Annotated in this window: 56 protein-coding genes (1 of these 56 running past the window's edge); 34 read left to right on the top strand and 22 right to left on the bottom strand. The window is 55.1% G+C overall.

What is annotated here, in order from left to right:
- The first annotated feature begins 169 nt into the window (after nt 1–169).
- From AB9F26_RS11180 to ric, 3 genes are read left to right on the top strand one after another with little or no spacing between them, the layout of a single operon-like run.
- Nucleotides 170–1,666 carry a UbiD family decarboxylase gene (locus AB9F26_RS11180; RefSeq protein ID WP_369768093.1) on the top strand — a complete coding sequence of 499 codons (1,497 nt, stop codon included), beginning with the start codon at nt 170–172 and terminating at the stop codon, nt 1,664–1,666.
- Nucleotides 1,663–2,247: a UbiX family flavin prenyltransferase gene (locus tag AB9F26_RS11175; RefSeq protein ID WP_369768037.1), complete on the top strand. Its 585-nt coding sequence runs from the start codon at nt 1,663–1,665 to the stop codon at nt 2,245–2,247. The genes AB9F26_RS11180 and AB9F26_RS11175 overlap by 4 nt, the downstream gene beginning before the upstream one ends.
- Nucleotides 2,244–2,906, top strand: a complete 663-nt coding sequence (gene ric, locus AB9F26_RS11170; RefSeq protein WP_335583852.1) for an iron-sulfur cluster repair di-iron protein — start codon at nt 2,244–2,246, stop codon at nt 2,904–2,906. Before AB9F26_RS11175 ends, ric begins: the two co-directional genes overlap by 4 nt.
- Before the next feature lie 258 nt (nt 2,907–3,164).
- Here the strand turns inward: ric and AB9F26_RS11165 are convergent, their stop codons facing one another.
- From AB9F26_RS11165 to rsfS, 6 genes are all read right to left on the bottom strand, one after another.
- Nucleotides 3,165–3,656: an RNA pyrophosphohydrolase gene (locus AB9F26_RS11165; RefSeq protein WP_369768036.1), complete on the bottom strand. Its 492-nt coding sequence runs from the start codon at nt 3,654–3,656 to the stop codon at nt 3,165–3,167.
- A 79-nt stretch (nt 3,657–3,735) separates the two neighbouring features.
- A complete protein-coding gene (locus AB9F26_RS11160; RefSeq protein WP_335583850.1) occupies nt 3,736–5,073 on the bottom strand; it encodes a S41 family peptidase in 1,338 nt (445 codons plus the stop codon).
- 6 nt (nt 5,074–5,079) lie between these two features.
- A complete protein-coding gene (locus tag AB9F26_RS11155) occupies nt 5,080–6,171 on the bottom strand; it encodes a murein hydrolase activator EnvC (protein WP_082802414.1) in 1,092 nt (363 codons plus the stop codon).
- 38 nt (nt 6,172–6,209) lie between these two features.
- Nucleotides 6,210–7,742: a 2,3-bisphosphoglycerate-independent phosphoglycerate mutase gene (gene gpmI / locus AB9F26_RS11150; protein ID WP_369768035.1), complete on the bottom strand. Its 1,533-nt coding sequence runs from the start codon at nt 7,740–7,742 to the stop codon at nt 6,210–6,212.
- A 59-nt stretch (nt 7,743–7,801) separates the two neighbouring features.
- On the bottom strand, nt 7,802–8,272 hold the full coding sequence (gene rlmH, locus AB9F26_RS11145; RefSeq protein WP_369768034.1) for a 23S rRNA (pseudouridine(1915)-N(3))-methyltransferase RlmH: 471 nt from the start codon (nt 8,270–8,272) through the stop codon (nt 7,802–7,804).
- 9 nt (nt 8,273–8,281) lie between these two features.
- Nucleotides 8,282–8,734, bottom strand: a complete 453-nt coding sequence (gene rsfS, locus AB9F26_RS11140; RefSeq protein ID WP_369768033.1) for a ribosome silencing factor — start codon at nt 8,732–8,734, stop codon at nt 8,282–8,284.
- A gap of 390 nt (nt 8,735–9,124) precedes the next feature.
- Here rsfS and leuC point away from each other — a divergent pair, with 390 nt between their 5' ends.
- From leuC to AB9F26_RS11120, 4 genes are all read left to right on the top strand, one after another.
- On the top strand, nt 9,125–10,528 hold the full coding sequence (gene leuC, locus AB9F26_RS11135) for a 3-isopropylmalate dehydratase large subunit (protein ID WP_369754865.1): 1,404 nt from the start codon (nt 9,125–9,127) through the stop codon (nt 10,526–10,528).
- Between the two features lie 14 nt (nt 10,529–10,542).
- The gene (leuD, locus tag AB9F26_RS11130) at nt 10,543–11,148 is read left to right on the top strand and encodes a 3-isopropylmalate dehydratase small subunit (protein ID WP_335583846.1); all 606 of its coding nucleotides are present in this window, start codon (nt 10,543–10,545) and stop codon (nt 11,146–11,148) included.
- 268 nt (nt 11,149–11,416) lie between these two features.
- Nucleotides 11,417–12,250, top strand: coding sequence for a hypothetical protein (locus tag AB9F26_RS11125; RefSeq protein ID WP_335583845.1), 834 nt, complete (start codon nt 11,417–11,419; stop codon nt 12,248–12,250).
- A 26-nt stretch (nt 12,251–12,276) separates the two neighbouring features.
- Nucleotides 12,277–13,329, top strand: a complete 1,053-nt coding sequence (locus AB9F26_RS11120; protein ID WP_369768032.1) for an endonuclease/exonuclease/phosphatase family protein — start codon at nt 12,277–12,279, stop codon at nt 13,327–13,329.
- On the opposite strand, the gene AB9F26_RS11115 is transcribed toward AB9F26_RS11120, so the two are convergent.
- Nucleotides 13,316–14,212 (bottom strand): epimerase, encoded by an 897-nt coding sequence (locus AB9F26_RS11115; RefSeq protein WP_369754863.1) that lies wholly within the window; start codon nt 14,210–14,212, stop codon nt 13,316–13,318. The genes AB9F26_RS11120 and AB9F26_RS11115 overlap by 14 nt on opposite strands.
- 89 nt (nt 14,213–14,301) lie before the next feature.
- On the opposite strand from AB9F26_RS11115, the gene AB9F26_RS11110 reads away from it, so the two are divergent.
- The 3 genes from AB9F26_RS11110 to AB9F26_RS11100 all read left to right on the top strand — a co-directional run bounded on the left by AB9F26_RS11110 (nt 14,302) and on the right by AB9F26_RS11100 (nt 17,506).
- Nucleotides 14,302–15,204 carry a LysR family transcriptional regulator gene (locus tag AB9F26_RS11110; protein ID WP_369768031.1) on the top strand — a complete coding sequence of 301 codons (903 nt, stop codon included), beginning with the start codon at nt 14,302–14,304 and terminating at the stop codon, nt 15,202–15,204.
- Between the two features lie 58 nt (nt 15,205–15,262).
- Nucleotides 15,263–16,369, top strand: coding sequence for a 3-isopropylmalate dehydrogenase (gene leuB, locus AB9F26_RS11105; RefSeq protein WP_369768030.1), 1,107 nt, complete (start codon nt 15,263–15,265; stop codon nt 16,367–16,369).
- A gap of 159 nt (nt 16,370–16,528) precedes the next feature.
- Nucleotides 16,529–17,506 (top strand): DMT family transporter, encoded by a 978-nt coding sequence (locus AB9F26_RS11100; RefSeq protein WP_369754924.1) that lies wholly within the window; start codon nt 16,529–16,531, stop codon nt 17,504–17,506.
- Here the strand turns inward: AB9F26_RS11100 and egtD are convergent.
- The 3 genes from egtD to AB9F26_RS11085 all read right to left on the bottom strand — a co-directional run bounded on the left by egtD (nt 17,503) and on the right by AB9F26_RS11085 (nt 20,848).
- Nucleotides 17,503–18,441 carry an L-histidine N(alpha)-methyltransferase gene (gene egtD / locus AB9F26_RS11095; protein ID WP_369754861.1) on the bottom strand — a complete coding sequence of 313 codons (939 nt, stop codon included), beginning with the start codon at nt 18,439–18,441 and terminating at the stop codon, nt 17,503–17,505. The genes AB9F26_RS11100 and egtD overlap by 4 nt on opposite strands.
- Nucleotides 18,441–19,700 (bottom strand): ergothioneine biosynthesis protein EgtB, encoded by a 1,260-nt coding sequence (gene egtB, locus AB9F26_RS11090; protein WP_369754860.1) that lies wholly within the window; start codon nt 19,698–19,700, stop codon nt 18,441–18,443. Before egtB ends, egtD begins: the two co-directional genes overlap by 1 nt.
- Nucleotides 19,701–19,846: 146 nt before the next feature.
- Nucleotides 19,847–20,848, bottom strand: coding sequence for a hypothetical protein (locus AB9F26_RS11085; RefSeq protein ID WP_335583838.1), 1,002 nt, complete (start codon nt 20,846–20,848; stop codon nt 19,847–19,849).
- A gap of 201 nt (nt 20,849–21,049) precedes the next feature.
- On the opposite strand from AB9F26_RS11085, the gene AB9F26_RS11080 reads away from it, so the two are divergent.
- The 7 genes from AB9F26_RS11080 (at nt 21,050) to AB9F26_RS11050 (ending at nt 27,319) form a co-directional block, all read left to right on the top strand.
- On the top strand, nt 21,050–21,844 hold the full coding sequence (locus tag AB9F26_RS11080) for a S49 family peptidase (protein ID WP_369754858.1): 795 nt from the start codon (nt 21,050–21,052) through the stop codon (nt 21,842–21,844).
- 170 nt (nt 21,845–22,014) lie between these two features.
- Nucleotides 22,015–22,971 (top strand): calcium/sodium antiporter, encoded by a 957-nt coding sequence (locus tag AB9F26_RS11075; RefSeq protein WP_039001764.1) that lies wholly within the window; start codon nt 22,015–22,017, stop codon nt 22,969–22,971.
- 10 nt (nt 22,972–22,981) lie between these two features.
- Nucleotides 22,982–23,749, top strand: coding sequence for an SDR family oxidoreductase (locus tag AB9F26_RS11070; RefSeq protein ID WP_369768029.1), 768 nt, complete (start codon nt 22,982–22,984; stop codon nt 23,747–23,749).
- 280 nt (nt 23,750–24,029) lie between these two features.
- Nucleotides 24,030–25,943: an excinuclease ABC subunit UvrC gene (gene uvrC / locus AB9F26_RS11065; protein WP_369768028.1), complete on the top strand. Its 1,914-nt coding sequence runs from the start codon at nt 24,030–24,032 to the stop codon at nt 25,941–25,943.
- 9 nt (nt 25,944–25,952) lie between these two features.
- The gene (pgsA, locus tag AB9F26_RS11060; protein WP_039001766.1) at nt 25,953–26,621 is read left to right on the top strand and encodes a CDP-diacylglycerol--glycerol-3-phosphate 3-phosphatidyltransferase; all 669 of its coding nucleotides are present in this window, start codon (nt 25,953–25,955) and stop codon (nt 26,619–26,621) included.
- Nucleotides 26,618–26,866 (top strand): molybdopterin converting factor subunit 1, encoded by a 249-nt coding sequence (moaD, locus tag AB9F26_RS11055; RefSeq protein WP_039001767.1) that lies wholly within the window; start codon nt 26,618–26,620, stop codon nt 26,864–26,866. Before pgsA ends, moaD begins: the two co-directional genes overlap by 4 nt.
- 3 nt (nt 26,867–26,869) lie before the next feature.
- Nucleotides 26,870–27,319 carry a molybdenum cofactor biosynthesis protein MoaE gene (locus AB9F26_RS11050; RefSeq protein WP_335583833.1) on the top strand — a complete coding sequence of 150 codons (450 nt, stop codon included), beginning with the start codon at nt 26,870–26,872 and terminating at the stop codon, nt 27,317–27,319.
- Here the strand turns inward: AB9F26_RS11050 and AB9F26_RS11045 are convergent.
- From AB9F26_RS11045 to ubiA, 3 genes are read right to left on the bottom strand one after another with little or no spacing between them, the layout of a single operon-like run.
- Nucleotides 27,316–27,642 (bottom strand): hypothetical protein, encoded by a 327-nt coding sequence (locus AB9F26_RS11045; RefSeq protein ID WP_335583832.1) that lies wholly within the window; start codon nt 27,640–27,642, stop codon nt 27,316–27,318. The two genes, AB9F26_RS11050 and AB9F26_RS11045, sit on opposite strands and share 4 nt — an antisense overlap.
- A complete protein-coding gene (locus AB9F26_RS11040) occupies nt 27,639–29,558 on the bottom strand; it encodes an OmpA family protein (RefSeq protein ID WP_369768027.1) in 1,920 nt (639 codons plus the stop codon). Before AB9F26_RS11040 ends, AB9F26_RS11045 begins: the two co-directional genes overlap by 4 nt.
- A 59-nt stretch (nt 29,559–29,617) precedes the next feature.
- Nucleotides 29,618–30,601 carry a 4-hydroxybenzoate octaprenyltransferase gene (ubiA, locus tag AB9F26_RS11035; protein WP_369768026.1) on the bottom strand — a complete coding sequence of 328 codons (984 nt, stop codon included), beginning with the start codon at nt 30,599–30,601 and terminating at the stop codon, nt 29,618–29,620.
- Between the two features lie 11 nt (nt 30,602–30,612).
- Between ubiA and AB9F26_RS11030 the strand changes: the two genes are divergently transcribed.
- The 4 genes from AB9F26_RS11030 (at nt 30,613) to AB9F26_RS11015 (ending at nt 33,638) form a co-directional block, all read left to right on the top strand.
- Nucleotides 30,613–31,332 (top strand): 16S rRNA (uracil(1498)-N(3))-methyltransferase, encoded by a 720-nt coding sequence (locus tag AB9F26_RS11030; RefSeq protein WP_369768025.1) that lies wholly within the window; start codon nt 30,613–30,615, stop codon nt 31,330–31,332.
- A 1-nt stretch (nt 31,333) separates the two neighbouring features.
- Complete coding sequence (locus tag AB9F26_RS11025) at nt 31,334–31,882, top strand: hypothetical protein (RefSeq protein WP_039001773.1); 549 nt, start codon at nt 31,334–31,336, stop codon at nt 31,880–31,882.
- Nucleotides 31,883–31,939: 57 nt separating this feature from the next.
- Entirely contained in the window at nt 31,940–33,310 is a 1,371-nt protein-coding gene (locus AB9F26_RS11020) for a glutamate--cysteine ligase (RefSeq protein ID WP_369754851.1), read from the top strand.
- A 73-nt stretch (nt 33,311–33,383) separates the two neighbouring features.
- Complete coding sequence (locus tag AB9F26_RS11015) at nt 33,384–33,638, top strand: hypothetical protein (RefSeq protein WP_369768024.1); 255 nt, start codon at nt 33,384–33,386, stop codon at nt 33,636–33,638.
- Between the two features lie 74 nt (nt 33,639–33,712).
- Here AB9F26_RS11015 and plsY read toward each other — a convergent pair whose 3' ends face one another.
- Genes plsY through AB9F26_RS11000 form a run of 3 tightly spaced genes read right to left on the bottom strand, consistent with a single transcriptional unit; the run spans nt 33,713 to nt 36,578 of the window.
- Complete coding sequence (gene plsY, locus AB9F26_RS11010) at nt 33,713–34,339, bottom strand: glycerol-3-phosphate 1-O-acyltransferase PlsY (RefSeq protein WP_369768023.1); 627 nt, start codon at nt 34,337–34,339, stop codon at nt 33,713–33,715.
- Nucleotides 34,326–35,612, bottom strand: coding sequence for a dihydroorotase (gene pyrC, locus AB9F26_RS11005; RefSeq protein ID WP_369768022.1), 1,287 nt, complete (start codon nt 35,610–35,612; stop codon nt 34,326–34,328). Before pyrC ends, plsY begins: the two co-directional genes overlap by 14 nt.
- Before the next feature lie 24 nt (nt 35,613–35,636).
- Nucleotides 35,637–36,578, bottom strand: coding sequence for an aspartate carbamoyltransferase catalytic subunit (locus AB9F26_RS11000; protein WP_039001778.1), 942 nt, complete (start codon nt 36,576–36,578; stop codon nt 35,637–35,639).
- A 107-nt stretch (nt 36,579–36,685) separates the two neighbouring features.
- Between AB9F26_RS11000 and AB9F26_RS10995 the strand changes: the two genes are divergently transcribed.
- The 4 genes from AB9F26_RS10995 to AB9F26_RS10980 all read left to right on the top strand — a co-directional run bounded on the left by AB9F26_RS10995 (nt 36,686) and on the right by AB9F26_RS10980 (nt 43,014).
- Nucleotides 36,686–37,501: a uracil-DNA glycosylase gene (locus AB9F26_RS10995; RefSeq protein WP_335583824.1), complete on the top strand. Its 816-nt coding sequence runs from the start codon at nt 36,686–36,688 to the stop codon at nt 37,499–37,501.
- A complete protein-coding gene (gene moaB / locus AB9F26_RS10990) occupies nt 37,494–38,024 on the top strand; it encodes a molybdenum cofactor biosynthesis protein B (protein WP_369768021.1) in 531 nt (176 codons plus the stop codon). The genes AB9F26_RS10995 and moaB overlap by 8 nt, the downstream gene beginning before the upstream one ends.
- Nucleotides 38,025–38,128: 104 nt before the next feature.
- Nucleotides 38,129–39,601 carry an HlyD family efflux transporter periplasmic adaptor subunit gene (locus AB9F26_RS10985; RefSeq protein WP_335583822.1) on the top strand — a complete coding sequence of 491 codons (1,473 nt, stop codon included), beginning with the start codon at nt 38,129–38,131 and terminating at the stop codon, nt 39,599–39,601.
- A gap of 2 nt (nt 39,602–39,603) precedes the next feature.
- The gene (locus tag AB9F26_RS10980; RefSeq protein ID WP_369768020.1) at nt 39,604–43,014 is read left to right on the top strand and encodes an efflux RND transporter permease subunit; all 3,411 of its coding nucleotides are present in this window, start codon (nt 39,604–39,606) and stop codon (nt 43,012–43,014) included.
- Here AB9F26_RS10980 and AB9F26_RS10975 read toward each other — a convergent pair.
- Nucleotides 43,003–43,827: a protein-disulfide reductase DsbD domain-containing protein gene (locus AB9F26_RS10975; RefSeq protein WP_335583820.1), complete on the bottom strand. Its 825-nt coding sequence runs from the start codon at nt 43,825–43,827 to the stop codon at nt 43,003–43,005. The genes AB9F26_RS10980 and AB9F26_RS10975 overlap by 12 nt on opposite strands.
- A 114-nt stretch (nt 43,828–43,941) precedes the next feature.
- Here AB9F26_RS10975 and AB9F26_RS10970 point away from each other — a divergent pair, with 114 nt between their 5' ends.
- Nucleotides 43,942–44,511, top strand: a complete 570-nt coding sequence (locus tag AB9F26_RS10970) for a YqgE/AlgH family protein (RefSeq protein ID WP_369757612.1) — start codon at nt 43,942–43,944, stop codon at nt 44,509–44,511.
- Here AB9F26_RS10970 and AB9F26_RS10965 read toward each other — a convergent pair.
- Nucleotides 44,508–45,422 carry an L-threonylcarbamoyladenylate synthase gene (locus tag AB9F26_RS10965; RefSeq protein WP_335583878.1) on the bottom strand — a complete coding sequence of 305 codons (915 nt, stop codon included), beginning with the start codon at nt 45,420–45,422 and terminating at the stop codon, nt 44,508–44,510. The genes AB9F26_RS10970 and AB9F26_RS10965 overlap by 4 nt on opposite strands.
- A 145-nt stretch (nt 45,423–45,567) precedes the next feature.
- Between AB9F26_RS10965 and AB9F26_RS10960 the strand changes: the two genes are divergently transcribed.
- From AB9F26_RS10960 to AB9F26_RS10945, 4 genes are all read left to right on the top strand, one after another.
- Nucleotides 45,568–47,286, top strand: coding sequence for an acyl-CoA dehydrogenase (locus tag AB9F26_RS10960; protein ID WP_369768092.1), 1,719 nt, complete (start codon nt 45,568–45,570; stop codon nt 47,284–47,286).
- Complete coding sequence (locus AB9F26_RS10955; RefSeq protein ID WP_369768019.1) at nt 47,283–48,359, top strand: MBL fold metallo-hydrolase; 1,077 nt, start codon at nt 47,283–47,285, stop codon at nt 48,357–48,359. The genes AB9F26_RS10960 and AB9F26_RS10955 overlap by 4 nt, the downstream gene beginning before the upstream one ends.
- A complete protein-coding gene (locus tag AB9F26_RS10950; RefSeq protein WP_335583816.1) occupies nt 48,343–48,810 on the top strand; it encodes a DUF6173 family protein in 468 nt (155 codons plus the stop codon). The genes AB9F26_RS10955 and AB9F26_RS10950 overlap by 17 nt, the downstream gene beginning before the upstream one ends.
- An 80-nt stretch (nt 48,811–48,890) precedes the next feature.
- Nucleotides 48,891–49,025: an aa3-type cytochrome c oxidase subunit IV gene (locus AB9F26_RS10945; RefSeq protein WP_039001785.1), complete on the top strand. Its 135-nt coding sequence runs from the start codon at nt 48,891–48,893 to the stop codon at nt 49,023–49,025.
- 62 nt (nt 49,026–49,087) lie between these two features.
- Here the strand turns inward: AB9F26_RS10945 and AB9F26_RS10940 are convergent, their stop codons facing one another.
- Complete coding sequence (locus tag AB9F26_RS10940) at nt 49,088–49,417, bottom strand: AzlD domain-containing protein (protein WP_039001786.1); 330 nt, start codon at nt 49,415–49,417, stop codon at nt 49,088–49,090.
- Nucleotides 49,414–50,124 carry an AzlC family ABC transporter permease gene (locus AB9F26_RS10935; RefSeq protein ID WP_369768018.1) on the bottom strand — a complete coding sequence of 237 codons (711 nt, stop codon included), beginning with the start codon at nt 50,122–50,124 and terminating at the stop codon, nt 49,414–49,416. Before AB9F26_RS10935 ends, AB9F26_RS10940 begins: the two co-directional genes overlap by 4 nt.
- Nucleotides 50,125–50,204: 80 nt before the next feature.
- Here AB9F26_RS10935 and AB9F26_RS10930 point away from each other — a divergent pair, with 80 nt between their 5' ends.
- The 3 genes from AB9F26_RS10930 to AB9F26_RS10920 are packed head-to-tail and all read left to right on the top strand — an operon-like array spanning nt 50,205 to nt 53,403.
- A complete protein-coding gene (locus AB9F26_RS10930; RefSeq protein WP_369768091.1) occupies nt 50,205–51,038 on the top strand; it encodes a formate dehydrogenase accessory sulfurtransferase FdhD in 834 nt (277 codons plus the stop codon).
- A complete protein-coding gene (gene mobA / locus AB9F26_RS10925; RefSeq protein ID WP_369768017.1) occupies nt 51,035–51,655 on the top strand; it encodes a molybdenum cofactor guanylyltransferase MobA in 621 nt (206 codons plus the stop codon). The genes AB9F26_RS10930 and mobA overlap by 4 nt, the downstream gene beginning before the upstream one ends.
- Nucleotides 51,652–53,403, top strand: coding sequence for a bifunctional molybdopterin-guanine dinucleotide biosynthesis adaptor protein MobB/molybdopterin molybdotransferase MoeA (locus tag AB9F26_RS10920; protein ID WP_335583813.1), 1,752 nt, complete (start codon nt 51,652–51,654; stop codon nt 53,401–53,403). Before mobA ends, AB9F26_RS10920 begins: the two co-directional genes overlap by 4 nt.
- Here AB9F26_RS10920 and AB9F26_RS10915 read toward each other — a convergent pair.
- Both AB9F26_RS10915 and greA read right to left on the bottom strand, forming a co-directional pair.
- Nucleotides 53,400–54,431: a hypothetical protein gene (locus tag AB9F26_RS10915; protein ID WP_335583812.1), complete on the bottom strand. Its 1,032-nt coding sequence runs from the start codon at nt 54,429–54,431 to the stop codon at nt 53,400–53,402. The two genes, AB9F26_RS10920 and AB9F26_RS10915, sit on opposite strands and share 4 nt — an antisense overlap.
- A 21-nt stretch (nt 54,432–54,452) precedes the next feature.
- Nucleotides 54,453–54,923 carry a transcription elongation factor GreA gene (greA, locus tag AB9F26_RS10910; protein WP_335583811.1) on the bottom strand — a complete coding sequence of 157 codons (471 nt, stop codon included), beginning with the start codon at nt 54,921–54,923 and terminating at the stop codon, nt 54,453–54,455.
- Nucleotides 54,924–55,058: 135 nt separating this feature from the next.
- On the opposite strand from greA, the gene AB9F26_RS10905 reads away from it, so the two are divergent.
- Nucleotides 55,059–55,268, top strand: partial view of a phosphatase PAP2 family protein gene (locus AB9F26_RS10905; protein ID WP_335583810.1) — the 5' end (the start) only. Its footprint extends 753 nt past the window's final position; only the first 210 of its 963 coding nucleotides appear in the window; its start codon is at nt 55,059–55,061; its stop codon lies beyond the right edge, outside the window.

The raw sequence follows: 55,268 nt of genomic DNA, 5'->3' as shown, positions 1-55,268 counted from the left end.
AGTGTCACGCTCGGCTGGCCTTGTCCGAAATCAAATGTGGGTGATTAATTATGACCTTACCTATCGCTGCCATCCGCACGGGCTAAATATTTCGACCAGAGTTGACCAACGTCAAATTAAAGAAAGAGCAGGGTTGATAGGGACATCTCAAGCAGTCTTGGGGTCCGATATCCGCAGTTTACCCACCTTTATTGATCTACGTGCCTTCCTTGCTTGGACCAAGGAAAAGGGCGATTTTCTTTGTCTCCCTGACAAGATCAACCTGCAACATGAAATGACCGCCGTGCAAATGGCAGCGTTGCGCGCCAAGGGTCCGGTTTTGCGCTTTGATGCTGCCATCGGAGCGGAGAATACTGCGTCTGCCATGCCTGTGATCGGCAATCTTTTCGGCACCTCAGAACGTGTCGCCGCCGGACTAGGACTTGCGCTTGATGAGGTTCCTGCCTTTGGCGACTTTCTCGCGGCCTTGCGCAGCCCGCCTCTAGTGGATGGCATGCGCGATGCGCTGTCCCGCTGGCCGATGCTCAAGGCGGCCCTGACGACACGCCCGAAACTTCTGCGCACAGCACCTGTGCAAGAAATTGACGCGCCGATTGATATGAATATGATCCCCGTCCAAACGCCGTGGCCCGAGGATGCGGGGCCGTTGATCACATGGCCAGTTGTCATCACGCGGCCCTATGGCACGACGCTGGACAGTTTGGCACAGTATAACTTGGGGGGTTACCGCGCTCAAGTTATGGGAGCAGATCGCTTAATCCTGCGCTGGCTGGCACATCGCGGCGGGGCGGCCCATGCCCGCAGCTGGGCGCAAGCTGGTGCGCCGATGCCGGTTGCAATTGCCCTCGGAGCGGACCCTGCAACGCTGCTTTCTGCGGCGCTTCCCCTACCCGAAAATATCTCGGAATTGATGTTTTCGGGCGTATTGCGCGGCGCGCGCACGCAACTTGTTCCCGCCCGCAGCGTACCGCTTTTGGTGCCCGCCCATGCGGAAATTATGATCGAAGGCTGGGTTCACCCCAATGATTTCGCCCCAGAGGGGCCGTTTGGCGATCACACCGGTTATTACAACTCGGTCGAAAACTTCCCTGTGTTGCGGATCAGCGCGATCACCCATCGCCGCAATCCACTCTATCTGAGTACGGTTACGGGGCGCCCTCCTGATGAGCCGTCGGTAATTGGCGAAGTGTTCAATACCCTCGCCCTGCCCGTGATCCGCGCACAAATTCCCGAGATCCGCGACCTTTGGTTACCGCCTGCGGCGTGCTCCTATCGGATGGCTGTGGTGCAGATTTCCAAACGCTATCCTGGTCAAGCTAAGCGCGTCATGATGGCGCTCTGGGGAATGCTGGCGCAGTTCTCTTATACCAAGACAATTATCGTGGTGGATGAAGACATTGACCCGCGCAATTGGGACGACGTTGCTTGGGCCATGGCCACCCGCATGGACCCCTCTCGTGATGTGACTGTGCTCGAAAATACGCCAATGGACTATCTGGATTTCTCCAGCCCCCGTGACGGGTTGGCTGGCAAGCTTGGCATTGATGCCACAAATAAAATCGGCGCGGAGACCATGCGTGAATGGGGCCGCGTGATGGCGATTGATCCGGAACACGAGGCGCGCGCCACCGAATTGATTGCGCGGTATCTTGGGGGTGCGCGATGACCAGACGGGTGGTTTTGGGCGTCTCTGGAGCGTCAGGCGCGGCTTTGGCGCTGGAAGCTGCGAAGGTTCTGCACTGCGCCGGTATTAAGGTTGATTTGGTGCTCTCGCGGATGGCGGAACGCACTTTAGAGCTCGAAATCGGGCCTAACGCACAAGCCGAACTGGTGGCTTTGGTAGACCGCCTACATCCGGTCGCCGATCTGGGGGCAACCATTGCTTCTGGCTCTTATCCCGTTGCGGGCATGATCGTCGCGCCTTGTTCGATGCGCAGTCTTGCCGCGATTGCGCAGGGGCTGGATGATAACCTGCTGACCCGCGCCGCCAGTATGCAACTCAAAGAACGCCGCCCCTTGATTTTGCTGGCGCGTCAAGCACCGCTGACGCTGGCCCACTTGCGCAATATGACCGCGGTCACCCAAATGGGCGGTATCATTATGCCGCCCGTGCCCGCGTTTTACCTGCGCCCCCAAACCACCCAAGACATCACCACCCAAATCGCCGCGCGCGCGGTTGATTTTTTGCGACTTGCCCCTGCCCAAGCCAAAGCCTGGGCTCCCTCAATCGGAGACGACCCAAAATGAAAATATCCCTAGATACGCAAGTGCGCGATATTGCCGCCGAGATGCCCGGTGCCGCCGAATTGTTCCGCCAAGCAGGCATCAGTTTCTGTTGCGGCGGCAAGATGCCGTTGGCCGAGGCTGCGGACGCCCAAGGATTGAAACCTGACACCCTGTTGGCGCAACTTATGGCGTTGCAAGAGGCCGCGAACCGCGATGCACCAAGCGAAACATCGGCGCTGATCGATCATCTGTTGGAACGCTACCATGAAACCCATCGCCGCGAATTGGAGAGCCTAATCCCCTTGGCGCAACGTGTGGAAACCGTGCATGGCGACCACGAAGAGGCCCCACTTGGGCTGACGGCCGCATTGATCGCTTTGTATGACGAACTGGACCCCCATATGCAGAAGGAGGAACAGGTTTTGTTCCCTTTGATGCGCGAAGGGAATGCCTCCGCGCTGGCTGCCCCACTCGCGATTATGCGTCAAGACCACGAGAATTCCACCAATCTTTTGCGAGGGATTGAGCATGCCAGCCATGGTCTAAACCTACCCGAAGGCGCTTGTGGCTCGTGGACGGCGCTTTACACTGGAGTGCGCAAATTGGGCGACGATCTTGTGGCGCATATCCATCTGGAGGAAACTGTGCTGTTTCCACGGTTTGACGGCCAAGCGGCATAACCTGCCCGCGCTATGGGCCGAGGCTTTGTGGGCGAAGATAGTCCGGTTCGTGGCGTGGGCGCTATTTGTTGATGCGTTTGATTTGGTCGATATTGATTTCCACGATGCAGTCGCCACTGGGAGGCTGGTTGTCATCCGGCGGTTATACCGAAAACTTATGGTTCTGAATATCTCAATCACATTCGGCCGAGCCGCGATTGGAGTTGGAGACTGGGCGCAATAAAATGCGTTGCTACACAGTCTCGACCGAAGGGAAACCTAAATTTTGGGGCGAAGTTCGGCCATAACAAGATCATAGATATCCCGTTTGAAGGGGACGATCGATTGGAGCAACTCATCGGGTGCCATCCAGCGCCATTCGCTAAATTCGGGGTGTTCGGTTTGGATGTTAATATCGGCATCCGTTCCGTTGAACCGCATTAGGAACCAAAGCTGTTCTTGGCCGCGATATTTGCCTTTCCAGAGGCGTTGGGACAGTTCCAGCGGCAAATCATAGGGGAGCCATTCACTGGTTTGAGCCTCAATGGTTACGAGGTTTTTGGTCACGCCGGTTTCTTCCCAAAGCTCTCTTAGGACAGCGACTTCCGGCGCTTCGCCCTTATCAACGCCTCCTTGAGGCATTTGCCAAGCAGGCGGCCCAGATTCGGGGCGGTCGTTGCGTTGACCTGCAAAAATGTGACCGTCTTTATTGACCAGCATGACGCCAACACAGGGGCGGTAGGGGCGATTGTCTTGAGCATCGATGGTCATGGGAGGCAACACTTTGCATTTAGAAAAGAAACGGGGCAGCGGCTTTGAAACCACTGCCCCGAAATTTGTGTTCTCAAACTTACTTTTCGCCACTTAAGGCGGTAAGTCCGCGCAGGATATCGATGGCGTAGGAAAGCTGATAATCTTCGTCGCGCAACTTGGCTGCGTCTTCTTCAGCTTGTTGCTCCTCTTGCAGGAGGTGACGCTCATCGTCTGTCATCGAGTCATTGGAGAGGCTACCGCGCAGGTCTTCTTCTGTGCGGCGCTTAGGTGTATCCTCTTCCTCTTCTTCGACGGCTTCCGGATCGCGGCGGGGCTGTTCAACAACGATGTTTGGCGACACGCCGAGAGCTTGGATTGAGCGGCCAGACGGTGTGTAATACCGTGCCGTTGTTAGGCGCATGGCACCGTCGCCTTTGAGGGGCATGATCGTCTGAACAGATCCCTTGCCGAAGCTTTTGGTGCCGACAACAACGGCGCGACGGTGATCTTGCAGGGCACCCGCGACGATCTCGGATGCCGATGCGGAGCCACCGTTGATTAAGACAACGATTGGTTTGCCCTCAGCCAAATCGCCAGCGGTCGCATTGAAGCGCTCGCCATCTGCGGCAGCGCGGCCACGAGTTGAAACGATTTCTCCGGCCTCTAGGAAGGCGTCGGAGACGCGGATCGCTTGCGTGAGGAGGCCACCTGGATTGTTGCGCAAATCGACGATAAATCCATTTACGTTTTCAATACCGCCAGCCTCTTCGACCTGTTCTTTGATCCCTTCAGCAAGATTGGGGTATGTTTGGTCATTGAAGGTTGTGATCCGTAAAACGACGGTGTCGCCTTCGGTGCGCGACCGCACGGCTGTAAGCTTGATGATGTCGCGAATTATGGAAATATCGAAGGGTTCTGTTTCGCCCTCGCGCACGACGGTGATGATGATTTCACTGCCAACTTCACCGCGCATCGCTTCAACGGCTTCGTCGAGTGTTAGGCCGAGTATGCTTTCGCCATCAACGTGCGTAATAAAATCGCCTGCTTCGACGCCCGCTTCAAAGGCTGGTGTGTCGTCAATCGGAGAGACAACTTTAACGAAGCCCTCCTCTTGGGTCACTTCGATGCCAAGGCCGCCAAATTCGCCGCGCGTTTGTTCGCGCATGTCGTCGAAATCGGTCGGGGGTAGGTAGCTTGAATGCGGGTCGAGGGATGTGAGCATCCCGGAGATCGCGGCTTCAATAAGTTCGGATTCGTCAACTTCTTCGACATATTGTGCGCGGATGCGCTCAAAAGCTGCGCCGAATAAGTCGAGCTGCTCATAGACCGAAGATTTCGTTTCAGTTTCCTGTGCCAAAAGAGGGGCAGCAAGCTGTGTTGTCACCAAAACGGCCAAAAGCGAGCCACCGGCTGCTGCCATAAAGAATTTCTTCATATTGTCCTATTCCTTTGTCACTGCAAACCACGGGGCGGGATCCAGCGTGGATTTGCCCTGTCGTAACTCCATATAAAGCGTTTCCGAACGAGAAGCGCCACTCCCATTGCGCGTTTTCTGCAAAAACTCTTGCGCTTGAGGCGCGTTACCGCCCATGAGACCCAACGGATCCCCTGTCAGAACCACTTGGCCGACTTCGCCATATACCTCACTTAATCCAGCTATGACCAAAAGATAACCCGCTTGTGGCTCCAGAATGATCACATTTCCGTAGTCAAGCAGCGGACCGCGATAGCGAATGGTCGCCGGAGCCGGAGATGTAACGACGGAAAGAGGGTTCGCCGCGATCAAAAAACCGGGGCGACGGATGCCCGAGGCGTCGGCTTCGTCATACTTTCTCAAGACGCGCCCCAAGACGGGGAGGTTGAGGTTTCCCTGCATGGCTTCGAAATCCATGATGACCAAAGGCGCGGCGTCGACGCCTTGCACCAGTCCCGTGGCGAAGGCTTCAAGTGTTTCGCTGCCTTCGAGCAGGCTTTGCAGGCGCTCAGGGTCTTCAACAAAGCGGCGCGGTAGATCTGTGCGGTCCGAAATCGCCAGCGATAATTCGGTGCGCGCGTCTTGGGCGCCAAAAAGCCCTTCCTGAAGCGATTGCACGGCACTTTCCTGAAGCGAACGCAGCAGGGCAACTTCCTGAAGGCGGGCGCGTAATTCTTCGGCGTTCGCCTGAAGGCTTGGTGTGACGTCCGACAGGATCATCCCAGAGCGCGCGGTTCCAAGGGGGCCGGAGGGGTGGAGCAGTAAGAGAGGCGTCGGCGACGATTCCATTGATTGCAGAACCCCAATCAACTGGGCGACTTCTTCGCGGCGGGCTTCAAATTCAAGCGCAATGGCCTGTTCGCGAATAGTGGCACGTCGCAGGCCCTCGCGCATGGCTTCAAGGCCCGCTTCAAAGGCTTGCACCGCTTCGGTCAGGGCGGCAACGCGATCACTCGCGCTTTTGGCGTCGTCTAACGCCAAGGTTGCCGTGCTGATTTGTTGGGCCGCGCGGCGTGCCGCATGCGAAGGATCAACCTCCGCCATCGAAGGCGTAGCCATGCCCAACGTCAAAAGGCAGCCTATGATGCGCAGGGTTTTCATCGAATGATCAGCGTCTCGCCCGTCATTTCTGGCGGGAGATCAAGCCCCATCAGATCGAGGATCGTTGGCGCAAGATCGGAAAGGCGACCCGTCCGAAGTTTAGCGCCCGCGGGTCCACCAAACAGGGCGACGGGAACGGGATTGGTTGTATGGGCGGTGTGTGGCCCTCCGGTTACGGGGTCTACCATCGTTTCACAATTGCCGTGGTCCGCCGTAACAATCATCGCGCCTCCAACGGCCTCCAATGCCTCAAGTACGCGCCCCAGACCGCGATCCACCGCTTCACACGCCTTGATCGCTGCCGCCAAATCGCCCGTGTGGCCGACCATATCGGGGTTCGCGTAATTGGTGACGATGAGGTCATAGCCCGCATTGATGGCCTCGACGAATTTGTCTGTGACCTCGACGGAAGACATCTCAGGTTGCAAATCATAGGTCGCGACTTTGGGCGACTGCGGCATAAAGCGGTCTTCACCGATTTCCGGCTCTTCTTTGCCGCCGTTCAAAAAGAACGTCACATGTGGGTATTTTTCGGTTTCGGCAAGGCGGAATTGGCGCAAACCCTTTTGGGCGACCCAAGAGCCAAGGGTGTTCACAAGGTTTGCCTTGGGAAAACAGACGTCCATATAGGTGGTGTGGTCATCGGAATAACCGACCATCCCAAGGTAGCTCGAAAGCGTGGGTCGAGGTCCGGTTTCAAATCCATCAAAGGCGGGTTGTCCAATGGCCGCAAGAATTTCGCGGGCGCGGTCTGCGCGGAAGTTGAGGCAATAAACCCCGTCGCCATCCCGAACGCCCACATAGGGTGCGATGACGGTCGGCAAGATGAATTCGTCGGTTTCGCCGCGCGCCCAAGCTGCGGAGACAGCCTCGATGGCTGTGTTCGCGGCTTCTCCCGTGGTATTTATTATTGCGCCATAGGCTTTGGAGACGCGTTCCCAGCGGTTGTCCCGATCCAAGGCGTAATAGCGTCCAGAAACCGTGCCGATCTGGACGGATTGGGGCAGGGCGGCCACAAATTCGGCCATAAAGTGATCTGCCGATTTAGGTGCAACATCGCGCCCGTCGGTGATTGCATGGATGACGCATGGCACGCCTGCGTCGCTGACTGCTTTGGCTGCCGCGACGACGTGGTTGAGATGCCCGTGCACGCCGCCGTCCGAAATGACACCGATCAAATGCGCGGTGCCGCCATTGTTTTTTAGGGTGTCGATAAATCCGCGCAGGGCTTTGTTTTGGGCGAAACTTCCATTCTCAACCGCAAGGTCAATTTGTCCAAGGTCCATCGGCACCACGCGTCCGGCCCCGATATTTGTGTGCCCAACTTCCGAATTGCCCATCTGCCCCGTGGGGAGGCCCACATCGGGTCCGTATGTGGTCAGGGTCGCATGCGGGCTTTCACTCATGATGCGGTCGAAAATCGGCGTCGCGGCCATCGCTGGCGCGTTGTTCGCGGTTTCGTCGCGGTGTCCCCAACCATCAAGAATACAAAGAACAATCGGTTTTTTTGCTATCGTTTTCGCGGACATGGTTCTCTCGCTTTATGGATTTGCGTTAGGTTTAATCCGCAGCCCTGCGAAGAGCAAGGTCATGTGCGGTGGTAAGGGCTGCCCGAAAGGATTGTCGCGGCGCGATACAGTTGTTCAGAGAGCATAACGCGCGCCAACATATGCGGCCAGACCATAGCGCCAAAGGATAGGCGAAAATTGGCCTTGGCGCGCAGGGATCTCGCAATGCCGTCCGCGCCACCAATAATAAAGGCCACGTCGCTTTGTCCGTCATCGCGCCATTGTGCAAGGTGGTTGGCAAAATCGGGGCTTGGCATAACCTTGCCCCGTTCGTCCATAATCGCGATCAGGGCGTTTTGCGGCAGGGCGCGTTCCAGAAGGACGGCTTCTGCTTCGGAGCCAAGCCCCTTTTTGTCCTCGACTTCATGCACGATGACGGGCCCAAGGTTCAGGGCGCGTCCCGTGCGGTCAAATCGGGTGAGATAATCGTCCAAAAGGGCGCGTTCTGGCCCCGCCCGCATGCGGCCAACAGCACAGATATGAACGCGCATCCTTGAAACCTATGTCAAAGAGGTTGGATCGCTTGAGCCTGGAACGCCAGCCTGCCACATTTTTTCAAGCTGATAGAATTCGCGCACTTCAGGGCGGAATACATGCACAATCACGTCGCCCGCATCGACCAGAACCCAATCGCCGGGGCCTTTGCCTTCAAGCTTCGAAATGTAGCCGGTCTCTTGCTTGATGCGATCCGCGAGCTTCTCGGAAATTGCCGAGACTTGGCGCGAGGAGCGACCCGAGCACACGATCATTTGGTCGGCCATTTCCGACTTGCCCGCAAGATCGATTGTTACAACGTCTTCAGCTTTGTCATCTTCTAAAGACGACAAAATGATCGCGAGCAAAGCTTCGCTCGCGGCACTTTCGGATGCTGTTTTTTTCTTTGCCTTAACGGGTTTGTCGCCGTTGGCAGTGTCAGAAGAGTGAGACAGATTCCTGTCCTCCGTAATGCGCACCGGACCCTCCGATGCATGTATTGTCTAAAGATAACACCGCATATGTTAAATCTCAATGATAAGACGCGGGGTCATAGGACTTTGGCGCGGGATTAGCAACACCACAAAGCTTAATCGGGGCGGGAAAGCGCGAAATTTGGTGCTAGGGGCCGCATTTATAACCCTTGTCGTCTTGGGTTTTCGCGCGGGGAAGTATTGCGAGACTCATTCAAAGAGAGTATGGCAACGTTATGAAGCGTATATTTGACATCGATGACCATAGTTTTCTGCCTTGGCGGTTCTATGGACAACAGCTCTCGATCAACGCCTACCTCTAGGTTTGGCGCGCCACAGGTGCGTCCGCTTTGCAGCCAAAATGCCACAAATTTACCTAACGAACGGGAGTGGACCATGTCCGCCAAAACACTTTATGACAAAATCTGGGATGCCCATGTCGCCCAAGTTGACGAAGACGGCACAACCCTACTTTATATTGACCGCCACCTTGTCCACGAAGTGACAAGCCCGCAGGCCTTTGAAGGTTTGCGCCTAACGAATCGCAAAGTGCGCGCGCCGGATAAAACCATCGCTGTGCCTGATCACAACGTACCAACCACGCTGGATCGCGCCAAAGGTATCGAAAACGAAGAGAGCCGCATTCAAGTTGACGCTCTCGATAAGAACGCCAAGGATTTTGGCATTCACTACTATCCAGTTTCCGACGTGCGCCAAGGAATTGTGCACATCGTTGGCCCAGAGCAGGGTTGGACCCTTCCGGGCATGACTGTAGTTTGCGGCGACAGCCACACAGCAACCCACGGCGCGTTTGGCGCGTTGGCGCATGGCATCGGGACATCGGAAGTTGAGCATGTTTTGGCGACCCAAACGCTGATCCAGCAAAAATCCAAAAACATGAAGGTCGAAATCACAGGGAAATTGAATCCCGGTGTGACAGCCAAAGACATCACTATGGCCGTGATCGGCGTAACGGGCACCGCTGGCGGTACTGGTTATGTGATCGAATATTGTGGCGAAGCCATCCGCGCCCTTTCTATGGAAGGCCGTATGACTGTCTGTAATATGGCCATCGAAGGCGGCGCGCGCGCAGGTATGATTGCGCCCGACCAAACAACGTTTGACTATGTCAAAGGCCGTCCACATGCACCCAAAGGCGCGGAATTTGACGCGGCTCTGGCGTGGTGGAAAACGCTCTTTTCTGACGATGACGCGCATTTTGACAAAGTCATCACCCTTAAGGCCGAAGACATTCAGCCTGTTGTAACATGGGGCACTTCGCCCGAAGACGTGTTGCCGATTACGGCCACCGTGCCGTTCCCGTCGGATTTTACCGGTGGCAAAGTTGACGCCGTTGCGCGCTCACTGGAATACATGGGCCTCACGCCTGGTATGAAATTGACCGACATTGAAATCGACACAGTGTTCATTGGCTCCTGTACCAATGGCCGGATCGAAGATTTGCGCGCAGTTGCGGGCGTCGTGAAGGGCAAGAAAATTAAAGAAGGTATGCGGGCGATGATCGTTCCGGGTTCCGGCCTCGTGCGGGCGCAAGCCGAAGAAGAGGGCCTTGCTGCTATCTTCACGGACGCCGGTTTTGAATGGCGTTTGGCTGGGTGTTCCATGTGTTTGGCAATGAATCCAGATCAGCTTTCGGATGGTGAACGCTGTGCAGCAACATCCAACCGCAATTTCGAAGGTCGTCAGGGCCGTGGTGGGCGTACCCATCTCGTGTCTCCAGCTATGGCAGCAGCCGCTGCTTTGACTGGTAAATTGACCGACATCCGCGACCTTATTTAAGAGGAATACCCTAAATGGAAAAGTTCGAAAAACTGACCGGAATCGCGGCGCCAATGCCGTTGATCAATATCGACACTGATATGATCATCCCAAAAGTATTCCTGAAAACGATCAATCGCACGGGGCTTGGCGTCAATTTGTTCGCCGAAATGCGCTATAATAACGACGGCTCTGAAAAGGCGGATTTTGTGCTGAACAATCCCGCATATCGGGACGCGGAAATCCTTATTGCGGGCGACAACTTTGGGTGTGGCTCGTCGCGGGAGCACGCACCTTGGGCGATCAAAGACTTCGGAATTCGGTGTGTTATTTCCACAAGCCTTGCGGATATTTTCTTCAGCAATTGCTTCAAAAACGGAATTTTGCCGATCATCCTCCCCAAGGAGCAAGTCGACATGTTGATGCAGGATGCCGGTAATGGCGCGAACGCACGCATGACTGTAGACCTTGAAGCGCAAGAGATCACGATGTCAGATGGAACGGTTGTTCCCTTCGATGTTGACGCCTTCAAAAAGCAATGTTTGCTCGAAGGTCTGGATGACATCAGCCTAACTTTGGCCAAAGAAGCGGCGATTGATTCTTTCGAATCTGCCGCGGCGATCTCTCGCCCTTGGGTATAACGCTAGGCGGTAAAATTGCCGGTTCCACCACATCTAGGGGGTCGCAGTATATCTGCGACCCCCTTCGTGGTTAATGATGCAATCTCGCACCAGTTTCACCATGAAATTGCCTTAAACATTTAGTCATAGTTAACAGAGTGTTGCAGAACGTGGCGAAAGAAGGCAAAAATTGGGCAAGAATGAGGCAGACCGCCACAATGTGCGGAAAATCGTTGGAATAAGAGATCGGCTACGGATCGTTTTCGGCCAACCAAAGGGTAATTGGGCAGTGTTATCACAGCTAATTGGCGCGATCGTGCGCGGTATTTTGGTGGCTCTCTTAATTGCAGCGCCCTCCATAATCGTGCCCGGCAATCATTCAGATACGAGCCAAGTTGTGGCGCTTCTCGCGATTTTTGCAGGCCTGCTCACCACAATTGAATATGCTTCCGACTACCCAAGCCTGATGGAATTTCGCGACGCGCCCCCGTTTAATCGGATTCGCTATATCAGCTTGTTGCTGATGGTTGTTTTGCTGTCGTTGATTGTTGATGACGGCGCGGATGCCGCAACTTTGCAACGTTTCACGCATGCCGTCGGAACTGTTGTCGGCCAAGCTATGGATTTCCCCTACAGCCCTGTGCGCTTGTTTGTTTTGGCGCTGCCAGCGGACGCAAGTTCGAGCGACATAGAGTTTGTGCGCACAGCAGCCGGTCTTTGTTATTTGATCTCTCTCGTGTCCCTTGCTGTCTTTATGATTGGTCTGCGGATGGGGCGCTGGCCCGCTCGCGGTCAAAACTTTAATGTTTGGGTCAATTTGCCGACCTTTGATCCCACAGCGGGTCGCGATGTTGTCGATCGCCTTACGCGGGACGCGCGGTTTAATTCTGTGCTAGGCTTTCTTCTACCGTTTATTATTCCCGCGGCGATGCAGACGACTTCGACTGTCTTTCAAGCGTTCTCGCTGGATTCGCCACAAACTTTGGTCTGGACGATTTCCGCATGGGCTTTCTTACCTGCGTCTCTGTTTATGCGCGGCATCGCCATGGCGCGGATTGCATCGTTGATTCAAGCAAAACGCCAATCCTCCTTTACCCAACAGGATGGCTTGGTCGCTGCCTAATTGCCCTGCTGATGGCGGGGCCAGCAATGGGGCAAACACCCTTGCGAGTGGCGACATACGACGTTGATTTTTTCCGCAAAGGGCCGGGAATTCTGTTGCGCGATATTCTGCGTGAGTCCTCCGATGACGCGAATGCCGCTCTGGGTGTGATTGCCCATGTGAACCCCGATATCCTTCTGCTAACGGGCATAGATTACGACCTCTCAAATGTGACTGTCCGTGCGTTTGCCGATGCGTTGGCAGGCGGGGGTGCCGACTATCCCCATGTTTTCGCCGCCCTTCCCAATTCTGGCATGGCCTCGGGTTTGGACCTGAATGGCGATGGCCGTTTGGGAAGCGCGCGCGACGCGCAGGGGTATGGGCGCTATGCGGGGGCCAATGGCATGGCAGTCCTTTCGCGCTATCCGATCCAGGATGCAGGGTTTCGCGACTTCTCGGATTTACTCTGGAAGGATTTCCCACAGGCGGATTTGCCACAGATCGACGGCGCTCCGTTTCCAAGTCAGACTGCACAAGACAGCCAGCGCCTTTCGACGACGGGGCATTGGGACCTTCCAATAACCACGCCAGATGGGTTACTTCATCTGTTTGCCTATTCGGCCACGCCGCCAGTTTTCGACGGCCCAGAAGATATGAACGGCAAACGTAGCGCCGATGAAACGCGATTTTGGGGCGCGTACCTTGACGGTGCTCTTGCCCGACCCGCGCCCAGCGGCCCGTTCGTAATCCTTGGGAACTCAAATCTTGACCCCGTAGATGGCGATGGCATCAAAGGCGTAATGCAAACTCTTTTGGACCATCCCCGCGTGTTTGACCCACACCCCTCAAGCCTTGGCGGGAAAGCGGCCTCTGACCCAAGCCACCTCGGCGATCCCGCTTTGGATACGGCGGATTGGCCAGGCGACGGTTCCAGCCCCGGAAACCTGCGGGTTGATTACGTCTTGCCATCCTCGGACATCACCGTTGTCGGAAGCGGCGTTTTCTGGCCCCAAGAAGGCACCCCAGAAGCGGCCCTTTTGGCCGAGGGCGAGGGGATTACCCGCCACCGACTGGTTTGGGTGGACATCACGCTGCCATAAGTTGGGCGCGCTTGAGGTTAGACGGTAGTTCGCAAAGCATGATCTCTTGGCGGGGTGTCGGGTGAAAGTCCGGCAGGATTTCCGCTAAGCGTGCACCCGAAAGGCGGTGTGGAATCTCGCTCAAATACCGCATTTCAAGCAACTCATAAGCTAAGGTCCATACAGGGCTCGCGAGCCGCATCAGCCACCACGGAAAATTCGTAATCTTGATTTTCTGTCCCGTCGCCGCCGTGATCTCCTCACAAAGTTCCTGAATCGTGAAACTTTCACCGGGGAGAGGGATGTCTTCAAAGGCATTCAGAGTGGCTCGCGTCTCCGCCAAAGCAACCGCCACCCGCGCCCAGTCGGGAAGATAGCAATAGGCATGTTCGACGTCTGTTGGCCCCATCGTTGTGACAACGCCCTTGTCGATTTTGCCAAGGATCACGAGGCTCATCAATGTTCCGTCGCGATTGGGGTCGAGGAAATCGCCGCCGCGCAGAATGATTGTGCGCAGGCCGTCTTTGGCGGCTTGACGATAACTCTCTTCCATTTCGATCCGAAGGCGGCCTTTGCGCGTGGTTGCAGCTTGCGGTGTGGTTGGCCCCCACATTCCGGCGGTTGCGCCGAAATTATAAACGTTTCCTGGAATGATAACGGTGGCGCCGCTGGCTTTTGCCGCCGCGATAATTTCGGCGGTATATTTGGGAACAAGCGTCGCCCATCCCTTGTATCCGGCGGGATTGAAGCCGTTGACGATCACATCGGCCCCCATCGCCGATTGCATGAGGTCATCGGTGGAGCGGTTGAATTTGCGCACGGTCCATCCCGCCTTTGCAAAGGCCTTGGCCGCGTGGAGACCTATTTTTCCGCTCGCGCCGAGAATGAGAACTGTCTGGGTCATTTGTAAATCCTTTCTGAAGTGTTGAAACGAGCTTACCTATTCGTTATTGTGGGTTGTATTCGCAAAATTTGAATGTGTGGTATTCAAAAATGAATGTTAATTCTCTCGCGTCCTTGGACTGGTCCCTCATTCAAAGGTTTATCGCTGTAGCTGAGGCGGGGTCACTGACGGGCGCTGCCAAACGGTTGGGGCACAGCCAGCCAACCCTTGGGCGACATATCACACAGATCGAAAACGCCTTGGAGGTGCAGCTTTTTTCGCGCGTGGCGCGGGGGTATGAACTTACCGAATATGGCCACGCATTATTGCCCGCCGCACGGGATATGCAGGCCGCCGCCGCGCGGCTTTCGCTGGCGGCCGCCGGGCAGGCGCAAAGCCTCTCGGGGGTTGTTCGTGTCACAGCGTCGGTGATGTTCTCCCATCATATTCTTCCTCCAATTTTGGCACGTTTGCGCGCATTTGAGCCGGACATCGAAGTGGAATTGAACGCAAGCGACACGACGGACAACCTGCTTTTCCACGAAGCGGATATCGCCGTGCGCATGTTCCGCCCCGAGCAGTTGGACACGATAACGCGCCATATTGGCGATATGGATTTGGGAATATATGCGGCGAAATCCTATATTGAGCGCAAGGGAATGCCGATCACACACCTTGATCTTAATCATCACGATTGGGTCGGGTATGATCGCAGTGAACTTATTATAAAAGGGATGCGCGCTTTGGGGTGGCATGTGGACCGCCGTTTTTTTGCGACGCGATGTGACAACCAAACGGCCTATTGGGAGTTGGTCCGCGCGGGTTGTGGGATTGGCATCGCGCTTAAAACTATTGCGAACAAGACGTCGGAAGTTGTCGAGATTTTGCCAGACACCGTCACTGACGCGCTGCCCATTTGGTTGACCGCCCCTGAGGCCTTGCGCAACACGCCGCGCATTCGTCGGGTCTATGATTATTTGGCCGAGGAGCTAAGTCGCGTCGCGGGTGCTTGAATTTTCGGAGCGCGCGCGATATTGCCAAGGCAACTTAGCAAATAGTCGAGGAATTCTCATGAGTAACCCATCCATTTTGATCCTTCCTGGTGACGGCATTGGCCCCGAAGTCATGGACGAAGTCCGCAAAGTCATCGCTTGGTATGGCGAGAAGCGTGACATGGCGTTTGATGTGTCCGAAGACCTCGTCGGCGGCGCGGCCTATGACAAACACGGCACACCGTTGCACGACGACACAATGGCGTGCGCCATGGAGGTTGACGCCGTGTTGCTCGGCGCCGTTGGTGGCCCGAAATACGACGTGTTGGATTTCTCGGTGAAGCCAGAGCGCGGCCTTTTGCGTCTGCGCAAGGAAATGGATTTGTTCTCGAACTTGCGCCCTGCGCAGTGTTTTGATGCGCTGGCCGATTTCTCAAGCTTGAAGAAAGAAGTAGTTGCCGGCCTCGACATTATGATCGTGCGCGAATTGACCTCAGGTATTTATTTCGGTGAGCCACGTGGCATTTTCAAAGAAGGCAACGAGCGGGTTGGCATCAACACGCAACGTTACACCGAAAGCGAAATCGCCCGCGTTGCGCGCAGTGCGTTTGAATTAGCACGCCTTCGGAGCAACCGTTTGTGTTCGATGGAAAAAGCCAACGTTATGGAGAGCGGCATTTTGTGGCGCGATGTCGTCACCGAGATCCACGCCGCGGAATATCCCGATGTTGAATTGAGCCACATGTATGCCGACAACGGCGCCATGCAACTGGTGCGCGCCCCTAAGCAATTTGACGTTATCGTAACGGACAACCTGTTTGGCGATATCCTTTCGGATGCTGCCGCGATGCTGACTGGCTCCTTGGGTATGTTGCCCTCGGCAAGCCTTGGGGCACCGATGGAAAATGGTCGCCCTAAAGCGATGTATGAACCCGTTCACGGCTCCGCACCCGACATTGCGGGCCAAGGTAAAGCCAACCCCATCGCTTGTATCCTCAGCTTCGCAATGGCGTTGCGGTATTCCTTTGAGGCGGGCGAAGAAGCGGCGCGTTTGGAGGCGGCTATTGCAACCGTCTTGGCCAATGGCGCACGCACCGCAGACCTCTTGGGTCCAGAAGGTGGAACCCCGATCAGCACAGGCGAAATGGGCGACGCAATCATCGCCGCTCTCGACGCAAGCCTCTAAGCTGGTCGAAAATTCTGGAAATTGGGGGCTTTGTGTCCCCTTTTTTCGTTTCTAGGGGGCGGCGCCCTTGCGGCGAAGGCGTTTTTCCCTTCAGGTATGCGCTAAGAAGTATTCGCCGACGTCATACTCCCAAAATTGCTGAGATACCCAATGTTGAAAATATCCCCAAACGCCAAGGGCGCGTTATTTGCTCTTGTTGCTTTCGGCGTTTTTGCGACGCATGACGTGATCGTCAAGTCGCTTGGAGGTACATATTCGGCCTTCCAAATCGTGTTTTTTAGCGTGCTTTTAGGGTTCCCGTTTGTGACCGTGATGCTGATGCGTGATGCGACGCATGGCACGCTGCGCCCAGTGCATCCTTGGTGGATGCTTGTGCGGACTCTTTCAGCTGTCGTAACGGGTGCGAGTGCGTTTTATGCGTTTGCGCATTTGCCGCTCACACAGGTTTATGCAATCCTTTTCGCAACGCCCCTGATGATTACAGTGTTGGCGATTCCCATTTTGGGCGAGCGTGTTCGCTTGCGGCGCTGGATGGCGGTTATCGTGGGTTTGATCGGTGTTTTGATCGTTTTGCGTCCCGGAGATGCCGACCTTGGGCTTGGGCATCTCGCCGCCTTGATGGGCGCTATCGGTGGGTCCTTAAGCTCGATCATCGTGCGTAAAATCGGCCAAGAAGAACGCAGCGTTGTGCTTTTGCTCTATCCCATGATGGGGAATTTCTTGGTGATGGGCTGCTTGATGCCGTTCTATTATGTTCCTATGGCACCGCTCGATTTTGCGGCTGTGGGGGCGATTGCTTTACTCGCTTATATCGCCATGATGTTTCAAATCTTTGCGTACCGCAGCGGTGAAGCTGTGGTCGTGGCGCCGATGCAATATTCCCAGATTATTTGGGCCAGTATTTACGGATATTTCTTGTTCAACGAGCGGCTCGATACAGCGACAGTGGTTGGCGCAGGCGTGATTATTGCTAGTGGTCTTTATATTCTCATGCGCGAATCCTCGGCGCACACCTCTCAAAACACACCCGTTTTGCGCACCCGTAGCCGCGTTGGTTCTCCTGGTGGCCTTCGCGTGGGAACGGTGATCCGCCGCGAAGATAATGCGCGAGCGCGTGATGAGGACGCCCAATCTTAGGCGGGCGTCAAAACCGCAACAGCAAAAAGATCGTCTGCGTCTGTTAGGAACTCCGACACGCCCCACCCAGAAAGCGCGGCCATTTCGGAGAGGCTTTCTCGTGTGTATTTGCGGCTGTTCTCGGTGTGAATGGTTTCCCCTTTGGAAAATCTAATTTCCTCTGGGCCTATAGGCACAATCTGTTCCGACGTGCTTGCCAAATACATTTCGATCCGCGATGCCTCGTCGTTCCATCTGGCCTCATGTTCGAACTTATCAACGTCAAACACCGCGCCGATTTCACGGTTCATGCGATGCAGGAGGTTGAGGTTAAAGTCGGCAGTGATTCCTTGCGCATCATTATAGGCATCAAGCAAAATCTGCGTGTCCTTTACCAAATCGACGCCCAAGATAAAGCCCGTGACATTGTGCCATTTGCGGATTCGGCTCAGCAGGGAGATGGCGTCGTCTCGCGACAGGTTGCCGAGGGTTGAACCCGGGAAAAACGCAGTTTTGACTGTATCGGCATATTTTGCGGAAAGGGGGATTGGACTGGTGAAATCAGCCACAATCGGGTCGATGATCAGGCGTGGATAGTCATGGCGCATCTGCTGTGCGACTTGGGTTAGAAATGGCCCCGAAATGTCGGTCGGTAGATAGGCCGCAAGCTGTGTGAACTTGTCGAGCAACACCCTAGTTTTGCGGCTTGCCCCGCTGCCAAGTTCCACAAGAACGCTTGCTGTGGGGACATATGTTTCCAAGAGCGCGGCATTATCGGTCAAAATCGCCAGCTCTGTGCGAGTTGGATAATACTCTTCCAACTCGGTGATTTCTTCAAACAAATGACTGCCAGCGTTGTCATAAAACCATTTGCTTTCGAGGGTTTTTGGCGTGCTGTTCAGCCCCTCAAGCGCGCTTTTAAGGAGCGCGGCATTTTGAATTGTTGGCAAGTCCATCATACGTTCCCTTGATCTTTGGCCAGTCGCAAGCCTAGCATTTGCCAGCGTTGGTGCGGATAGAAAAACGTGCGGTAACTTGGGCGCATTTGGGCGATTGCGGTGGCACAGGAACCGCCGCGCAGCACCATTTGGTTGATCATGAACTTGCCGTTGTACTCTCCAAGAGCGCCTTCGGGTGGTTTGAAGCCGGGGTAGGGGGTGAATGGGCTTTGGGTCCATTCCCACACATTTCCCCAAAGGGATTCTGTCGCCGCAGTTGGGCGGAAGTTTTTACTGTCTAGAAAGTTGCCCTTTAGAGGCGTGTCTCGCGCCGCAAGCTCCCATTCGGCTTCGGTTGCGAGGCGGGCACCGGCCCAACGGGCAAAGGCGTCGGCCTCATAATAGGACACATGCACGACGGGCGCGTCAAGGTTAACGGGTTGCGCGCCGCGCAGGGAATAGCTCCAATATACGCCGTCCTGAAGCCACCAATAAAGAGGGCTGTCCCAACCTTCGCGTTGCTTAACGGCCCACCCTTCCATCAGCCAAAGTGTGGCGTCGTCATAGCCGCCGTCTTGCATAAATGCGATCCAGTCGCGGTTGGTGATGGCGCGGTTTCCCAGCTGGTACGGGGCGACATAGGTTTTGTGGCGCGGCCCTTCGCAATCATAGGCAAAGCCGTTTCCGTTGTGGCCGATCTCAACCAATCCGCCTGCATGGGAGGTAAACCGATGCGCAATCTCTTGCGTTGTTTCAAGCGGTTCAGGTGCGCGATAAACGGGCATCAAGGGGTTGTAGGAAAACGCGTGCAAAAGGTCGGTCACGAGCAGTTCTTGATGCTGCATTTCGTGGTGACAACCAAGCTCTGTGATGCAGTGGATTGTTTCTGTGTCGCCCGTTCCGGATTGCAAAAGGGCTTGAAGTTGCGAATCAACGTGGGCGCGATAGGCCAGAACATCCTCAACTCCGGGCCGTGAAATCAGCCCCCGTTTGTCGCGCGCATGACGCGGACCTGCTTGCACGTAATAGGAGTTAAAAAGGAAGGCGAAACGATCGTCGGGCGAGCGGTAATTTGGCGCATGTGGTTTGAGAATGAATTCCTCAAAAAACCATGTGGTATGAGCAAGATGCCACTTCGCAGGGCTGGCATCTTCCATCGATTGAAGCGCCATATCCTCAGGGGTCAGTGGCGCCACAATAGCATGGGTGCGCGCCCGTGTTTCGGTAAAGAGTGTGGCATAATCGGGTGCGGATTGTGGGTGCATAGAAACGGTCATGGAACACCTTAAAATAATCGAGCGGGCAAATTTGACGGCCTACCTCTAAGATAAGGAGATGCCCAATTGATCGGTAGGTCAAGATATGTGCCGCTGTGGTTCATATTTGATCCACAATACACTTCGGCGCCAGAATTGGTGCTGTTTTAGCGTTTAAACAGGCTGGCGGCGCCTGACTGTAAAGTCGCAATCGCTTCACGGACCAATTTTGGCTCCACGTTATGCTTGCGTGCAATGGCCTCCGGCGACGCGTCCGTGCCCAGCCCTTCCAAGGCGAGGTCCGCTAGGAATTTGGCGTCTTTGGCGCGGGGGTCTTGTTTTACGATTTTGCGCGGTATGGGCGCATCGTCGCAAACAATCCCATGGCGCATAACGGCGTCGGCCATAAAGCTTCCCGCGTCTGGCGAGCCGCCCTCTTTTTCTTCTAGACGTGGCTTCATACGACGGGCCCAAAAATGCACCCCATAGGTGTCACTTCCCAATTGCCCCGCAACGTCGAAGCGTTTTTTGATCATGTGGTTTCGGTGACGGAATGAAATTGGATAGAAGGCCGCTTCGGGCTGCGCAAATTTGATTTCACCGCTCTCTTTCAGGAAATGCGTCACGGCTTCGGGGCCAGTGAACCCCCAATTTTGCGCTGTCATATGTACAGGGTTGCCCGCGTCGCGCTCTGCTTCCAATTCGCGCTGTTGCCATGGTTTGAGCCAAGGAGCGATAGCGTACTCATCTTTGAAAAACTCGAGCATATTCCCCAAAGCTTCGCTATCTTTTGGCAGACCCAGAACGGCATTGCACACCAGGCCGGGCTTTTCCCACCCAAAAACATGGGGGTTTTGGAAATCGAAAGGCTGATAGCAATACATATCGGCATCGACCCAGATTTTCCCCGTGTGTTGCAGCATGTTCAGCCGAAACAAATCCGCATGAATCGCGGGGCTTCCGGTGCGTGCGTGCCGCAACATCGGCTCGGCGGCAAAAATTGGATCGGCGGGGAGCTGCTCCACTTCTGCGGGGCAATTCGGGATCGGGCTGTAGCTATAGAGAGTCACTTTGTGGCCTGCATGGGCAAAGCTCACCAAACACAATTGTTCAAGCCATGAGAGCTGTCCGCCAATCCAAAGACTCGCGATTTCCGGTAATTTCGCCATGATTTGCCTTTTTGGTAATGCTTTTCGCGCGACGGATTTCTTTGTTGTATCGTGAAAATGTGTTCGGATAAATGAACGGAGCAAAAGAAGCTGGGAAAGTGCGCACCTGTGTTAGGATTGTCGCGGGGTAACTGCGCAACAGTTACCCCAGATTTCACGGGTCCCCTTGTTCCGGTCGTGGGGGACGCCTACATCCATTTAATGAAAAGATTTATTCCCTTTCTCAAATCCGAGCCAAAGGTCGCAGTCGTGCGCCTTCAAGGTGTGATTTCAGCGTCCGGCCGCGGCGCGCTCAACGAAGCGTCTATCGCGCCTGTTTTGGAGCGCGCTTTTCGGCGTGGAAAACCAGTGGCGGTTGCGCTTTTGATTAACTCGCCGGGCGGATCGCCCGTGCAGAGCGCGTTGATCGGCCAGCGTATTCGCAGCCTTGCGGCCGAGATGAAAATTCCAGTTTACGCGTTTGTCGAAGATGTTGCGGCTTCTGGTGGCTATTGGCTGGCATCCGCTGCCGATGAAATCTGGGCAGATGCGGCGTCTATTGTGGGGTCCATTGGCGTGATCTCTTCGAGTTTTGGCCTGTCGGGCCTGATCGAAAAACACGGGATTGAACGGCGGGTTTATACGGCGGGAAAATCGAAATCGACAAATGATCCTTTCCTTCCGGAAAAGCCTGCAGACGTGAAGCGCCTGAAGGTGGTGCTGGATCAAATGCACGATGTGTTCAAAGAACAGATCACGTCGCGGCGCGGTGATAAGCTTGCGGATCAAGATTTGTTTACGGGCGAATATTGGATCGGGAAACAGGCACTTGAACTGGGGTTGATCGACGGAATCGGGCACATGATGCCCAAAATGCGCGAGCAATATGGCGAGAAAGTTATCTTCATACCCTACGGTCAGAAAAAACCGTTCCTGCGCCGCCTCGGTGCGCAAATCCTTGGGGATACGATCGGGCAAATCGAAGAACGCAGTGAGTTTTCTCGGTTTGGGTTGTAGTTGTGATTAAAATAGTCAGCTTATTTTTGATTGGGATGTTGGTTTTGGCGATGTTTGGTCGCCTGAAATATCCCGGTCATAAGCAGGTTGCGCGGGCAAGATGTAATAATTGTGGACGTATTCGGCTTCGGAAGTCGCCATGTCGTTGCCAATTGGATAAGGGATAAACGATGCTCGATTGGTTCTTGGTGGGTTTGGGGCTCACCATCCTTTTGCTGTCTGGCGATTTGTTGGTACGTGGAGCAGTAAACCTGTCGTTACGCCTCGGGATTCCGCCCCTCCTTGTCAGCCTAACAATCGTTGCCTTTGGAACATCCGCACCGGAACTATTGATAACTATTGAGGCCGTCGGGAATGGATTTCCGGGCATGGCCTTGGGGAATATCATTGGTTCAAATATCGCCAATGTGTTGCTCGTTTTGGGAATTCCCGCCCTGATTACCACGATGCATACTGCTGAATGTAATACCCGAAAAAGCTATATATTTATGCTGGGGGCAACCGGCCTTTTCATAGTCATGTGCTTCTTTGGGCCCTTAAGTTGGCCGCATGGGCTTATCATGCTCGGTGTGCTCGTCTTAATCCTAATTGACGCTGGTCGCGATGCGATGCGCCACCGGTCGGACAGCCATGCTTGCGCTTTGGATTTGGAAGAGGTCGAGGGCGCGGACCCTAAGATTACGGGAAAATCCATCGCATTTTTCTTGGTTATTGGGTTGATCGGCCTGCCTCTCGGGGCGGATCTGTTCATTGATGGCGCCGTAAATATTGCAGAGCAATTTGGGGTGAGTGATACGGTCATTGGCCTAACTCTCGTCGCGATCGGAACCTCCTTGCCGGAGCTTGCAACGACCGTGATGGCGGCCCTGCGTCGGCAGGCGGACGTCGCTTTAGGCAACGTGATTGGCAGCAATATGTTTAACATTCTTGCGATTATGGGGGTTGGCTCGCTGATTGGAACAATTCCTGTTCCCCATGAAATTCTGACTTTCGATTTATGGGTCATGTTGGCCGCGTCCCTTGTGCTCTTTCCTTTCGTCTTGTTGGGGTGGAACCTGTCACGAATCTGGGGCATCGTTTTGTCGAGCGCCTACCTTGTGTATATGGGCGTCGTCCTGATCAACTAGGGAGATATCTATGCAACCACGTGCATTGGTGACGGGTGCCGGCGCGCGTCTTGGACAGGCGATGGCCGTTTATCTTGCGGGGCGAGGATTTGATGTGGCGGTGCATTTCGCGGGGTCCGAAGAGGGTGCGCAGGACACTGTTGGCATGGTCCAAGCTCTTGGCCAACAAGCGGTTTCACTTCAAGCCGACCTTTTGGATTTGTATCACTGTGAAGGCCTGGTTGAGCGCGCAGCACTTGCCCTTGGCGGGCCACTAAGTTGCCTCGTCAATAACGCATCAATATTCGAATATGATACTATCAAAACCGCCACTCGCGACAGTTGGGATCGCCATATGACGTCCAATTTGCGGGCTCCATTTATCCTGACACAGGCTTTTGCCGCGCAAGTTCCGGAGGGCGATTTTCCGGCAATTATCGTGAATATGGTCGATCAACGCGTACGCAAACTGACTCCGGAGTTTATGACGTATTCGTTGGCCAAACAGGCACTGTGGAACCTGACCCAGACCTCCGCTCAGGCGCTCGCGCCGCGTATTCGGGTGAATGCCATCGGGCCGGGAACCACCTTAAGGGGCGCACGTCAAACACAGGAGCACTTCGACGCACAGAGGCGAAATAGTTTGCTTGAGCGCGGTGCGAATGCGGCGGACATCACAGCGGCGCTCGGCTACTTCCTAGACGCTCCAGCAGTGACAGGTCAGCTCCTTTGCGTGGATGGAGGACAGCATCTGACATGGCAAACCAGAGATGTTCAAGGAAAGCCAGAGAGCAAATAGCCAAGCGGCTGCGACAAGTTGTGCACCCGTCGCGGAAAGTTAACAAAAACGTTACAAATTCCTTAATGTTTTCAGTTGCTTGCTGGATTTTGAGAAAAGTTTCTTTTGATATCAGTGTGTTGAGATTTTGCCTAAAAATTAAGCAATGCGGAGATAATGCCCAAAACAAAGGGAAAAATGGCGATCACGGAAACTTATCAACCTAGTTATCCACAGAAACCGTGGACATGTTTTCTCTTGCTCACATAGCGAATAGATTGCAGGGCAGAATGGAATCACAATGAAAAAAGAAGCATCCCCCCAAGCTGTCCCAGTGTCAGCAATTAGTGACGCTGCTGATGTCGCTAAGCCTCTTGTGGGGCATGCACGCGTGCAGGGGTATCTGCATACTCTGGATGGCTCTCCGGGGGTCTATCGGATGCTCGATAGCGAGGCGCGGGTGCTCTATGTGGGCAAGGCGCGCAACCTACGCAAACGTGTGAGCAACTACGCCAATCCTAACGGTCACACGGGGCGGATTTTGCGGATGATTTCGGAAACCGCCGAGATGATGTTCCTGACGACGCGTACCGAAACCGAGGCGTTGTTGCTTGAGCAAAACCTGATCAAACAACTCAAACCTAAGTACAACGTGTTGTTGCGCGACGATAAAAGTTTTGCCAATATTTTTGTCTCAGCAGAGCATGATTTTCCGCCGGTTAAGAAGCACCGCGGGCGAAAGGGGGCGAAAGGAAACTACTATGGACCCTTTGCCAGCGCGAGTTCCGTAAACCGGACGCTCAACCAACTTCAGAAGGTTTTCTTGCTGCGTGATTGCACGGATGCCACCTTTGAAGGGCGAACGCGACCCTGCTTGCAATATCAAATTAAACGCTGCTCGGCCCCCTGTGTGGGGTTGGTCAGTAAGTCGGATTATGCGCAATTGGTCAGTGATGCGGAGCGGTTCTTGCAAGGCAAATCGACCAATGTTCAGACCACACTGGCAGCAGAAATGGCGGCGGCGAGCGAAGCGCTTGAGTTTGAACGGGCGGCTGCGTTGCGGGACCGGATCAAGGCGCTAACACAAGTGCAGCAGAACCAAGGCATCAATCCGCGCGGTGTTGCGGAGGCGGATATTGTCGCTCTCCATATGGAGGGCGGGCAGGCCTGTGTGCAGGTGTTTTTTATTCGGGCCAACCAAAATTGGGGCAACCGCGATTTCTACCCACGGGTCGGATTGGATATTTCCCCCGCCGAGGCGCTGCAGGCGTTTTTGGGCCAGTTTTACGACAACAAGCAGCCGCCCAAGCAGGTGATCCTGTCGCATGATATAGAAGACAAAGACTTGATGACGGAAGCTTTGAGCCAAAGAGCCGAGCGTCGGGTCGAGGTGCTTATCCCGCAACGCGGCGAAAAATACGAACTTGTAGTGAACGCCAGTCGCAACGCCCGTGAAAGCCTCGCGCGCAAGATGTCCGAGACGGCGGCGCAGAGCAAATTGCTGGCGGGGGTGGCCGAAGCCTTTGATTTACCTGCAACGCCCAAACGCATCGAAGTTTACGACAACTCGCATATTTCGGGCACCAACGCCGTGGGCGGAATGATCGTTTCGGGGCCAGAAGGATTTATCAAAAGCCAGTACCGGAAATTTAATATCAAAGACACGGAGATCACGCCGGGCGATGACTTTGGCATGATGAAAGAGGTGCTCTCGCGCCGCTTTAAACGCTTGCTGAAGGAAGACCCAGAGCGCACGAGCGGAACGTGGCCCGACCTTTTGTTGATTGATGGCGGCGCGGGGCAGGTTAGTGCAGTCCGCGAAATCATGACCGAATATGGCGTCGGGGATATTCCGATGGTGGGCGTGGCCAAGGGGGTTGATCGCGACCACGGCAAAGAAGAATTCCACCGCACGGGCAAACGGCCAATGGCGCTGCGCCACAACGACCCCGTTTTGTATTTTATTCAGCGCATGCGTGACGAAGTTCACCGTTTTGCAATTGGAACCCACCGCGCCAAACGCTCCAAAGCCTTTAGTGCGACGCCTCTTGATGATGTTCCAGGCGTGGGCGCGGCGAGGAAACGTGCGCTTTTGGCGCATTTTGGCAGCGCAAAGGCCGTGTCACGGGCTGGTTTGTCCGATTTAAAGGCAGTAGAAGGAATTTCGGGCGCAATGGCCGAAACCCTCTATGATTTTTTCCACGAAAAAGGGTAACAAGGTCACATGACTTGGAACATACCAAATATTCTCACGGTTGTCCGCCTCTTGGCCGCGCCGTTTCTCGCCCTCGGGTTTATTTTCTTGCCGCGCGGGTTTGCCGATTGGTTTGCCTTGACGCTTTTTGTGGGCGCGGCCCTGACCGATTATATCGACGGCTATCTTGCCCGTAAGTGGAAGCAGATCAGCAAATTTGGCACCATGCTTGATCCCATCGCGGACAAGGCTATGGTCGTTATTGCCTTGATGGTGCTTGTCGGGGTCTGGAATATGAATCCCTTTGTAGTGTTCCCCGCGACGATCATCATGTTCCGCGAGGTTTTTGTCAGTGGGCTGCGCGAGTTTTTGGGCGCGGACGCGGGCAAACTCAAGGTCACCAAGCTGGCGAAATGGAAAACCACGGCGCAAATGGTGGCAATCTCAGTGTTGCTTGCTCAGGGTATTTTCGAGCATTATTTTTGGGCGTTTACGATTGGTATGGATCAAGGGATTATTTCCAGCATCCTCGCTGGTGATACGGCCGATCACATGGGCCTTTGGTGGCTACGCTTTGGCGCGCTCGCGACGCATTATGCAGGCCTTTGGATTTTGTGGATTGCTGCGGTACTGACCCTGATTACGGGGTGGGATTATTTCAATAAATCGCGGCCCTATCTTGCGGATGAGCCAAAATGATTGATGTGATGTATTTCGCATGGGTGCGCGAGCGGATTGGTCTGCCCAAGGAGCAGATCGAAACCTCGGCCAAAACCGTGATGGATTTGGTTGAGGAATTGCGTGGCCGCGAAGAACGTTATGCCCTAGCTTTTGAGGACCTTGCGTCGCTCAGAGTCGCAATTGACCAAGAACTTACCGAGTTTGACGCGCCCTTAGCTGGCGCACGGGAAGTGGCTTTCTTCCCGCCGATGACTGGGGGCTAGGCCGTGGATATCCGCGTGCAGGAGCTTGAGTTTGACGCAGGCGTTGAGCTTGCGCGCTTTACCGCGGCATCGCGTTCCGCAGGGGCCATCGTGACATTCACAGGCATCGTGCGGGATACGCCGAACGGTGATTTGGATCGGATGGAAATCGAGCATTATCCGGGAATGACCGAACGCGCGCTGGGCGAGATCGCACAAAAGGCGCGGACGCGTTGGGACTTGAGCAACCTTCTTATCCTGCACCGTTTTGGCGACCTAAAAGCGGGGGAAACCATCATGATGGTCGCCACGGCGTCGCGCCATCGGGTCGCTGCCTTTGAAGCCGCAGAGTACCTTATGGATTATTTGAAATCCCGCGCACCGTTTTGGAAAAAAGAATTCACAAAATCCGGTGCAACTTGGGTTGCGTCCAAAAGGGACGATGAAGATGCCCTCAACCGCTGGAAGCCTTAAGCGCCGTTGGTTTTTTCAATATAGATGCGGAGTTCTTCGGCTTCGTGACGAGCGGTCCGAAGGCCATCCATCGCCGCGCTCAATTCCGCCTCTGTCTGGGAAATATGGCTGTTCAGTTCGGATTCGCGTTGTTCCAAATAGGTGATGGCCTGATCGCGCAATTCCTCGGCCTCATGCAAGGCCTGCGCCATTTTCTCAAGCTCGCCGATGTCCGCTTTTGACACGCGACTAAACCGATGCACCAACCAATTGGCAAACCATCCCAGTGCAAAAGCCACAAATAGGATAATTGCCGTCGCGGCAATAAACTCAATTCCGTTCATTCAGTGGCCTCTTGCTCGGTTTCTTCTGTCGCGCCTTCTTGGGGAGCGTCGGTTTCTGGGTCTAGCGCGGATGCCGGACCCTCTTCTTGTGTGGCGTCATCTTCTGGAAGTATCAATGTAAATTCAATACGTCGATTGTCTTCGCGGCCTTCTTCTGTGTCATTACTAGCGATGGGTGTTGTTTCGCCATACCCTAGAGCTTTCAGATTTCCGGTCAACACGCGCCGCGCCATCAGGGCGTTAACGACGGCCTCTGCGCGGGCTTGTGAGAGGTCATAGTTCATGCCGTCGCTACCTTGGCTGTCTGTGTGACCCGCGATTTCCAAGGGGACGCCTTCGCATTCCTTCATGAGGGCGGCAATTTGATCAATCGAAGATCTAGACTCAGGGGCGATGGTATCCGCGCCCGGTGCAAAATTGATTTTGTTGGCTTGAATGACGGCGTTGATCGAGGTCACACATTCTTTTGGCGTGGGAAGGGCGGCGACCGGATCTAAGGCCTCGTTATAGACCACATCAAAGGTGACGTCTGTGCCTTCGGGGAGTTGGGTTGCCAGCATGGCCGCGAGTTGTGCATTCGTGTCCAGATTGCCCGTGACCCCTTTGACGGTCAGGCTGTTTGCCCCGACCACAACAGAGCCATTGTTGAGTTCTGCGAGGGCCGCGAGGCCTGAGAAAACCCGCATTGGCCAGCCTGCTGGTAGATCCGGATCAAGGCTAAGGGGGGCATAAACCTCGTCCCGTCCAAAGCGTGCCCGCGCATAGCTTTGCGCCGCTTTGCGAACGCGTTCAGTCGGAACACGACCGCGCAGCTGAACCTGCCCCTCGGGGCTTAGGGTGGCCACAAAATCAATCGGGCCTTCAAGGCGCGTGGTGGTCTCCTCGGATTCAGGCAATGTAGCGGATAATGAGAATAGCAGCGGGAGGTCGGCCTCTAGCTCGGCAATTGTAGTGTTGAAAAGCTCCACATCGGTGCCTTCGTCTGCGATTACGGTAACATCCGCATCCGCGAAACTAAGCGAGCCGCCACCAAGTTTTACCAGCGCGCGGATACCTGTTTCAACGGCCTCTCCCCAATGTGTGGTGGGGACGCCAAGGCCAAGCGTGCAATTGGAAACCCCTTTAAGGCCTGCCGCCTGAGCCGCCGCGAGGATACGCGCCTGCGTAGGGATTGTGTCTGCGGCGCAAGCGTCAAAACGAGCGACGCCATCCTTGAGGACGAACCGAAGCGAGAAGGGAGTCAAGACGGGGCGCGGGGCAGAAATTGACAGGTAAAGTTTGGCGGTCTGGGGGGCGGCACGGCGCAGCGCTTTTTCAAGTTCCGCCCGCTCACCTTGGGATTCACTCACGGCGGTAATCGAGATACTATTCGCCGAAAGGGATATTTTTGAACGCTTAAGCTGCGCAAGGGCGCGGTAGCTATAGAGGAGTGCTTGATCCCAGCCTTCGGGTGCCGGATAGGGGGCAGATTGAAGAAAGTCGACGATTGGTGTGCCCTTGGTCGCGTCGCGAAGGGCCTCAAGGAAGGCTTCGCGATCAAACTCTTCGGGGATAAGTCCGATGAGGGAGATGCCATCCGTGTTTTGAAGAATCTCAATTGTGAAATCGGGCGCGGCAATGCTTTCGGCTTCGGCAACGTCAATAAAGTCCGCAATGCGCGACGGATCAACAACGTTCCCCGCACTTGTCAGCGCTCTAAAACGTGCAGCTTCGGTGGGGGCAGTGCCCGTCAATATGACTTGCAGGCCGTCAACGTCCACATTTGTCCAATTCATTTGCTGCTCACTCAGAGCTTCGCCAACGGCGGCCCCAGAGTATTTTTCGATAGCTCCGACGGCGAAATAGGCTGCCATGATGGCCAAAACGGCCGCTGCGAGAAAGGCGAAGACGCCTGCCAATGTGGAAAGTGAGCGCATGAAGACCCTGTCTTGGATGAGAGTTGCCCTTGTTTAGGCGCTTCGTCCCATGGGTTCAATCACAGGAATAAGCATGCGGCGAAAAACAGCACAGGCAACAACCCCGCTTCGCGATTGGAACGGAAAAGCCGCAGGCACATTGACACGTCATCCCCGTCAAATAAGCGCATTTGCCACGCGAGATGCCATCCCAACGCCCAAGGCCCACCCAAAGCGACAACAAGCAAGAGTAGGTTTTCGCGCGGCGCGGTCGCAAGGATAACGGCAAGCCCCATCAAACCGACGGTTGTCATTAAGAAATAGCGAAGCGCAATACGGGTGCGATCCCCAAAAAGAAGCGCTGTGGATTTGATGCCAATCATGGCGTCATCCTCCTTGTCTTGATGCGCATAGATCGTGTCGTAAAACAGCGTCCACGTGATCCCAGCAAGATAAAGCGCAATCACCGCGCCGTCGATCACGCCAGTATGCGCGACATAGGCCACCAATGCGCCCCAGTTAAAAGCGATCCCGAGGAAAACCTGCGGCCACCATGTGAACCGCTTGGCAAAAGGATAAATAGCCACGGGCACAAGCGCCACGATCCCAAGAATGATCGCAGGCAGCGGGAAACTAAACAGGATCAAGGCGGAAATTGCCACCTGTGCCACCATCCAGATCAAAGCGCCGCGCACGCTGACTTGGCCTGACGGGATGGGGCGGGACTTGGTGCGCTCAACGAGGCCATCGAAGTTGCGGTCGCTGATATCGTTCCATGTACACCCCGCGCCGCGCATCAAAAACGCGCCAAGCCCGCAGCCCACCGCGATCCAAAGATCGGCAAATGATGCGCTGCCCGATGACAGCATCGCCAAACACACGCCCCACAGGCAGGGAATATACAAAAGCCACGCACCGATTGGCCGATCCGCCCGTGACAACCGCAAATAGGGGCGAGTGGCTTCTGGTGCAAAGAGGTCCACCCAATTGCCAACTGGCGCATCCTGAACGGGCGCCGCAGATTTAGGGGCATTGGCCTCTGGAAGTTCGGGTGTGTCGGGCATAAGTTAAGTCCATGAAAGCAAAGATTAGACTTTATGTAGAACAGGGCCTAGGGGTTGGGCAATCAATTCCTCTGGATCGCGATCAGGCGCATTACCTTTTTGGGGTGATGCGGCAGCCTGTTGGGGCTTATATTGCGCTGTTTAACGGTCGCGACGGTGAGTATTTGGCGCGCATTGTTGAGGCAGGAAAACGCGGGGGCGTGTTGGAATGCGAGACGCAGAGCCGCCTTCTGCAAATGCCGCCCGACCTGTGGCTTTGTTTTGCTCCGATCAAAAAGGCGCGCACGGATTTTATCGTCGAGAAAGCCGCCGAAATGGGCGCGATGCGCATTTGCCCCATTCAAACAGAATTCACCAATTCGGAACGGATTCGCCGCGACCGCCTTCAAGCCCATGCGGTTGAGGCGGCCGAGCAATGTGGCGGCACATATGTGCCCGAAGTCGCCGATTTACAGCGGCTTGACCGTCTGCTCGACGCGTGGCCTGAGGGCCGCAATATCATGTTTTGCGATGAAAACCTTGCGGGAGCTGGCGAAGTTCTAGGCAAGGCTGCGGGTGACAAATGGGCGATCCTCATCGGCCCTGAGGGTGGTTTTTCCGAAGCCGAACGCAAACGCCTCCATGCGCTCCCCTTTACGCATGCTGTAAGTCTTGGGCCACGAATTTTGCGCGCAGATACCGCCGCGGTTGCGGCACTCACCCTTTGGCAAACACATCTCGGAGACTGGTGATATGAGTTTTGTTCGGCCTGAAGTTCTCGAAAGACTCAAGCAGTATCAGGAAGTTGCTTGGGGAATCGCCGCGGTGGTTCTCGGAGTGATCGGATTTCTGGCGGGCGGCTTCATAACGTTCATTTCCATTCCGCTCCTATTAGCGGGGGCGGCGTTTGTCTTCTTGGGTTTGCGCCGTGCACGGTTTCGTATCCTACGCGCAAAGGCCCCTATCTCCGACGGCGTCGTGGAAATGGTGGAGCAAGAAGTGACCTTCTTCTCCAGCGGAATTGGCGGCACCATCGCGATGGATCAAGTCGTCAAAATTGAGATTCAAACCATCGACAAAGGCCCAAATACGCAGGCTATGCATTGGATCTTCTATCAACGCGACGGTCAACCCGTACGTATTCCTTCGGGGGCGGTTGGGGCCGAAGGCCTTTTTGATGCGCTTGTCGCTTTTCCGGGGGCTGACTACGAAAAAGTGATCGCCGCCAGCCAATCAACCCAGAATAGCCGTTTCCTAATCTGGCAGGATGAGGGCTATATCTCGCGGCGAATGTTGCATTGACATCCCCTAATTTTCACCTCACGACTTAAACCCCAATAACCCACTGGAGCCCGTCTCATGTCTATCCCACAAACCGGCGCAGGCCCCATCGAAAGCCATGACCAATTGGCGCAACTCTTGGAAGACGGCTGTAAGCCCAAATCTGATTGGCGCATTGGTACGGAACACGAGAAATTCGGGTTTTGCCAAGACAGTTACAAGCCACTTCCCTATGAAGGCGAGCGTTCGATCTTGGCCGTTTTGGGCGGATTGCGCGATAAATTCGGCTGGGCTCCGATGGAAGAGGGCGGCAAACTGATCGGCCTCACCAAGAATGGCGCTAATGTTTCGCTGGAACCCGGAGGCGCGTTGGAGCTTTCCGGTGCCCCGCTTGAGACCATTCACGAAACCTGTGACGAGGTGAATGACCACCTGCGCGAAGTCAAAGAAATAGCTGATCATATTGGAGTCAAATTCATCGGCCTCGGGGCCGCACCAATTTGGATGCACGAGGAAATGCCCTTAATGCCCAAAGGGCGTTATAAGCTGATGGACGCTTATATGAACAAAGTGGGCACGATGGGCACGACGATGATGCGCCGCACCTGTACGGTTCAAGTGAACATCGATTTCGGCTCTGAGGCGGATATGGTTCAAAAGCTGCGGGTGGCCCTCGCGCTCCAACCCGTTGCAACCGCGCTTTTCGCGAATTCGCCGTTTTTTGAGAACAAAATCAACGGTCATAAATCTTGGCGCAGCCGCGTTTGGCGCGATCTTGACCCTGATCGCACAGGCACGTTGCCGTTTGTCTTTGAGGACGGCATGGGGTTTGAAGCTTGGGTGCAATACGCGCTCGATGTGCCGATGTATTTTGTCTATCGCGACGGAAAATACATCAACGCGCTGGGCCAAAGTTTCCGCGACTTCCTCAAGGGCCAACTTCCCGCACTGCCGGGTGAAAAGCCAAGCCTGTCTGATTGGGCAGATCACCTAACAACGATTTTCCCCGAAGCGCGGATCAAACAATTCCTTGAAATGCGTGGTGCCGATGGCGGCCCGTGGCGTCGTCTCTGTGCGTTGCCCGCGTTTTGGGTGGGCATGTGTTACGAGCAATCCTCGTTGGATGCGGCATGGGATTTGGCCAAAGACTGGGATACCGAAACCCGCGAGGGGCTGCGCGTTGCGGCTTCGGTTGATGGACTTCAAGGCGAATTTAATGGCATCAAAATGCTAGATCTCGCGCGCGAATGTGTGGCCATTGCCGATGCGGGTCTTAAGGCGCGTGCGCGTCCCGGTGCGGGTGGATTGATTCCTGATGAAACCCACTTCCTGAACACCCTCAAAGAGAGCGTCGAAACAGGGCGTACCCCCGCCGATGAATTGCTAGAGAAGTATCATGGCGAATGGGGGGGGGATTTGACCCGTATTTACGATGAGTACAGCTACTAGCCCGCGGATTTTCTTGCCTTAGAGGAATTTGTAGCGCAAATTTGCGGTATAAATTTCACAGGAAGGATTAGATATGCGCGATTTCTTTATTAATTCGTTTGAGAAGCTCATTGGTGTTCTCGTTATTTTGATGGCGCTGGGCGTGCTTGTGGGAAGTGTGGTGGCGATGCTCAACCCAAGCCAAGGTGGGATTTTCGCGGGCTTGTTTTTCCTAGTTTTTGGATCTCTTTACGTCATCCTGATGGGCGGATTTTTCTATATGGCCCTCGGCATTTATCATAACACACGCCGCTCCGCTGAAGCTTTGGAGCGCCTTGAAAAGAAATAGAAAAGGCTCTTAACGGAATAAAAACCCGCCGGTTTATTTCGGCGGGTTTCTTTGAGAAGTCTGGGAATGTCGACTTACACACCAGTTTTTGGTGACTGTTTTTGCCCGATTTTCGGCTCACTGCCGACCCGCAAGCGCGCGACATTGGCGCGGTGTCGCCAATAGATCAGAATGGCAAGCACAACGCCGAGGATGAAGGTCGTGTCACGGCTCAAAACAACCATCCATACTGGCGCAAATCCCGCAGCCATGAGCGCTGCGAGCGAAGAATAGCGGAGCAAAACGGCAAATGCCAACCATGTGCCACAGGCTGCGAGGCCGATTATGGGGTTTAGGGCGAGCATGATCCCAAGATAAGTTGCCACACCTTTGCCGCCCGCGAATTTCAGCCAAACCGGATAGCAATGGCCCAAAAACGCGGCCAGTCCAGCGATTTGTGCCGCACCTTCGCCCCAAAGTGCGTGTGCGATAAGAACGGCCACGGCACCTTTTCCGCCGTCCAAAATCAGTGTGAGGACTGCGGCGGTTTTGTTGCCTGTGCGCAAAACGTTGGTGGCGCCTATGTTGCCCGAGCCAATTTCCCGCAGGTTTCCAAGCCCCATCGCTTTGGCCAAAATCATCCCGAAGGGAATTGACCCAAGCAGGTAGCCAAGGATTGTGGCGACGGCCAAAATGGCTGCGGAAGTCTCAATGATCGGCATAATCAGCTCCAAAAATGGCGTGTCCGGCGACAAAACTCATGCGCACCTTGCCCTGCATTCGTTGCCCATCAAAGGGGGTATTCTTAGATTTTGACTTGAGGGAAAAACGATCCAGCACAAAAGGCGCATTGATATCAAATAGAACGAGGTCCGCAGGCGCGCCAATCGCGAGGCGTCCACAGGGAAGCCCGAGGCGTTTTGCGGGATTAAGCGCGAGTGCCGCGAATAGTGTCGGTAGGTCGATTAACTCGCTATGGACCAAACGGAGGGCGGCAGGCAGCAGGGTTTCGAGCGCGACAGCGCCTGATGCGGCCTCTTGGAAGGGAAGGCGTTTGCTCTCTTCGTCCTGCGGGGTGTGCATCGAGGAGATGATGTCGATCAGGCCGGTGGCTACGGCATCGACCATCGCAAGACGATCATCCTCTGAACGCAACGGCGGCTTAACCTTAAAGAACGTACGATAATCGCCGACATCAAGTTCGTTGAGCGTGAGGTGATGGATACTGACCCCTGCGGTCACATCAAGCCCCGCGACTTTGGCACGTTGCAGTGCGGGCAGGGCGGCGGCAGTAGAGAGTGTGTCGGCGTGGTAACGGGCACCGGTCATTTCAACCAACGCGAGGTCGCGCTCAAGCCCCATCCGTTCGGCCATCGGCGACACGGCGGGCAAGCCGCGCAGCGACGCGAATTTTCCGGAGGTGACAGCCGCGCCTTTTGACATGTTCGGATCTTGGGGGTGGGCAATAACCAAGGCGCCGAGGCTTTTGGCATAAGTCAGCGCGCGTGAGAAAACTTTGTTATCAGCGACGACATGATCGCAATCGGAAAAGGCAATGGCCCCCGCATCCGTGAGGAAGCCGATTTCAACCATTTCATGGCCCAAGCGACCTTTGGTCAGGGCGGCCATGGGGAGGATATTTACGGGGGCGGCCTCGTTGGCGCGACGTGTCACAAATTCCAGCGCTTCGGGCGTGTCGAGGGCAGGGGATGTATCGGGGCGGGTGATCATTGTGGTAACTCCACCCGCCGCCGCCGCTGCGCCTGCGGTGCGGAAACTTTCCTTGTGACGCTCGCCCGGTTCGCCGATTTTAACGCCGATATCCACAATCCCGGGCGCAAGGTGCAGGCCACGACAATCGATCGTGTTCGCGCAGGCGGGAGGCGTCCCTGTGCCTTTGTCCGTAATCAAACCCGCGTCGAGCAGCAACCAACCGAGGGCTTCGGTTTTGTCTTCGGGGTCTATCAAAATCGCGTTGGCGAGCAGAGTTTTCATGTTTGGCTTCCTAGGCTTAGAAGATTAGGCGGCGGAACGATTGCGCAAATTTCGGGCCAAAAGGTCCATCGCGGCCATGCGCACGGCGACGCCCATCTCGACTTGTTCCTGAATGACACTGCGGTTGATGTCGTCGGCGATAGTGCCGTCGATCTCGACACCGCGATTCATCGGGCCAGGGTGCATGACAATGGCATCGGGTTTGGCATAGGACAGCTTCTCGGCGTCAAGGCCGTAGCGGTGGTAATATTCGCGCTCGCTTGGGATAAATCCGCCGTCCATGCGTTCTTTCTGAAGGCGCAGCATCATCACGACGTCAACGTCCGCAAGGCCTTCGCGCATATCATCAAAGACTTCGACGCCAAACTCGGAAATCTGACTGGGCATCAGAGTTGTGGGTCCAACGAGGCGCACACGATTTTCCATTTTCCCAAGCAGGATCAGGTTACTGCGGGCAACCCGCGAGTGGGCAATATCGCCACAGATGGCAATAGAGAGCCGATGCAAACGCCCCTTGGCGCGGCGGATCGTAAGGGCATCCAGCAAGGCCTGAGTCGGGTGCTCGTGAAAGCCATCACCCGCGTTCAAAACGGCACAATTCACTTTCTCGGCCAACAGGTTGACGGCACCGGAATGTGGATGGCGCACCACCAGCAAATCGGGGTGCATGGCATTCAGGGTGAGCGCCGTGTCAATCAGCGTTTCGCCCTTTTTCGTGCTGCTGGCCTGCATTGCCATATTCATCACGTCCGCCCCCAAACGCTTGCCTGCAAGCTCAAAGCTGGCCTGTGTGCGCGTCGAGTTTTCAAAGAACATGTTGATCTGGGTCAGGCCCGCCAAAACATCGGAATGTTTGGTTTTGGAGCGGTTTAATTCGACATAGGTCTCGGCCAAATCTAAAAGTGTGGTGATCTCATCTGGGGCGAGATATTCGATCCCCAAAAGATGCTTGGCGCGGAAAGTCATGGCTAGCCCCTGTGTCGATTTTCTCGCTTATAGAAACTACGGCGCGCGGGGGCAATTTATTCTTTTCTCCGCTTTACCCTTTGCCCCCCGCAGCATACTTTAAACGGATGGAGACAGAACTCGGATATTATGAGGCGAAAGCCTTGTTGGAATGGCAGATCGAGCTCGGAGCCGATGAGGCGATCGAAGATTCTCCGATTGATCGCTATGAAATTCCGGCGACACTGGCCCCCCCTGCGGCACTTGCGAAAAAAACCGCGAAACCCGCGCCTATTATTCATACCGAAGTGAGCGCAGCCGATCTCTTGGAAGAAGCACGTCGCAGGGCGGTTGCTGCGGCACAAGGGGCTTCGACCCTCGCAGAACTTGCATCCGCAACCGAGGCATTTGAAGGCTGTGACCTGAAAAAAGGCGCACGCGGATTTTGTTTTTCGGACGGAAACCCACAGGCGCGCATCATGGTGATTGGCGAAGTGCCCAGCGTCGACGAAGATCGCAACAAATCGCCGTTTTATGGTGCGCAAGGCCAGCTTTTGGACCGAATGTTTGCCGCCATCGGTCACGTTCGTGGTACGCCCGACCCGCAAACAGCGCTTTACCTCACCACGGTATTGCCTTGGCCCACGCCACAGGATCGCGAACCTACGATGGATGAACTCACTTTGATGCGTCCGTTTTTGGCCCGTCATATCGAGCTTGCAGACCCCGATGTGGTTGTGTTGATGGGGAATTCGCCGTGCCTTGCGCTTTTGGGAAAAGGGAATATCAACCGCCAGCGTGGTCAATGGACAACGGCCCAAGAACGGCCAGCGCTCCCTATGTTGCACCCGTCGAAACTGTTGCGTTCCCCAGAGAGTAAACGCGAAGCATGGGCGGACCTCTTGGCGTTGCAAGCCCGCCTTCGGGAGTTAAGTCATGTCTGAACGCGCAGTTTTACCCGTCCGCATTGCTGTTTTAACGGTGTCAGACAGCCGCTCCCTCGCAGAGGACCGCTCGGGGCAAACTCTAGTGGATCGGCTTACAGCGGCTGGACATATTTTGGCCGCGCGCGAAATCATCCACGACGAGCGGGACCAAATCGCGGCACGATTGCGCGAGTGGTGTGCGGATCCTGAAATTGACGTGATTATTTCCACGGGCGGCACGGGCCTCACGGGGCGCGATGTGACTGTCGAGGCGCATCGCGACGTCTATGAAAAAGAGATCGAGGCCTTTGGCACGGTCTTTACAATCGTTTCGATGAAGAAAATTGGCACATCCGCGGTCCAAAGCCGCGCCACCGGAGGCGTTGCACAGGGGACCTATTTGTTCGCGCTCCCCGGAAGTCCCGGCGCGTGCAAGGATGCATGGGATGAAATTTTGGTGCACCAGCTCGATTATCGTCACATGCCGTGCAATTTTGTTGAAATATTTCCGCGATTAACGGAAAAAATGCGACGGAAGTAGGTTTCTGCTACGTATACCTTTTATCCGCCCTTGTTGGTCGGCACACGAATTCTTGATTCTGGCGCCATTCCCATTGTGGTAAAATGCGCCAACGGAGACGATTTATGCGATTTCTTGGCCGGAGCCTGATTGGCGTCCTTTTACTGTCCCTCACCCTTGGGATTTTGGCATGGGCGGGGCAAGTTGTGTTTTCTGCTGTGCGATCCTTGGCCGAGCAAGAAGATCGTCAAAGACCCGTCCGCGAGCGGGCATTTGCCGCGAATGTCCTTGATGTGGTTGCGGGCGAGCATACCCCTGTGTTTACCGCGTTTGGCGAAGTGCGCAGCCGGCGTATTCTAGACGTGCGTGCGGCATCTGGCGGGACTGTTGTTTTCATGGACGAGGCGTTTGAGGAAGGTGGGCGTGTCACGCAAGGCCAGCTTCTTTTGCGTATTGATCCCGCAGATGCCCAAGACACGGTGAAGCGGGTTGCGGCGGATATTTTGGAAGCAAATGCGGAATTGAGCGAGGCGGAAGCGGCGCTGATTTTGGCGAACGAAGACCTCGCGGCGGTACAGGCACAAGCGGACCTGCGCGAAGCGGCCCTCACGCGGCAAAACGATTTGCGAAAGCGGGGGGTTGGCACTGATGCTTCTGTTGAAACCGCAGCCCTTGCGGTCGCGGCGGCCAATCAAGCGATTGTGTCGCGCCGCCAAGCCATCGCGCAGGCCGTGGCGCGGGTGAGTACAGCAAAAACATCTCTCGTGCGGCAAGATATTGAGAAAATCGAAGCCGAACGCCGCCTTGCAGAGACCGAAATCTATGCAGCCTTTACAGGGACGCTTTCGGGGGTAACCCTCGTTGAGGGAGGGTTGGTTACAAATAATGAGCAGATCGCGCAACTGATTGATCCCACGCTTCTTGAGGTCGCGTTTCGCGTCTCCACCGGCCAATACGCGCGGCTTTTGGATGGGCAAGGGCGCCTGATTGGATCGAATATTTCGGTGAGCCTCAATGTCTTGGACCTTGATTTAGAGGTCTCGGGTAAAATTACCCGCGAAAGCGCGAGCGTCGGCGAGGGCCAAACGGGCCGCGTGCTTTATGCCAGTCTTGAAGACGCGCCCGGTTTCCGCCCCGGGGATTTCGTGACTGTACATGCGGACGAGCCTGTTTTGCGGCGCGCCGCCCTTATCCCCGCTCTCGCCATAAATGCCGCTTCTGAAGTTTTGGCCGTTGGGGAAGAGGACCGTCTTGAGTCTGTTGTCGTGAATGTTTTGCGGCGGCAGGGCGATGATATTTTGATCGAAGCAGAGGCGCTTTATGGACGGCAAATCGTCGCCGAACGTTCGCCGCTTTTGGGGGCGGGAATTAAGATAACACCAGCGCGACCTTTAGGCGTGCAAGACACCGAGCAAGCCGCCAAGCCCGAACCAGAGTTGGTTGAACTTACGGACGAGCGACGCGGCAAGTTGATCGCTTTTGTCGAAAGCAATCAACGGATGCCCGCCGACGCGCGGGAACGCATTCTTGGCCAGCTGTCCCAACCTAAAGTCCCGTCAAGTGTGGTCGAGCGACTTGAAGGTCGGATGGGGGGCTGATCATGGCGCGTAAACTTTCCGGATCTGCGAGTGGTGTGTTGTCCTATTTCACGCGTCACGCCACCGCAGCAAATCTCCTTTTGGTGGTCATGATTGCCCTTGGATTGGCCGCAGCACCCCGTATGCGTGCGCAGTTTTTCCCCGATATCGTCATTGATAACGTAAGCGTCTCGGTGCGATGGGAGGGGGCCGGATCAGAGGATGTGGACTCCGCGATTATCCAATTATTGGAGCCAGTGTTGCTGTCAGTGGAGGGGGTTGAAACCTCGACGTCGACTTCAAGAGAAGGTAGTGCTTCGGTCTCGCTCGATTTTGAAGACGACTGGGACATGGCCCGCGCGACGGATGATGTTCAGTCCGCCGTGAATACGATTTCCAACCTCCCTGAGGGGGCTGACGATCCCGTTGTCCGGCGCGGTGCATGGCGCGATCGCGTCACGGATGTGGTTCTAACTGGGCCGGTAGACGCCGAGCAACTCGGGCGTTTGGCCGATGAATTTGTCGCGCGCCTATTCGCTGAGGGCGTTACACGCGCAAGTATTCGCGGCCTTTCTGCGCCAGAAACCATCGTTGAGGTTACAGCGACCTCGCTGATTCAGAATGACCTTTCGATGGCTCAAATCGCTTCGGTCATTGCCGCAGAAGCCGCCGCTGATCCCGCAGGGGATGTTGAGGGCGCCAATATTCGGGTCCGCACGGGGGTCGCGAAAAAGAGTATTGATGAAATCTCATCCGTGGTGATTGAGAGCAAATCTGACGGCACCCAACTCACAGTGGGCGATGTGGCAACGATCACCACGTACGGGGTCGATCATGATCGGGCCTATTTTGTCGGTGACAATCCCGCAATTGTTGTCCGCGTGGATCGTTCGGCCCAAGGGGATGCAATCGGTATTCAAAAACAGGTGGAGAAGGTCGCCGCCGAGATGCGGACGGTGGTTCCACAGGGGGTATCCGTCAGCCTGATTAACACCCGCGCCGAGGCGATTACGGGGCGGTTAAATCTGTTGCTTGAGAATGGTTTGATGGGCCTCGCCCTCGTTGTTACATTGTTGTTTTTGTTCCTCAACGCGCGCACGGCAATTTGGGTCGCGGCGGGTATTCCCGTCGCGATGTTGGCGGCGGTCGCGATCATGTATGCGGGTGGATTGACCTTCAACATGATCTCGCTATTTGCGTTGATTATTACGCTCGGCATCGTTGTGGACGATGCAATTGTGGTGGGCGAACACGCGGATTTTCGGGCGCGGCGTCTTGGGGAATCCCCCGTTGAGGCCGCAGAGAACGCCGCGCGGCGGATGGCTCCGCCTGTTTTTTCTGCAACCATCACGACGGTGATTGCCTTTTTCGGATTGGTAGCGATTGGCGGGCGGTTTGGCAGCTTGATTGCGGATATTCCGTTTACCGTTATCGCCGTTTTGATTGCGTCGCTTGTTGAGTGCTTTTTGATCCTACCTAACCACCTCAGCCATGCTCTGGCCCATTCCGGTAAAAATCATTGGTACGACGCGCCAAGTCGAGTGGTTAACCGTGGCTTTGGCGATGTACGCGATAACTTTTTCCGCCCGATGATGCGATTGGTGGTGCGCCTTCGCTATCCTGTGTTTGCGGCGGGCATCCTTTTGCTGGCGTCGCAGGCTGCGGTTTTTATCAGAGGCGATGTGCAATGGCGGTTTTTTAATGCGCCAGAACTTTCGACCATCACGGGAAATTTTGCCATGGTGGACGGCGCAACGCGCGACGACACAAAAGTGATGATGCGAGAAATGCAACGCGCTGTGGAGGTGCTGGGCACGCGATACGAGGTCGAGCATGGTACCAATCCTGTGGCCTATTCCCTCGCCGAAATTGGCGGGAATGCTGGGCGTGGATTTTCGGGGGTCGAGTCTAAGGATTCTTCGCTTTTGGGGGCAATTTCCGTCGAACTCATCGACGCGGATTTGCGCCCTTACAGCAGCTTTACCTTTCTCGCCGATTTGCAGGATGAGATGGTTCAAACACCTCGCACGGAACTTGTGAGCTTTAGAGGCGGCCGGTCAGGCCCAGGTGGTGATGCGCTGGATGTTCAGTTTTATGGCGCCTCTGCGGTGACCCTCAAAGAGGCCGCGGAAGCCTTGAAAACCGCGCTCATCTCTTTCCCTGAAGTCTCGGCGCTTGAAGATACGCTGTCTTATGACAAGGAAGAACTCATTCTTGAGTTGACCCCACAAGGCCAGTCACTTGGCTTTGCCATCGATGATCTGGGGCGCATTTTGCGCGACCGTTTAAATGGTATTGAGGCGGCGACCTATCCAGACGGACCTCGGAGCGCAATAATCCGCGTTGAACTTCCAAAAGGGGAGCTTGGTGCGGACTTCTTGGAACAGTCCTACCTGCGGGCCGAAAGCGGTAGTTATGTGCCTTTGGGAGATATTGTAACGGTAAAACGCCAGACTGGTTTTTCGACCGTGAGGCGCGAAAATGGCCTGCGCGTTGTCACGGTGACGGGGGATATCTCCGACGATGATCCTGCGCGGGCTGTGGCTATCTCGGCGCAATTGCGCGATGAAATTCTACCGCAAATTGAGTCCGACTTCGGGGTTGGGTGGAATCAATCTGGCTTAGATGAACAGGGTCGCGATTTCCTGAATGATGCGTTTCTGGGTTTGATTTTGTGCCTGACGGGCATCTACCTCGTGTTGGCTTGGGTTTTCTCAAGTTGGACGCGCCCGATTGTTGTGATGGCGATTATTCCCTTCGGCCTCGTGGGGACGATTTATGGCCATGCGGTATGGGATGTGCCACTGTCAATGTTCTCGGTTGTGGGGCTGATAGGGATGACGGGCATTGTCATCAACGACTCGATCGTTCTGATCACAACGATTGACGAATACGCCGAAGAACGCGGTTTGTTTCCTGCGATTGTTGATGGGGTTGCGGATCGATTGCGTCCTGTCATGCTCACCACGCTGACAACCGTTTTGGGCCTTTCGCCCCTGTTGTTTGAAACCTCAAGCCAAGCGCAATTCCTGAAACCAACGGTGATTACATTGGTGTATGGGCTCGGATTTGGCATGGTGCTTGTTTTGTTGGTTGTGCCGTCTTTGGTCGCCATTCAGAGCGACACCGCGCGCCACGTTGCGGCGTTTAAACGCGCGATCCGGTTTCCTGTGGGTGGGGCCGTTGCGTCTTGGAGCGTGGCTATTTTGGTGGGGTTGTCCGCTGTGATTTTTGCTGCCACTTTGGGGGCCGCTCTCCTGACGGGCGCGCTTTGGGCGCCTTTGCTTGCGGCCGTTCCTAGACTCGCAGATGGACCCGTTATGCCAACGGCTTTTGGGGTGTTTGTCGCGGGAATTTTGCTGGCTACTTTGGCAGTTTACCTCATTGGCGCGGTGGTTATGGCGCGGCAAGTTAATCGCAAACTAGCTGGGTGAGTGACAGCCGATAAACTCTACCATATCGCTCTCGCCCAGAACCGTGAGGCGTAGATCGCTGCGTTGCAGCCCTGTCGGGAGGCCGGTGTCGCTAGCAAGGGATGTTTCCACATTGAGGGTGTTTCCATTGCGTGAAACGCGGGTCGGACTCACCCAGAGCGATTGATCACTGTGCTCCACGACGGCAATTTCCTGCCCTTTGAGGGGAGGGAGTTTCGCTGTGATCCGCACTCCCATGCCCGCGGCGCTGGGGATGAAATCACATGTCGCGGTTGTTTTGGATGCGCGCGCGCCCAGTAAGAGGGCGTGTTTGATTGCTTTGGTCCCCACTTCCCCCGTTGCGGGCAAATCAGTATCAAATGAAAGCTTTACGGGAATGCAGACATCCGCGCAGACTCCGATTTGAATTTCACCCGCAAGGCGCGCAGGTGCCCTTGGGTTTTTGAGGGTCACTGTCATCGGTACAATCACTTGGTCGTGGTACACAAATGATTGCAAACCGAATTTTGTTTCGGCTTTGGGGCGCGGCCAAGAAAAAGAAATCCCCGAAATATTCTCGCTTTGCGTCAGGCTAAATTGTGGGGGAATTCCCGCTTCACCGGGCACACGCCAATAGGTCACCCAATCTGGTGCAAGCGCGATTTTCATTGCCGCGATTTGGGTGCCATCCTGTGCCCGCCACCCCGTTAGTATTTCCAACGAAACCATTTTGTCGCCGTCCAAGCTGGATTGTGCGGAGCCTTGAGACGCCGCTGACGTAAGGGCAAGGACCGCAGAGAAAAACGCACGTCGAAAGAGGGGAAAATGTTTCATAACACCAGATATAGGGCACACCCCCTTTTTGGAAAATCACATTTCAGCGAAAACACCGTGACTGCGCCATTTAATCCACTTGAAACACGCCAACTTTCTTAGCACACTAACCAGATGATTAGTGTGACGGAAAGCTTAAGCGGTAAACTTCTGATTGCGATGCCCGGAATGGGGGATACGCGATTTGACCACAGTGTTGTTTACCTCTGTGCCCATTCCTCCGAGGGCGCGATGGGGATCATCGTTAACAAGCCTTCCTTTAACGTGAAATTTGACACGCTGATAGACCAACTCGGGATCGCGCCCAGTGATCGTGGCGACGACATTCATGTGCATTTTGGCGGTCCTGTTGAACACGCGCGCGGATTTGTGCTGCACTCTAATGATTACGATGGCGGCGAAACGACCCTTCAAGTGGATCAAAATTTTGGAATGACCGCCACGCTAAATATTCTTGAGGATCTATGTACTGGCAATGGTCCGCAAAGTGCTTTGTTGGCCTTGGGGTATGCGGGATGGGGACCGGGGCAGTTAGAGAACGAAATCCTCGCCAACGGATGGTTGACCTCAGATGCGGACCCAGACGTGGTTTTTGAAGCAGACAACATGGAAAAATGGGAAGCGGCTCTTGCCAAGCTTGGGGTGAGTCCGTTGATGCTGTCTTCGGTGTCTGGCAACGCTTAACGCGGGGCGGCAGCGCGGCGCAGGCGGTCGTTTATCGCTTGTCCAAGTCCAACTTCTGGTATCGGTGCGAAGGCGATTTTTTCGGCATTTAAGGCGTTGGCTTGATGCAAGATATCAAACAAATTCGCCGCCGCCTCATGCAAGTCCCCACTGTGGGAAAGCGTAAGGTCAGCGTCTTTGGTTGCGCCAAACCCAATTAAAACCTCGCCCGCAAGTTTTTCGGTCGCATTTAGGCGCACTGGGGCGCTGGGCGCATAGTGGCTCAAAAGTTGGCCCGGTGCGGATATCTCGCCCTCTTTTGCGTCGGCGAGGTCGTGCCCGAGGCACTGTTCGATCGCTTCTTTGGGCAACCCACCGTGCCGTAAAAGGGTTGGGGCCGCGACGCATCCAACAATCGTGCTTTCGAGGCCGACTTCGCAAGAGCCGCCATCTAAAATCGCGTCGATGCGCCCCGATAGGCCGTCAACAACATGCGCCGCAGTTGTGGGGCTGATCTTGCCTGAGGGGTTCGCAGAGGGAGCGGCGACGGGGCCTTGGAAGGTTTGCAAAAGATCATGCGCCAAAGGAGCCGCAGGGACGCGCAGTCCAACCGACCCAAGCCCCGCCGTGACCAAACTCGACAGCCCTGCATCCGCGCGCAGAGGTACAACAAGCGTGAGGGGGCCGGGCCAAAAGGCCTGTGCAAGCGCGCGGGCATCCTCATTAAACACCCCGTATTTTTCGGCCGCCTCAAGGGAGGCGACGTGGACGATCAGCGGATTGAACTGGGGCCGTCCTTTGGCGTGGAAAATACCCGCAACTGCTGTGCTGTTGCGCGCATCGGCGCCAAGCCCGTAAACCGTTTCGGTCGGAAAGGCGCAAAGCCCTCCGCGCGTCAAGATTTTTGCTGCTTGATTGACGCCGTCTGGCATTTCTGGGAGGAGAAGGGTTTGAATAACAAGTCTTTCTGACGTGGCGTTTTTATTGATGGTCGCGCGGGATGTACTAGGTTCGATCTTGAATTCACAAGACATAACGGCGTCGGGCGTTTTTGCCAAGCTGTTGAACGGAGGCCAAATGCCCTATCGCGCGCCGACTGCTGATTTTCAGTTTATTTTCGACAATATTGTGGGCCTTGAGCAGACATACGCAACCGAGAAGTTCGCCGAAGCGACGCCCGATGTTGTGGAAGCGATTCTCCTCGAGGCGGGTAAATTATGCGACGATGTGATTGCGCCGTTGAATCGGATTGGGGATTTGGAACCTGCACGCCTTGAGAATGGTGTCGTGCGTACATCCACTGGTTTTGCCCAAGGCTATGCCGCGATTGCCGACGGTGGATGGATTGGCGCGGCGGCCTCGGAGGAGTTTGGCGGTATGGGCCTGCCGTTTGCGGTTTTGACCGCAGTGAACGACATGATGTCGGGCGCGTGTTTGGCGCTTCAGTTGAATCCATTGCTTACCCAAGGGCAAATCGAAGCGCTGGAACATCACGCCAGCGACACCATCAAAGCCCTCTACCTCCCCAAGCTGATTTCCGGCGAATGGAGTGGCACGATGAACCTGACCGAATCTGCGGCGGGAAGCGATGTGGGCGCTTTGTCGACGAAAGCTGTGTCTATGGGCGACGGCGAATACGCCATTACAGGCGAGAAAATATACATCAGCTGGGCCGACAATGATTTTACCCAAAACGTCTGTCATCTCGTTTTGGCGCGCTTGCCGGACGCTCCTGCAGGGACGCGCGGGATTAGCCTGTTTATGGTGCCTAAGCTGATACCCGATGAAAACGGTGTGCCTGGGATAGCGAATACGCTGAAGGTTGTGTCGCTTGAGCATAAAACAGGTTTGCACGGTTCGCCGACCGCCGTTTTGAGTTTTGATGGCGCGAAAGGCTGGATTGTCGGGCAGGAAAATGGTGGCATGAAAGCCATGTTCACCATGATGAACAACGCTCGTCTAGGGGTTGCAGTCGAGGGTATTGGGGTTGCAGAAGCGGCCTTCCAACATGCCTTGGCCTATGCCGTTGAGCGCAAGCAAGGTCGCACACCTGTCGAGGGTGGCAGCGGCGCAATCGTGGAGCACGCGGATGTGCGTCGGATGCTTGCCACAATGAAATCACAAGTGTTTGCGGCCCGTTCCATCGCCCTGTCTTGCGCGGTTGCGATCGACATGGGGAACGCGACGGGCGAGGCAGATTGGCGCGATCGGGCGGCCTTTTTGACCCCTATTTCCAAGGCCTATGGCACGGATGTCGGGATCGAAGTTTCGACGATGGGCGTTCAGGTGCACGGCGGCATGGGCTATGTCGAGGAAACGGGCGCGGGGCAATTTACCCGCGATGTGCGCGTCACCGCGATTTACGAAGGCACGAACGGCATTCAGGCGATGGACCTTGTGGCCCGCAAAATGATGGATGGCGGCGACGCGGCCTTCCGTTTGCTCGAAGAAGTTGAAAACAACGCCGAGTCCGCCCGTGGCCAGTTTCCGCAAATGGCAGGTGCGGTTTGGGCTTCCGCCGAGACCCTGCGAGAAGCGACGGAATGGTTGGTTAGCCAAGACGATATGAGTGATCGGTTTTCGGGCGCTGTTCCATTTCTGAAGGCATTCGCGCTTGTTTTGGGCAGTCATGCTCACCTTAAAGCGGCGATGGCGGAGGAGGGCGAAGGCCCGCGCACACGGCTTGCACGCTTCTATGTGAAACGATTGCTGCCCGAGCATGTGGCCCTGCTTCAACATGTTCGCGAAGGGAAAAAGGACCTCTTTGCGATCACCGCCGAGGACCTTGGCGCGTGAACGTGCAGGGGCGCAAAATAGCGGCGGGAATCAGATATCCGTTTGAAACGCCGCCCGCTGAGGGGGAGGCAATTACGGTTGCGCCGGGGGTGTTATGGATGCGCCTGCCTTTGCCGATGAAGCTGGATCACGTGAACGTCTATGCCTTTGACGACGGGGAAAGCTGGACGATTGTTGACACAGGGTTTGATACAAAAAGAACCCGCGAGATTTGGCGAGACTTGATGGCGGGCCCCCTGGAAGACAAGCCCGTGGCGCGCCTTTTGGTGACCCATCACCATCCCGATCATGTGGGGCTTGCGGGGTGGTTCCAAACGGAATTCGGTACAGAATTGATCACTACACGCACGGCGTGGCTGTCCGCGCGCATGTTAACGCTTGATAATCAGGAGCTTCCAACCGAGGAAAACCTGACGTTTTGGCGGCAGGCGGGGATGGAAGCCGCGACCTATACGAAACGCTCCCAAGAACGTCCGTTTAATTTTGCCGATATCGTCACGCCAATGCCGGTTGGGTACACGCGTATCCAAGAAGGGGACACGTTGGAAATTGGCGGGCGAATGTGGGATGTGCGTATCGGCAATGGCCATGCGCCCGAGCATGCTTGCCTTTTTAGTCGCGACGACGAATTGGTAATCGGGGGCGATCAACTCCTGCCATCAATCTCTCCCAATATCGGTGTTTATGCCACCGAACCGATGGCCGACCCGCTCGGAGAATGGCTCGAGGCTTGCGAACGTTTGAGCGCCTATGCGCGCGCGGACCAGTTCATATTGGGCGGTCATAAGCTGCCTTATACGGGCCTTCCTACGCGGCTTAAGCAATTGATAAAAAATCATCATAGTGGTTTGGAGCGTTTGTTGGAATTCCTTGAAACCCCAAAAACGGCACATGAATGTTTCCCTCCGCTGTATAAACGAACAATCGGCGAGGGCGAATACGGGCTTGCATTGGTCGAAGCAATCGCGCACGTAAATCACCTATACTTAGCGGGGAAAGTTACCCGATCAGCCCGCGAAAACGACGCGTGGGAGTATTGCGTGAAGGAGAATTTCGATGGACGGGAAAATTAAAACAACTGCTGAAGCTGTAGAAGCAGAAGCCTTGCCGCGCGCGCATGTGGTGCATTGTGGCCCCAATCCACCTAAAACAATTGAGCAGAAGCCGGTGCCAAAGGGCGTATCGAAAACCCCAATGGGGCAAAAAACACCCGCTCACTGGGCCTATGAGCGCTTGATTATGTATATCAAAAACTTCGAAGAGCAGCTCGACAATGAGCACGAAGTGGCCATGGGATTTGTTGGTGGCGACGCAGGGGTGTTGCGAATTGAGGGGCTTGGCTATTATGATCCTGATATCATTACATTCTATGGAACCGAAACTTCGGGTGCCAAAACGCAATTGATCCAACATGTATCTCAACTCTCGGTCATGCTCCGCGCCCTTCCCAAGCTGAAGGCTGCCGCCGCGCCAAATAGAATTGGCTTTCGATTGGCGGCAGATTTAGAAGAAGGCGCCAAGTGAATGTCAGAGGGTGACATGCCGCTCTGAATCGTTTAATTGGTCGATAATCATGACATGTGACACAAAAAAGGAATAACCAGATGGCCGAACATAAGCACGGTGAAGCGGACGTTGAAGTTCAAGAAAACACCTTTGCCGGATTTATTAAATTGGTGACTTGGGGAGGCGGAATTTCGATCGGCATTCTGATCTTTTTAGCGCTTTTCAACACATAAGTGCAGACTCAAAGCGGCGGCTCATAGGCCGCCGTTTGTTCGTATTTTAAGGCCCATTCGGTCTAGTTAAGCAAGTAGAGCGAAAGATATAGCGCAATGCCGCCGCAAAAGAACGCGGCGAGGAAATTCTTGCTAAAATACCCCACCGAGAGCGTGACACCAGCCGCGATTAAACGCGCGGGATCAAGATCGCCGCCCGTGGCGTTAGGCCAAAGAACCAGCGGAGCCACAAGCCCGGGCATCACGGCAACAGGTGTATAACGCAAATGGCGCAGCAACCATTCCGGTAATTCACGTCCGCCAATGAGGCCAAGGAACGAGAAGCGGATTAAGTAGGTTCCGAGCCCCAAACCAACGATGATGAACCAAATATTTGCGTCCGAATAAGTCATGTGGCGTTCCTTTTCATCCAGACTTCAATTTGCGCGCCTACGATCATGGCAGCAAAGGCGGCGACCAACAGGCCGGTTCCCGCGGGCATAAAACCCAGAAGCAACGAGAGGATGATGGAAACTACCGCTGCGGCCACATGGGCTGCCGTACGCAACATCGGGGCGACCATGGCCAAAAACGTGATGGGAACCGCGAAATCCAAGGCGAACGCGGGCGGGATTTCCGAGCCGACCTTTGCCCCGACGAAGGTGAAAATATACCAAACAGGCGTGAGGAGGGTCATTGTCCCAGCAAAATACGCAAACCGCTCTGGGACGCTCATTTTCGGGCGCTTTTCGTATTCCGAGATGCTGACAGAATATCCCTGATCCACCAACAAATAGCTGACGGTTGCGCGTTGCCAGAGGGGGGCTTTGCCAAGGTAAGGCACAAGTGACGCGGAATACATTGTCATCCGCAAGTTGACCGCGAGGCTTGTCAAAAGCACGATAATTGTGGGGGCGTTTTCATCCATCAAGGAGACGGCCGTGAATTGCGCCGCCCCCGCGATTACCAAAATTGAGAAGGACATGACATGAAGGATGTCCAACCCGTTCTCGGTCGCGACGACGCCAAAAAGCAATGCAAACGGCGCGCCGACGACGAGAAAAGGCGATCCGTCGCGAAGACCACGCCAAAACGCGGATTTGATGGTGGAGTTGGGCATGGACTGGCTCTAAGCTATCGGAAAATTAAGCTAAACCTATAGAGGGACGGTCTGTGGCAACAACCCCAAATATTGTACCAATGTTGATTGCGCCGGATCCGGAGCGCGCAGGCTTGACCCGCAAAGTCGTGGGATTTGATCAGGACGGATTGCCTGTGGAAATCGATGTCGTCGAGGAACGACCGTTAACGATTTACCTCAACAGTCAAGAGATCGTTACGGCCATGACAATTGGTGATTACCCCGATTATCTCGCGCTTGGGTTTCTGCGTAATCAGGGGATGTTGAACGCGGATGATGTTGTGACGGGCGTCGATTATGATGAGGACTTGAAGGTCGTTGTTGTTCGTACAGAACGCAAGACCGACTATGAGGAAAAAATGCGCAAGAAGACCCGCACAAGTGGCTGTGCCGTGGGGACCGTATTTGGCGATATGATGGAGGGGCTGGAGGCGCTTGAGTTGCCCAAAGTCGAGGTAAGGACGAGTTGGCTCTATGCGTTGGCGGACAGTATTAATCGTATGCCAAGCCTGTATTTGACGGCTGGAGCCATTCATGGAACGGTGCTGTGCTATCAGGATAAGCCGTTGGTTTATATGGAAGATGTTGGTCGGCACAACGCCGTGGACAAGGTTGCGGGATGGATGTTTTCCACGGGGGCTGATCCGTCGGATAAAATTATGTACACGACGGGGCGCCTTACCAGCGAGATGGTTATTAAATGCGCGCAAATGGGCATTCCAACCCTTGTGTCCCGTTCGGGGTTTACCGCTTGGGGGGTTGAGATTGCACAGTCGATTGGGCTGACCCTTATCGGGCGCATGCGTGGGCAACGCTTTACGTGTTTGTCGGGGGAAGAGCGCCTTATCCGGGATGTAAAACCCGTGATGCGCAACAAGGAGGCGTCGCAATGAAAGCACCATTAGGCGTTATCTTGGCTGGCGGGGAATCGCGGAGAATGGGGGGCGGGGACAAGTGTTTGACCCACCTTGGTGACGTGCCATTGTTGACGCATGTGATTGAGCGTCTCGAGCCTCAAGTTGCCGAACTTTCCCTCAATGCGAATGGCGACCCGGTTCGGTTTTCGGCGTTCAACCTCACGATTCTCGGCGACACGATTGAGGGCTTTGCTGGGCCATTGGCGGGGGTGCTTGCGGGGCTAGATTGGGCCGCAGAGCAGGGGGCGGATCATATCGTTACCGCCGCCGCCGACACACCATTTTTCCCTGCGGACATTGTACCAAGACTGTTGCTCGCGTCGGAAACCGAAAACTTACCGATTGCGATGGCGGCGACGCCAAATGAAGCGGGAAAAGTGATGTTACATCCAGTTTTCGGGCTGTGGCCAGTAGCCCTGCGGGAGGATTTGCGTGTCGCGCTAAAGGGCGGCGTGCGCAAGGTTATCCTTTGGGCCGATGTGCACGGAGTGGCAAAGGCCGTTTTCCCAACCGACCCGTTTGATCCCTTTTTTAACGTGAATACCCCAGGAGATTTGGCACAAGCGCGTGCATTTTTGGCGGCCAGCGCATGAGGGTTTTTGGAATCACGGGTTGGAAAAACAACGGCAAAACGGGCCTGATGGAGCGACTGATCGCCGAGATTACACGGCGGGGGTTCTCAGTTTCCACGACCAAACACGCCCATCATCGGTTTGATATCGATCAGGAAGGCAAAGACAGCCATCGGCACCGAACCGCAGGCGCAAAGCAGGTGCTGCTTTCATCGTCCCAACGCTGGGCGTTGATGGACGAATTACGTGGAGAACAGGAGCCGGACCTCGCGGTACATTTGGCGCGACTAGATACTGTTGATTTGGTTTTGGTTGAAGGGTTTAAGGCGTCACCCCACCCCAAAATAGAAGTGCATCGCGCGGAGGTGGCGCGGGAGGCGCTCATTTGCCTAAAGGATGCGAGCATTGTTGGCGTGGCTTCAGATCAACCGCAGAATTTGCACCTCCCTGTTTTCGATTTGGACGACACGGCAGGGATAGCGGATTTTATTCTAGCACATGTCGGACTAGGGGGCAGCGTGGTTCCCCCGCTCAAAGACGATTGCTTTGCCTTGCCAGAAGGAATGCATTGGACGCCGGTTCAGGAGGCATTGGACCGCTTGAAGGGGCAGTTATCAACGGTGGTTGGCGCTGAGAAAATTCCGTTGGACGCAGCTTTGGGGCGCATTTTGGCTTTGGATCAAGTGGCTTTGCGGGCCAATCCGCCCGCGGCAAACTCGGCGGTTGATGGGTATGGGTTTTCCAATTCTCGCGGTGCGGGTTTTCAAGAATTGCAAGTGCTGGACGGGCGTGCCGCTGCGGGTGCCCCGTATGAGGGATCTGTCGCGGCGGGTCAGGCCGTGCGCATTTTGACGGGGGCAGTTTTGCCCGCCGGAGTTGACAGTGTGGTGATGCAAGAAGATGTCGCTTTCCAAGGGGGCGCGATCAAATTTAACGGGCCACTCAAGCCGCGAGCGAACACCCGCCGCGCGGGCGAGGATGTGGATAAGGGGGAGGTCATTTTGCGCGCGGGGCAAAGGCTGTCCGCGCCCGAGATCGCTATTCTGGCGGCGACGGGCACGCAGGATGTTCCGGTTTTTCAACGGTTGCGCGTGGGTGTGCTTTCAACGGGGGACGAAATTGTCGCGCCGGGAAGTACGCAAAACCCGTCGGCAACATATGACGCCAATCGCCCGATGCTGTTGTCGCTTGCAGCGGCGTGGGGCCACGTAGCGGTGGATCTTGGACATGTGAAGGATGATCGTGATGTGCTTGAAGCGGCGCTCAATGCTGCGGCCGCGCAAGTCGATGTTGTCTTTACTTCTGGCGGCGCGTCGGGGGGCGATGAGGATCATGTGGGGGCACTTTTGGCCGAAAAAGGCGCGCTGCAAACTTGGCGCATTGCGATAAAACCTGGACGGCCATTGGCCTTAGCGATGTGGCAGGACGTGCCGGTATTTGGCCTTCCCGGGAATCCTGTGGCGGCCTTTGTTTGCGCCTTGATTTTTGCGCGTCCGTCGCTGGCCGTTTTGTCTGGGGCGGAATGGGTTGTGCCGCTTGGCTTTAATGTTCCGGCGGCGTTTTCCAAACGAAAGAAACCTGGTAGGCGGGAGTTTTTGCGTGCGCGTTTGGCGGAGGATGGACGGGTTGAAGCTTTTGCCTCGGAAGGGTCAGGGCGGATATCTGGGCTGAGCTGGGCGAATGGATTGATCGAACTTTCAGAAGATCAGACCGAAATCAAAGAGGGTTCGCCCGTTCGGTTTTTACCATTTTCGGGTTTTGGAATTTAGTCGAAGGTACCCGAGACGCGGCCCAAAAGCATAAATGCCCGCGCGGTTCTTGTATCAGTAATTTCGGCGATTTCCATGTCGGTGGCGTCGGCCTCAAAGACGGAAAAGGTTTTGTCGAACTGGCGCAAAAAATGATGTGACGTGTCGCGGAAAATGGGGTCCTGACGCATACGTCCCGCAGTTAACGCCAAGCAAGACCGATCCCGAATGCCGCCAATAACCGCCACTGTCCGACCACGTTCCCCATTGGCAAACTGGCGCCAGATGTCGGGGCGCGCCCGATCCGGGCGCAGGTCGTCCATGTAAATCCCGTCTTGACTGAGCAGGGTCAAAACGTCTTGTGCGGACTGGATGAGGCGGGAGGCTTCGCGATCTTTGAGGGCACGACGCAGGGCGGCGAAACCTTCTTTGTCCTCGGCATTTTCGGGGAAATTCACGGCCCGAATAAAATCAGCTTTGGACAAGGGCGGCGCGATGTCCTCAGAGGATGTGCCGAGGGCCAACGTTGGTTGCGCGTCATAGGATTGTCGGGCAGTGGTCAGGGTCGCAGACTTGATCAACATTGGGGCAGGCGCACTCGCTGGGCGAGATGTGGCAAAGGTTGCGATCGTGGATTCGGTTTGTCGCTGCGCGGAAACGATCTGGTCCAATTTCTCAACCACGGACGGAATATTGGCCAGCGTGACGCTCTGCTGTTGGGCAACATAGCTAAGGCGCATGGCGTCGATTGAAGCTTGGAGGCGCGCACCCTCGTCGCGGATGGTCCGCGCGCTGCGCGCCGATAAAACACCTACCCAAACAACCGCGACGGGCAGGAAAACGGCTACCAAAGTCATGATAAACCGCAACGACTCAAGTTGAGCTGCTGCGGTGTCGCCTTGAGACATCAAGACAATAGCTGCAACGCCGACCATCCATACAGCCGACAACGCGACAGCAAGCTTTTCTGGCCTCGAAAGGCCCGCTGCTGTGGCGCGTTGGGAGCTAACTCCCAAGTCCAGTGTCTCTTGTTTTTCGGTACCCGCCATGGAGAACTTTCCGCTTTGGTATTACTGAAAGACGATTTTCAGGATTTCGTAATCACGTGTCCCACCAGGAGCGTTAAAAACAATACTGTCGCCTTCTTCCTTGCCGATGAGGGCGCGAGCGAGCGGGGATTTAATGTTGAGAAGGCCTTTTTCAAGGTTCGCCTCCGGCTCCCCAACGATCTGGTAAGTTTTTTCCTCGTCCGTGTCTTCGTCCACAATTGTGACGGTGGCACCGAATTTAATCGTGCCCGACAAGGCGGCAACATTGATGACTTCGGCAAGCGAAATTATGGCCTCAAGTTCTTTGACTCGGCCTTCAATAAAACTATGTTTTTCGCGGGCGGAGTGGTACTCGGCGTTTTCAGAAAGATCACCGTGCTCACGCGCTTCGGCAATCGCACTAATTATGAGCGGCCGTTCAACAGTTTTCAATTTCTTTAATTCTACTTCAAGCCGAGAGAACCCAGCTTGGGTCATTGGTATTTTTTCCATGGGTGCCCTATGTGAATGAATGGGTTATTGGCAACACATACTTGTTAATTCAAGCTTGGCATAAAAAGTCAATAGTGTGTCAGCAGAAGTCCCACTAATAACGACCGAAAAATAGTATTTAAAACAGGCAGTTTAGTGCGAGTATATTTCTATCTAGTTGCGGGCCATTTATTTGCGGGCTTTGCGATCGTTTGGTTTTTCACGGATGTTCCGCTCGAGATCTACAGAAATTTTTGGCATGAAGTTTTACTGGCACCCTTAAGCCTCTTGCTTGATGGAAGTTGGGCTTTTCTGGGAATTATTGTTTTCGGGCTTATTTTTGCACGAGACCTGTTGCGCGAGCGG

Origin of the sequence: Falsihalocynthiibacter sp. BN13B15 (assembly GCF_041205415.1) — a bacterium.
In the GTDB taxonomy this organism is placed as follows: Bacteria; Pseudomonadota; Alphaproteobacteria; order Rhodobacterales; family Rhodobacteraceae; genus Falsihalocynthiibacter; species Falsihalocynthiibacter arcticus.
Note: the sequence above shows the minus strand (reverse complement) of the source record. Positions and strands in the feature narration are given on the sequence as shown.

Coding starts and splice junctions, on each gene's coding strand:
- AB9F26_RS11175 (WP_369768037.1), top strand. CDS start 1,663: ATGACCAGACGGGTGGTTTTGGGCGTCTCTGGAGCGTCAGGCGCGGCT.
- ric (WP_335583852.1), top strand. CDS start 2,244: ATGAAAATATCCCTAGATACGCAAGTGCGCGATATTGCCGCCGAGATG.
- AB9F26_RS11165 (WP_369768036.1), bottom strand. CDS start 3,656: ATGACCATCGATGCTCAAGACAATCGCCCCTACCGCCCCTGTGTTGGC.
- AB9F26_RS11160 (WP_335583850.1), bottom strand. CDS start 5,073: ATGAAGAAATTCTTTATGGCAGCAGCCGGTGGCTCGCTTTTGGCCGTT.
- AB9F26_RS11155 (WP_082802414.1), bottom strand. CDS start 6,171: ATGGCTACGCCTTCGATGGCGGAGGTTGATCCTTCGCATGCGGCACGC.
- gpmI (WP_369768035.1), bottom strand. CDS start 7,742: ATGTCCGCGAAAACGATAGCAAAAAAACCGATTGTTCTTTGTATTCTT.
- rlmH (WP_369768034.1), bottom strand. CDS start 8,272: ATGCGCGTTCATATCTGTGCTGTTGGCCGCATGCGGGCGGGGCCAGAA.
- leuC (WP_369754865.1), top strand. CDS start 9,125: ATGTCCGCCAAAACACTTTATGACAAAATCTGGGATGCCCATGTCGCC.
- leuD (WP_335583846.1), top strand. CDS start 10,543: ATGGAAAAGTTCGAAAAACTGACCGGAATCGCGGCGCCAATGCCGTTG.
- AB9F26_RS11120 (WP_369768032.1), top strand. CDS start 12,277: ATGGGGCAAACACCCTTGCGAGTGGCGACATACGACGTTGATTTTTTC.
- AB9F26_RS11115 (WP_369754863.1), bottom strand. CDS start 14,212: ATGACCCAGACAGTTCTCATTCTCGGCGCGAGCGGAAAAATAGGTCTC.
- AB9F26_RS11110 (WP_369768031.1), top strand. CDS start 14,302: ATGAATGTTAATTCTCTCGCGTCCTTGGACTGGTCCCTCATTCAAAGG.
- leuB (WP_369768030.1), top strand. CDS start 15,263: ATGAGTAACCCATCCATTTTGATCCTTCCTGGTGACGGCATTGGCCCC.
- egtD (WP_369754861.1), bottom strand. CDS start 18,441: ATGGACTTGCCAACAATTCAAAATGCCGCGCTCCTTAAAAGCGCGCTT.
- egtB (WP_369754860.1), bottom strand. CDS start 19,700: ATGACCGTTTCTATGCACCCACAATCCGCACCCGATTATGCCACACTC.
- AB9F26_RS11085 (WP_335583838.1), bottom strand. CDS start 20,848: ATGGCGAAATTACCGGAAATCGCGAGTCTTTGGATTGGCGGACAGCTC.
- AB9F26_RS11080 (WP_369754858.1), top strand. CDS start 21,050: ATGAAAAGATTTATTCCCTTTCTCAAATCCGAGCCAAAGGTCGCAGTC.
- AB9F26_RS11075 (WP_039001764.1), top strand. CDS start 22,015: ATGCTCGATTGGTTCTTGGTGGGTTTGGGGCTCACCATCCTTTTGCTG.
- AB9F26_RS11070 (WP_369768029.1), top strand. CDS start 22,982: ATGCAACCACGTGCATTGGTGACGGGTGCCGGCGCGCGTCTTGGACAG.
- uvrC (WP_369768028.1), top strand. CDS start 24,030: ATGAAAAAAGAAGCATCCCCCCAAGCTGTCCCAGTGTCAGCAATTAGT.
- pgsA (WP_039001766.1), top strand. CDS start 25,953: ATGACTTGGAACATACCAAATATTCTCACGGTTGTCCGCCTCTTGGCC.
- moaD (WP_039001767.1), top strand. CDS start 26,618: ATGATTGATGTGATGTATTTCGCATGGGTGCGCGAGCGGATTGGTCTG.
- AB9F26_RS11045 (WP_335583832.1), bottom strand. CDS start 27,642: ATGAACGGAATTGAGTTTATTGCCGCGACGGCAATTATCCTATTTGTG.
- AB9F26_RS11040 (WP_369768027.1), bottom strand. CDS start 29,558: ATGCGCTCACTTTCCACATTGGCAGGCGTCTTCGCCTTTCTCGCAGCG.
- ubiA (WP_369768026.1), bottom strand. CDS start 30,601: ATGCCCGACACACCCGAACTTCCAGAGGCCAATGCCCCTAAATCTGCG.
- AB9F26_RS11030 (WP_369768025.1), top strand. CDS start 30,613: ATGAAAGCAAAGATTAGACTTTATGTAGAACAGGGCCTAGGGGTTGGG.
- AB9F26_RS11025 (WP_039001773.1), top strand. CDS start 31,334: ATGAGTTTTGTTCGGCCTGAAGTTCTCGAAAGACTCAAGCAGTATCAG.
- AB9F26_RS11020 (WP_369754851.1), top strand. CDS start 31,940: ATGTCTATCCCACAAACCGGCGCAGGCCCCATCGAAAGCCATGACCAA.
- AB9F26_RS11015 (WP_369768024.1), top strand. CDS start 33,384: ATGCGCGATTTCTTTATTAATTCGTTTGAGAAGCTCATTGGTGTTCTC.
- plsY (WP_369768023.1), bottom strand. CDS start 34,339: ATGCCGATCATTGAGACTTCCGCAGCCATTTTGGCCGTCGCCACAATC.
- pyrC (WP_369768022.1), bottom strand. CDS start 35,612: ATGAAAACTCTGCTCGCCAACGCGATTTTGATAGACCCCGAAGACAAA.
- AB9F26_RS11000 (WP_039001778.1), bottom strand. CDS start 36,578: ATGACTTTCCGCGCCAAGCATCTTTTGGGGATCGAATATCTCGCCCCA.
- AB9F26_RS10995 (WP_335583824.1), top strand. CDS start 36,686: ATGGAGACAGAACTCGGATATTATGAGGCGAAAGCCTTGTTGGAATGG.
- moaB (WP_369768021.1), top strand. CDS start 37,494: ATGTCTGAACGCGCAGTTTTACCCGTCCGCATTGCTGTTTTAACGGTG.
- AB9F26_RS10985 (WP_335583822.1), top strand. CDS start 38,129: ATGCGATTTCTTGGCCGGAGCCTGATTGGCGTCCTTTTACTGTCCCTC.
- AB9F26_RS10980 (WP_369768020.1), top strand. CDS start 39,604: ATGGCGCGTAAACTTTCCGGATCTGCGAGTGGTGTGTTGTCCTATTTC.
- AB9F26_RS10975 (WP_335583820.1), bottom strand. CDS start 43,827: ATGAAACATTTTCCCCTCTTTCGACGTGCGTTTTTCTCTGCGGTCCTT.
- AB9F26_RS10970 (WP_369757612.1), top strand. CDS start 43,942: ATGATTAGTGTGACGGAAAGCTTAAGCGGTAAACTTCTGATTGCGATG.
- AB9F26_RS10965 (WP_335583878.1), bottom strand. CDS start 45,422: ATGCCAGACGGCGTCAATCAAGCAGCAAAAATCTTGACGCGCGGAGGG.
- AB9F26_RS10960 (WP_369768092.1), top strand. CDS start 45,568: ATGCCCTATCGCGCGCCGACTGCTGATTTTCAGTTTATTTTCGACAAT.
- AB9F26_RS10950 (WP_335583816.1), top strand. CDS start 48,343: ATGGACGGGAAAATTAAAACAACTGCTGAAGCTGTAGAAGCAGAAGCC.
- AB9F26_RS10945 (WP_039001785.1), top strand. CDS start 48,891: ATGGCCGAACATAAGCACGGTGAAGCGGACGTTGAAGTTCAAGAAAAC.
- AB9F26_RS10940 (WP_039001786.1), bottom strand. CDS start 49,417: ATGACTTATTCGGACGCAAATATTTGGTTCATCATCGTTGGTTTGGGG.
- AB9F26_RS10935 (WP_369768018.1), bottom strand. CDS start 50,124: ATGCCCAACTCCACCATCAAATCCGCGTTTTGGCGTGGTCTTCGCGAC.
- AB9F26_RS10930 (WP_369768091.1), top strand. CDS start 50,205: ATGTTGATTGCGCCGGATCCGGAGCGCGCAGGCTTGACCCGCAAAGTC.
- mobA (WP_369768017.1), top strand. CDS start 51,035: ATGAAAGCACCATTAGGCGTTATCTTGGCTGGCGGGGAATCGCGGAGA.
- AB9F26_RS10920 (WP_335583813.1), top strand. CDS start 51,652: ATGAGGGTTTTTGGAATCACGGGTTGGAAAAACAACGGCAAAACGGGC.
- AB9F26_RS10915 (WP_335583812.1), bottom strand. CDS start 54,431: ATGGCGGGTACCGAAAAACAAGAGACACTGGACTTGGGAGTTAGCTCC.
- greA (WP_335583811.1), bottom strand. CDS start 54,923: ATGGAAAAAATACCAATGACCCAAGCTGGGTTCTCTCGGCTTGAAGTA.